The organism is Nocardia sp. NPDC060259 (assembly GCF_042728775.1).
Taxonomy (GTDB): domain Bacteria; phylum Actinomycetota; class Actinomycetes; order Mycobacteriales; family Mycobacteriaceae; genus Nocardia.
On sequence record NZ_JBHXAY010000028.1, the window covers coordinates 4,248 to 61,918 of the forward strand.

44 protein-coding genes and 2 pseudogenes (1 of these 46 only partly in view) are annotated in these 57,671 nt (G+C 63.6%); 23 read left to right on the plus strand and 23 right to left on the minus strand.

Features of this window, described 5'->3' with window-relative positions; genetic code table 11:
• Positions 1–1,507, plus strand: a 1,507-nt coding sequence (locus ACFWF2_RS13765) for a hypothetical protein (RefSeq protein WP_379307801.1), incomplete at its 5' end; no start/stop codon positions are given.
• Positions 1,508–2,090: 583 nt separating this feature from the next.
• Here ACFWF2_RS13765 and ACFWF2_RS13770 read toward each other — a convergent pair.
• The 13 genes and pseudogenes from ACFWF2_RS13770 to ACFWF2_RS13830 form a co-directional block, all read right to left on the minus strand.
• Positions 2,091–2,927: an SAM-dependent methyltransferase gene (locus ACFWF2_RS13770; protein ID WP_379307802.1), complete on the minus strand. Its 837-nt coding sequence runs from the start codon at positions 2,925–2,927 to the stop codon at positions 2,091–2,093.
• Positions 2,927–3,739, minus strand: coding sequence for a hypothetical protein (locus ACFWF2_RS13775; protein WP_379307803.1), 813 nt, complete (start codon positions 3,737–3,739; stop codon positions 2,927–2,929). Before ACFWF2_RS13775 ends, ACFWF2_RS13770 begins: the two co-directional genes overlap by 1 nt.
• Positions 3,736–5,037 (minus strand): hypothetical protein, encoded by a 1,302-nt coding sequence (locus ACFWF2_RS13780; RefSeq protein ID WP_379307804.1) that lies wholly within the window; start codon positions 5,035–5,037, stop codon positions 3,736–3,738. Before ACFWF2_RS13780 ends, ACFWF2_RS13775 begins: the two co-directional genes overlap by 4 nt.
• Entirely contained in the window at positions 5,037–5,345 is a 309-nt protein-coding gene (locus ACFWF2_RS13785; RefSeq protein WP_379307805.1) for a hypothetical protein, read from the minus strand. The genes ACFWF2_RS13780 and ACFWF2_RS13785 overlap by 1 nt, the downstream gene beginning before the upstream one ends.
• Before the next feature lie 50 nt (positions 5,346–5,395).
• A complete protein-coding gene (locus tag ACFWF2_RS13790) occupies positions 5,396–6,091 on the minus strand; it encodes a hypothetical protein (protein WP_379307806.1) in 696 nt (231 codons plus the stop codon).
• Between the two features lie 4 nt (positions 6,092–6,095).
• Positions 6,096–6,380, minus strand: a complete 285-nt coding sequence (locus tag ACFWF2_RS13795) for a hypothetical protein (protein WP_379307848.1) — start codon at positions 6,378–6,380, stop codon at positions 6,096–6,098.
• 1,060 nt (positions 6,381–7,440) lie between these two features.
• A pseudogene (locus ACFWF2_RS13800) lies at positions 7,441–8,145 on the minus strand (cutinase family protein); the annotation flags it as partial.
• Complete coding sequence (locus tag ACFWF2_RS13805; RefSeq protein WP_379307807.1) at positions 8,142–8,621, minus strand: hypothetical protein; 480 nt, start codon at positions 8,619–8,621, stop codon at positions 8,142–8,144. The pseudogene ACFWF2_RS13800 and the gene ACFWF2_RS13805, both read right to left, overlap by 4 nt.
• 102 nt (positions 8,622–8,723) lie before the next feature.
• Positions 8,724–9,326, minus strand: coding sequence for a DUF5753 domain-containing protein (locus tag ACFWF2_RS13810; RefSeq protein ID WP_379307808.1), 603 nt, complete (start codon positions 9,324–9,326; stop codon positions 8,724–8,726).
• An 86-nt stretch (positions 9,327–9,412) separates the two neighbouring features.
• Positions 9,413–9,853 carry a hypothetical protein gene (locus ACFWF2_RS13815; protein ID WP_379307809.1) on the minus strand — a complete coding sequence of 147 codons (441 nt, stop codon included), beginning with the start codon at positions 9,851–9,853 and terminating at the stop codon, positions 9,413–9,415.
• Entirely contained in the window at positions 9,850–10,020 is a 171-nt protein-coding gene (locus ACFWF2_RS13820) for a hypothetical protein (protein WP_379307810.1), read from the minus strand. Before ACFWF2_RS13820 ends, ACFWF2_RS13815 begins: the two co-directional genes overlap by 4 nt.
• Before the next feature lie 67 nt (positions 10,021–10,087).
• Positions 10,088–10,534: a hypothetical protein gene (locus ACFWF2_RS13825; protein ID WP_379307811.1), complete on the minus strand. Its 447-nt coding sequence runs from the start codon at positions 10,532–10,534 to the stop codon at positions 10,088–10,090.
• A complete protein-coding gene (locus ACFWF2_RS13830) occupies positions 10,531–11,064 on the minus strand; it encodes a DNA-directed RNA polymerase subunit beta (RefSeq protein WP_379307812.1) in 534 nt (177 codons plus the stop codon). The genes ACFWF2_RS13825 and ACFWF2_RS13830 overlap by 4 nt, the downstream gene beginning before the upstream one ends.
• Before the next feature lie 234 nt (positions 11,065–11,298).
• Between ACFWF2_RS13830 and ACFWF2_RS13835 the strand changes: the two genes are divergently transcribed.
• The 3 genes from ACFWF2_RS13835 to ACFWF2_RS13845 all read left to right on the plus strand — a co-directional run bounded on the left by ACFWF2_RS13835 (position 11,299) and on the right by ACFWF2_RS13845 (position 15,222).
• On the plus strand, positions 11,299–12,402 hold the full coding sequence (locus tag ACFWF2_RS13835) for an aminotransferase class IV family protein (RefSeq protein WP_379307813.1): 1,104 nt from the start codon (positions 11,299–11,301) through the stop codon (positions 12,400–12,402).
• A 123-nt stretch (positions 12,403–12,525) separates the two neighbouring features.
• Positions 12,526–13,374, plus strand: a complete 849-nt coding sequence (locus tag ACFWF2_RS13840) for an SUMF1/EgtB/PvdO family nonheme iron enzyme (protein ID WP_379307814.1) — start codon at positions 12,526–12,528, stop codon at positions 13,372–13,374.
• A 480-nt stretch (positions 13,375–13,854) separates the two neighbouring features.
• A complete protein-coding gene (locus ACFWF2_RS13845) occupies positions 13,855–15,222 on the plus strand; it encodes a hypothetical protein (protein WP_379307815.1) in 1,368 nt (455 codons plus the stop codon).
• On the opposite strand, the gene ACFWF2_RS13850 is transcribed toward ACFWF2_RS13845, so the two are convergent.
• A complete protein-coding gene (locus tag ACFWF2_RS13850; RefSeq protein ID WP_379307816.1) occupies positions 15,192–15,761 on the minus strand; it encodes a GNAT family N-acetyltransferase in 570 nt (189 codons plus the stop codon). The genes ACFWF2_RS13845 and ACFWF2_RS13850 overlap by 31 nt on opposite strands.
• Positions 15,762–16,151: 390 nt before the next feature.
• Between ACFWF2_RS13850 and ACFWF2_RS13855 the strand changes: the two genes are divergently transcribed.
• Positions 16,152–19,391, plus strand: coding sequence for a hypothetical protein (locus tag ACFWF2_RS13855; RefSeq protein WP_379307817.1), 3,240 nt, complete (start codon positions 16,152–16,154; stop codon positions 19,389–19,391).
• Between the two features lie 412 nt (positions 19,392–19,803).
• Here ACFWF2_RS13855 and ACFWF2_RS13860 read toward each other — a convergent pair whose 3' ends face one another.
• The 4 genes from ACFWF2_RS13860 to ACFWF2_RS13875 form a co-directional block, all read right to left on the minus strand.
• Positions 19,804–20,118: a hypothetical protein gene (locus tag ACFWF2_RS13860; protein WP_379307818.1), complete on the minus strand. Its 315-nt coding sequence runs from the start codon at positions 20,116–20,118 to the stop codon at positions 19,804–19,806.
• Positions 20,119–20,169: 51 nt separating this feature from the next.
• Positions 20,170–20,448, minus strand: coding sequence for a hypothetical protein (locus tag ACFWF2_RS13865; protein ID WP_379307819.1), 279 nt, complete (start codon positions 20,446–20,448; stop codon positions 20,170–20,172).
• A 436-nt stretch (positions 20,449–20,884) separates the two neighbouring features.
• Complete coding sequence (locus ACFWF2_RS13870; protein WP_379307820.1) at positions 20,885–21,364, minus strand: GNAT family N-acetyltransferase; 480 nt, start codon at positions 21,362–21,364, stop codon at positions 20,885–20,887.
• Positions 21,361–24,126, minus strand: a complete 2,766-nt coding sequence (locus ACFWF2_RS13875) for an orotidine 5'-phosphate decarboxylase / HUMPS family protein (RefSeq protein ID WP_379307821.1) — start codon at positions 24,124–24,126, stop codon at positions 21,361–21,363. The genes ACFWF2_RS13870 and ACFWF2_RS13875 overlap by 4 nt, the downstream gene beginning before the upstream one ends.
• Before the next feature lie 731 nt (positions 24,127–24,857).
• Between ACFWF2_RS13875 and ACFWF2_RS13880 the strand changes: the two genes are divergently transcribed.
• The 11 genes from ACFWF2_RS13880 (at position 24,858) to ACFWF2_RS13930 (ending at position 34,975) form a co-directional block, all read left to right on the plus strand.
• Complete coding sequence (locus ACFWF2_RS13880) at positions 24,858–26,075, plus strand: hypothetical protein (protein ID WP_379307822.1); 1,218 nt, start codon at positions 24,858–24,860, stop codon at positions 26,073–26,075.
• Positions 26,072–26,827 (plus strand): NUDIX hydrolase, encoded by a 756-nt coding sequence (locus ACFWF2_RS13885; protein WP_379307823.1) that lies wholly within the window; start codon positions 26,072–26,074, stop codon positions 26,825–26,827. Before ACFWF2_RS13880 ends, ACFWF2_RS13885 begins: the two co-directional genes overlap by 4 nt.
• Positions 26,820–27,737, plus strand: a complete 918-nt coding sequence (locus tag ACFWF2_RS13890) for an aminotransferase class IV (protein WP_379307824.1) — start codon at positions 26,820–26,822, stop codon at positions 27,735–27,737. The genes ACFWF2_RS13885 and ACFWF2_RS13890 overlap by 8 nt, the downstream gene beginning before the upstream one ends.
• Positions 27,737–28,429 (plus strand): HAD family hydrolase, encoded by a 693-nt coding sequence (locus tag ACFWF2_RS13895; RefSeq protein ID WP_379307825.1) that lies wholly within the window; start codon positions 27,737–27,739, stop codon positions 28,427–28,429. Before ACFWF2_RS13890 ends, ACFWF2_RS13895 begins: the two co-directional genes overlap by 1 nt.
• Complete coding sequence (locus tag ACFWF2_RS13900) at positions 28,426–29,607, plus strand: glycosyltransferase family 4 protein (protein WP_379307826.1); 1,182 nt, start codon at positions 28,426–28,428, stop codon at positions 29,605–29,607. The genes ACFWF2_RS13895 and ACFWF2_RS13900 overlap by 4 nt, the downstream gene beginning before the upstream one ends.
• Entirely contained in the window at positions 29,604–30,704 is a 1,101-nt protein-coding gene (locus ACFWF2_RS13905) for a hypothetical protein (RefSeq protein ID WP_379307827.1), read from the plus strand. Before ACFWF2_RS13900 ends, ACFWF2_RS13905 begins: the two co-directional genes overlap by 4 nt.
• Positions 30,701–31,525, plus strand: a complete 825-nt coding sequence (locus ACFWF2_RS13910; RefSeq protein WP_379307828.1) for an inositol monophosphatase family protein — start codon at positions 30,701–30,703, stop codon at positions 31,523–31,525. The genes ACFWF2_RS13905 and ACFWF2_RS13910 overlap by 4 nt, the downstream gene beginning before the upstream one ends.
• A complete protein-coding gene (locus tag ACFWF2_RS13915; RefSeq protein WP_379307829.1) occupies positions 31,522–32,493 on the plus strand; it encodes a phosphotransferase enzyme family protein in 972 nt (323 codons plus the stop codon). Before ACFWF2_RS13910 ends, ACFWF2_RS13915 begins: the two co-directional genes overlap by 4 nt.
• Positions 32,490–33,212: a class I SAM-dependent methyltransferase gene (locus tag ACFWF2_RS13920; protein WP_379307830.1), complete on the plus strand. Its 723-nt coding sequence runs from the start codon at positions 32,490–32,492 to the stop codon at positions 33,210–33,212. Before ACFWF2_RS13915 ends, ACFWF2_RS13920 begins: the two co-directional genes overlap by 4 nt.
• 35 nt (positions 33,213–33,247) lie before the next feature.
• A complete protein-coding gene (locus ACFWF2_RS13925; protein ID WP_379307831.1) occupies positions 33,248–34,660 on the plus strand; it encodes a UDP-glucose dehydrogenase family protein in 1,413 nt (470 codons plus the stop codon).
• 150 nt (positions 34,661–34,810) lie between these two features.
• Complete coding sequence (locus ACFWF2_RS13930; RefSeq protein ID WP_379307832.1) at positions 34,811–34,975, plus strand: hypothetical protein; 165 nt, start codon at positions 34,811–34,813, stop codon at positions 34,973–34,975.
• 229 nt (positions 34,976–35,204) lie between these two features.
• On the opposite strand, the gene ACFWF2_RS13935 is transcribed toward ACFWF2_RS13930, so the two are convergent.
• The 4 genes from ACFWF2_RS13935 to ACFWF2_RS13950 all read right to left on the minus strand — a co-directional run bounded on the left by ACFWF2_RS13935 (position 35,205) and on the right by ACFWF2_RS13950 (position 38,448).
• Entirely contained in the window at positions 35,205–36,143 is a 939-nt protein-coding gene (locus ACFWF2_RS13935; RefSeq protein ID WP_379307833.1) for a hypothetical protein, read from the minus strand.
• Between the two features lie 84 nt (positions 36,144–36,227).
• Positions 36,228–37,079, minus strand: coding sequence for a fructosamine kinase family protein (locus tag ACFWF2_RS13940; protein ID WP_379307834.1), 852 nt, complete (start codon positions 37,077–37,079; stop codon positions 36,228–36,230).
• Between the two features lie 38 nt (positions 37,080–37,117).
• Positions 37,118–37,735, minus strand: coding sequence for an AAA family ATPase (locus ACFWF2_RS13945; RefSeq protein WP_379307835.1), 618 nt, complete (start codon positions 37,733–37,735; stop codon positions 37,118–37,120).
• Positions 37,736–37,782: 47 nt separating this feature from the next.
• Entirely contained in the window at positions 37,783–38,448 is a 666-nt protein-coding gene (locus tag ACFWF2_RS13950; protein WP_379307836.1) for an NUDIX hydrolase, read from the minus strand.
• 2,033 nt (positions 38,449–40,481) lie between these two features.
• Between ACFWF2_RS13950 and ACFWF2_RS13955 the strand changes: the two genes are divergently transcribed.
• From ACFWF2_RS13955 to ACFWF2_RS13985, 7 genes and pseudogenes are all read left to right on the plus strand, one after another.
• Positions 40,482–40,859: a hypothetical protein gene (locus tag ACFWF2_RS13955; RefSeq protein WP_379307837.1), complete on the plus strand. Its 378-nt coding sequence runs from the start codon at positions 40,482–40,484 to the stop codon at positions 40,857–40,859.
• A gap of 68 nt (positions 40,860–40,927) precedes the next feature.
• Positions 40,928–42,019: a hypothetical protein gene (locus ACFWF2_RS13960; protein ID WP_379307838.1), complete on the plus strand. Its 1,092-nt coding sequence runs from the start codon at positions 40,928–40,930 to the stop codon at positions 42,017–42,019.
• Positions 42,020–42,126: 107 nt separating this feature from the next.
• Positions 42,127–42,867, plus strand: a complete 741-nt coding sequence (locus ACFWF2_RS13965) for a murein transglycosylase (protein WP_379307839.1) — start codon at positions 42,127–42,129, stop codon at positions 42,865–42,867.
• Positions 42,868–43,260: 393 nt separating this feature from the next.
• Complete coding sequence (locus tag ACFWF2_RS13970; protein ID WP_379307840.1) at positions 43,261–43,554, plus strand: hypothetical protein; 294 nt, start codon at positions 43,261–43,263, stop codon at positions 43,552–43,554.
• Positions 43,555–44,339: 785 nt separating this feature from the next.
• Positions 44,340–50,693 carry a PA14 domain-containing protein gene (locus ACFWF2_RS13975; protein WP_379307841.1) on the plus strand — a complete coding sequence of 2,118 codons (6,354 nt, stop codon included), beginning with the start codon at positions 44,340–44,342 and terminating at the stop codon, positions 50,691–50,693.
• 73 nt (positions 50,694–50,766) lie between these two features.
• Positions 50,767–51,297 (plus strand): ferredoxin, encoded by a 531-nt coding sequence (locus ACFWF2_RS13980; RefSeq protein ID WP_379307842.1) that lies wholly within the window; start codon positions 50,767–50,769, stop codon positions 51,295–51,297.
• Positions 51,298–51,586: 289 nt separating this feature from the next.
• Positions 51,587–52,013: pseudogene (locus ACFWF2_RS13985) on the plus strand (integrase core domain-containing protein); the annotation flags it as partial.
• On the opposite strand, the gene mobF reads toward ACFWF2_RS13985, so the two are convergent.
• A protein-coding gene (gene mobF, locus ACFWF2_RS13990) for a MobF family relaxase (protein ID WP_379307843.1) crosses the window boundary here: on the minus strand, positions 52,002–57,671 show its 3' portion. It continues 258 nt past the right edge of the window; the window shows 5,670 of its 5,928 coding nt (coding positions 259–5,928); the start codon falls outside the window, past its right edge; it ends in the stop codon at positions 52,002–52,004. The pseudogene ACFWF2_RS13985 and the gene mobF overlap by 12 nt on opposite strands.

Here is a 57,671-nt window from a genome sequence, read left to right on the forward strand (position 1 = left end):
CGGCACCGACCAGCAGGTGCACGAAGCGTTCTTCCGCTTCGACGGCGACAACTTCTGGCATCACAACGTGCCCAGCGCCGCCGACATCCAGATCGTGCCAGGGACCAGCCCGACCAGCTGGTATACCCCCAACGACAACACGCAGCACCTCGCTTACGTCGGCACCGACCAGCAGGTGCACGAAGCGTTCTTCCGGTTGTCCGGGGACGACAATCAGTGGCATCACAACGTGCCCAGTATCGCCGATATTGGGGTGGCACCCGGGACGAGTCCGACCAGCTGGTTCACCCCGAAGGACGTCGTGCAGCATCTCGCCTATGTCGGCACCGACCAGCAGGTGCACGAAGCGTTCTTCCGCTTCGACGGCGACAACTTCTGGCATCACAACGTGCCCAGCGCCGCCGACATCCAGATCGCGCCCGGCACCAGCCCGACCAGCTGGTACACCCCAGGTGACAACGTGCAGCACCTCGCCTACATCGGCACCGACCAGCACGTACACGAAGCGTTCTTCCGGTTGACCGGGGACGACAATCAGTGGCACCACAACGTGCCCAGCGCCGCCGACATCCAGATCGCGCCCGGCACCAGCCCGACCAGCTGGTATACCCCCAACGACAACACCCAGCACCTCGCTTATGTCGGCACCGACCAGCAGGTCCACGAAGCGTTCTACCGACTTCCCGACTTCCGGCCCGAGCTGGCCAGACAAGCCATTGAGAACCACTGGCTGGCAGCAGGTGGCCCATTGTCCACAGTCGGCCTGCCGGTAGGGCCTTCGATCAGCCCGTACGCCATCGACGGCGGATTTCAGGCAGACTTTCGATCGGGCGGAATCAGAATCCTCGATGTCGACCCCGAAATCGTTCCGGGTGATTGGGTCCGTATCTGGTGGGTGGGTCTTGAGTGTGCCATTCGCCAGGAGGGCGAAGATGAGATCTATGGCACGGTCTTCTGTCATGCACCGGGCCGAGCGGCGAAGGCGAATGTCGTCATCTTCCCCGGCGGAAACGAAACCCTGGAAATGGGCGAGCCGGGCGCACGTATCGCCAAAACAAACGAGCTCCTCTACGAGGGCCCCCTGGTGAATGTCACCTTGGGTGTGACACTCATCGAAAACGACTCTGGAGATGTCGAGGAAATTTCACAGGAGATCTCGAATAAGATCACCGAGGCGAGTGCTTCTCTCCTCGCCGGGCTGACCGGAGTTCCCGCCGAAGCTATCGATAACCAGACCTGGTACAGGGACGGTATCGGAGCAATTGTAGGCCTAGTTTTGGACGACCTATTCGGCATCGGCGATGACGAATATCTGCCAGCATCGAAACTTGTCCAGTGGCAGAAACTTGCCAAATTCGCCGAACCTGGCAGTTATCAGCGACCCGGCGAGCCGCAAGTGATTGATGCATTCAACGACATCATCGATGCTTCCGGCGTGGATGATGCCGGAGATCGAGGACATTACCGGTTCTTCTTTCTCTATGAGCACGCGAACCACCCAGGCTGAGGGCACTGCGTCAATTTGACGCGCGTGAGTTGCTGGTCAGCTTCGCGACGCGATTACACGCTCAGCGCGGCACTAATTGGGTCATCAGATTCCCAGGTCGACTCGAACCGAGTGTCGTTCTCGGTTGCGGTCGTAGCGCAGGGCCGAAGCCAGGCTGCGCCACCCTCCCATGGCCATGCGTCGCGACACGACGGGCTCGGTGACCATGCCGCTCAGGTCGGCGATTTTCCAGCCCTGTCCTGGTCTGACCTGTGGTGGTCACCGGTAGCACCTGTGACCACCACGGGTCCTTTCTGTCTCGAGGCGCGTGGCTGGGTGCCGCCGGAAGGCAGCGATCGAGGAAGAGGCGAGGAGGGCCATCTTCTCGGCACACCGGCAGGCCGCCGGAGATCCCAGGGGCGTAGGGATTGGCTGGCCGAGACGGATCTCGCGAGCCGCAAGCCGACGCCAGCCGACGCCGGACAAATGCCACCGTCCGGATCGCTTTGGCGCGCAGTGCACGTGGGACGGCAGAACCTGTTCCTGCGCAAACAGTTCGCCACTTACCTCGTTGACCAGCCCGCGCGGGTCGATCGTATCCATTTCATCGGCAGCGTAGCTGCCCCACCGCGGCATAGCAGCACACCACCGGCTTCGGCCACACCTCCGAACCGTCCTTGAGCCCCACGGCCCCGGGGTCGGGTCGCCACAGATCCGCGGTGACCAACCCAGGCTCGAGAAGTTGCAGTGGTGTCAGCATTCGCTCGATCTCGTCGCGGTCGCGCGGACGGTAGCCGATACCGGCCGAGGCCAATGTCGCTACCGCGGCGTCGATGTCGCGCACCAGTAGATCGGCGGCGGTGTGGGTGAACACCAGCCAGGTCCCTGCCGGTAGCAGGCTCGTCAGCGATGCGAGGACGGCGGGCGCATCGGGGAGGAACTCGGCAGTCCCGGACAAACACACCGCGGTCGGCAACGACGGGTTCATCACCGCCGCAATCCGTTCGACCATGTCAGGGGTGCCGGTCAGATCGGCGTCAACGAACACCGAGTCGGCTCCGGTCATCAGCGCGCGGGCATGAACGGCCACGAGAGGGTCGTGGTCGACGTAGATGGTGCGCGCCGTCCGGGCCTGGTTGCGGGCGACCTCGTGCACGGTGGGATCGTTCGGGTAGCCGCACCCGAGCTCGACGATCTGGGTGACGCCGTGGTCCCCGACCAGGTGCTCGACGGCGCGCAACATGAACGAGCGGGCCTCGGCTACAGCGACCCGGAAAGTGTTGTCGGCGAGCAGTTGGTCGGCGATGTACCGGTCGGTGTTGTAGGCGTCCTTCCCACCGAGGAGTGCACCGAAGACCCTGGCCGCGTTCGGTCGGCTCAGATCGAGCACCTCGGTGTGGCGGGAGCCGCTGTCGATGGGCGGTGGGGAGGCGTCGGCCATTACGGGCCCTCGCTGATGGCGGTGATCTTGCTGGTGCCGTCGGGCTCGGTGACGGTGTGGATGATCAAGGTCGCCAACAACTCCGGTGCCGCGGAGGGTCGTTGTTCGCGGACTTGGACTTGCCAGCGGGCTGGGGAGGTCGGCACGATCGATACGCAGTAGCGGGTCCCGACCGGCACGGTGTCGATCCCGGCCTGAATCTCCTCCGCTGGGGGAACTTTCGCATCGGCGGTGACGAACTCGCGGGCCTTGGCCCCGGATCGGTCGACGTAGTAGGCGTGCTGCAACGCGAAGATGGCGCTCACCGCGCTGGTCGTGTCACCGGCGTCGGCGCCCGAGGCCAACGCGGTCGTGCGTTTGTGTGGGCAGTCGGCGATAACGTGGGCGGGTGCGGTCGTCGACGCGACCGCTGGCATGGTCAACGGCGCAGGCAGCAGTGCCCGGGATGCGTCCACGGACGACTCCTCGCCGTCGGGCAGTGCGTCCAGGACCACGACCAGGACGAGCAGGACAACCCCGAAGGCGAGGGCGAGCCCGGCGATGACCCTGCCCGGGCCGCGGTCGGGGCGCGGGGGCGCAGTGTTTCGGCCGACCTGCCGGAACCCCCGCGGCGCTGCCGGTTTGTCCTGATCGTCGTCGCGATGGCGGTCGCTGGGCTGGCTCCAGTCCGACCAATCGCCGACCCAACCGTCATCGTCGTCGGAGTCCCAGCGGTCGTCGGGATGTTGGCGGTCCTCGTCGTCGTCGTACCGGTTGTCGTCGTTGGGGGCTGGTGGAGTGTAGCGGCGCAGATCCAGCGGGCTGTCGGTCATGTCGGCACCGCCCCGATCACCGGAACGACAACGGCTCCCGGGTCACCGCCGGTCGAGGCCGGGGCCGTTATGCCCGCTTGGGCGCGTGGCTTGTGCTCCCCATCTGCCCCGGCGGCGGCCTGGGCGCCCGCCGGTGGGAGGACCGCGGTCGTGGGTACGCCCGCGGCGTTCGGTACGACCCCCGGTTGGGAAGTGGCGCCGGACCCGGCCGGGGCGGCTGGTTTCGGCTCGACACTGCCCGGGCCACCCGCGGTGTCGGGTTTCGGCGTGGCGGCAGGTGAACCGCCCGTATTCGTCCCGGTCCCGTTGCCCGTTGCAGTTCCGGCCGGTTTGTCGGAGCCGAAGTTGATGACCGGTGTTCCGGTCGGCGCGGTGGTGGGGTTCGTGCTGTTGGCGCTGGTTGCTGATGGTGCGGTGTTCGCGCCGTCACCGTTGGCGGTGTTGCCGCTGAGGGCGGCGGTGATCGTGTCCCCGGCCTCGGTGCCGAGGGTGTCGATGGCGTGGGTGGCGACCCCGGCGCCTTCGGTGATCAGGGTGGTCAGGATTTCGGAGCCGGAGGTGATCAACTGGGTGCCGATCGTGGTGGCGGCTTCGATCCCGGCGATGCCGAGGGCTTCCTGCATCGCGATGACCGGGTCGGTCGAGGTCGAGGTGTCGGTCCAGGTGGTGGCATCGGAGGGTGTGGTGTCGTCTGTGGGCGGTGAGGGGTCACCGGTGGAGGGGCCGCCGCCGGTGCTGAGGCTCGATTTCGGTGTCGTGTAGGACTTCTCGCCGAGCTTGCCGCTGTAGGTGTCGTAGTCAGCCTGAGCCCCTTGCACGGTCGAGAGAGCGTTGCCATACATCTCGCGGGCTAGGTCGATCACCTGGGTGACGCCCTTGTCATTGGGGGAGACTTTCAGGATCTGACGGGCCTGTCTGGCGAAGTCGTCGAGCTCGGCATCCAACGCGGCCGCGGCGGTGGTGTTGGTGCGGACCGCGGCGTCGATCAGTGTCGCGAAATCACCGGAATCGGCACTGCTGTCGACGATCTGGGCGCGCGTGCCGCGGATCGCCGGGATCGCGGTGTCGGCCGCTGCCGAGGTCCAGGTCGACTCGAGATCTGACGCGGTGACCAGGTAGGGGGCTTCGGTTGCGTCGAGTTGGGTGATCGCGGTGTTGAGCAGCGCGACCGCGTCGGTCGAGTCACCGGTGCCGTCGAACGCTGCCCGCAGTTCGGTGATCGGTTTGGACAGGTAGGCGATGATCGCGTCCGGATCCGGCGCCGCCGTGGTGGTGGAGGGTGTGGTGCGGGTGACCATCATGCCTCCTGGTCGACGGTGGTGAGGGTGTCGGCGAGGTGCTGGTCGTGCCCGGTCAGGGTGGTGCGGCAGACCTCGACGTGCCCGGCCTGGGTTTCGATCGCGCTCACGCAACCGTTCAGGTGGGTGGCGTGGTCGGTCATCGCGGCGATCAGCTGGGTGCGGAAGTTGGCGCCGATCAGCCCGAGCCCGGGAACGACCGCTGCTGCGGCTGTTGTGGCGTGGGTGGCGGCGGCGAGGTCACTGGCGACGGTTTGTGTCACCGCGACGAAGTGTTGCGCGGTGGACGGATCGAAATCGAGCGACATGATGGCCCCCTTGGAGAATCTGGTTCGGAGAATTGGGTTCGGTCGGGTTGTCACAGTGACGAAGGTCGCGCAACCTTTGGTAAGGCCGGTCGCGGCGGTGGCCGTCGAATCGGTTGGGTCAGTGCGTGTCTGCTCGGGTCGGTTGGGTCCAGCAATGCGTCGATGTCCAAGACCGACCAGTCAACGAGGTGAAGATGGCGGGCACCGATCGCGGCGGCGGCAATGGCCTCGACCAGTACGGACCGGTCGCCGCCGATACCTCCCAGTTGGCGGGGCCGCAGGCCGTGGTGGGCGAGCAGTCCGATGAGTTCCGCGCGAGCTCCGGCAGCATCGGTGCTCAGATCGACTAAGGCCAGTGTTGTCGGTCGGCTGCTGTGGCGGCGTCCCCAGCGGGTGGTCAACGCCGCAACTGCCCGAGTCTGCTCGTAGCGGCGGAGTTGCGGGAGCAGGTCGAACGCCGCCAGCGTGCGGGCGCGTCGCCGAACCTGGTTCAAGGCGGCCACGAACTGGGGGTGGATGCTGTCACGGAAACCGTGATGGATGAACAGTTCCCAGGACAGGACCACGGTGCGCATTCGGGCATCGGGGGGCACGGTGCGGTCGGTGGCGGGGAAGCTGAGATAGGCCAGGGCGGTTGCGGCAGGCGAGAACGCCAACCCGGCCACGGTGCAGTGCGCGATCCCGTTGGGGATCCGGGAGGTGGGAAGGTTCCGCAGGATTCGGGCCGGTTGGGGTGGGCGGGTCATGGTGTCAGTTGCCGATCATGGCGTTCATGATGGTTCCGGCGCTGGTGGCGACCGCGCCGCCGATCATGGCTCCGGCGATCATCTTCGGTGATTCCAGGCCGCCGCCGGTCCACTTCTCCCACGCGAACTTCCCGCCGGCGTAGGTGATGGCGATGACACCGGAGAGCAGGATGAACCAGGTGAAGTACCGCACCAGCTGCACGATCTTGTCCGACATAGGTGGTGCCTGTGGTGTCGGATTGGACAACTGCGCCGCCAGATCGTAGCCGGTCTGCAGGACGGGATGCATCGAAATCCTTTCGGAGAAGCCGGTGGGGTGGGTCAATGTCCGGTGTCGGTGGTGATTCCGGGCTGGCGCACGAGCGTTGACGGCGGTGTTGTCGCGTCGGCGCTGAGATGCCGGGTTGGCTGGGCCCCGCTGCAGTGACTGTCGATGCCGGACCGCGAGACTGGTCGGCTGGTAGGGAGGGCGGGGCAACGAGTTGGGGTGCTCCCACCACCTCGACCGGCGAGGGGCTCGGTGAGGTGGTGGGAGCGGGCAGGTCCACGCTGCGGATCGTGGACGTGGTCGAGGACACCGACACCAGCGTGCTCGCTGGTGTCCGCGCCGATTCGGTGGTGCGACCGACGGTGGCCGGTGGTGAGATGGCGGCGTCGTGGGCGGCGGCGGCCAGCCACGCACCGGCCCACGCCGCGGGGGAGGGGCCGTCACCGATGGTGTGGGAGTAGGCGTCGTGACGCATCCCGGTTTCCCACAGCCGCACCCACGTGGTGAGGTCGAGCAACGCCTGGTTGTCGGAGACCTCACGCCGCACGACATCGAACGCGGCCGTGACGAGCCGGTCACCGGTCGTCGGCGGAATCAAGTCGTTGACCGTGGTCGTGAACTTCTCACCCAGCAACGCGACCGCGGCCCCAGGATTGGTCAACGCGACCGTGGCGAGCTGGGTGAGGGTGGCCGGGTTCAGGATCGACGCGGCGACGAGCTTGACCGCGGTGAGCCCGATCGTTCCCACCCGCATCGCCGCAGCCAGCGCGGCGTTCATATCCAGCGGGGTCCGGGGATCGGAGGCATCGGCCAGGCGTTGGGAGATCGACTTGGTCGGCGACATCGCCACATCGGCCGGCGAGGTCCCCGAGGTGTCTTCGTCGATCGTGGTGGTCGCGGCTTTGATCGAGGTGTAGGCCAGGGCTTGGCCGATCGAGATCAACGAGGCGATCGGGTCACCGGTCGACAGCACCGACTGCGACGCGACCCCGGCCGCGGCACGCAGGATCGCCGAACCTGCAGGCGTGTCGCAGGCCAGATCGCCTGGGACGCAAAGGTTCGCGACCCGCCCGGTCAGTGCCCCATAGTCCTCGGAGATGTCGCGGGTCGGTCCGATGCCGCCACCGGATGCCACCGACCGGATCGGCGCGGCGGGAAGCTTCGACAAGTGGGTGCCGGTGGTCCCCGGCACCGGAGCCGGTGTGGTGGCATCGGTGCCGGGGAACAGGCTCGCGCCCGGGCTACGGGTCGGGTCGGCCATCAACACAACTGCAGCGATCAGCTCCGGGGCGACGACTCCGGTTCCGGCGCCGATGTCTTGGGCGGTGATCGAGGCGACGTGTGCGCCTTGGGAGTAGCCGACGACCGCGATCCTGGTCTGCGGGCACGCCGAATTGACCTGACGGATCATCGATTCCAGCCGGAGGACGCCGGTGGCGACCGATTCGGTGTACGGGGTGACCGAGGCCCCGACGGCGCCACCGAAACCTGCCGGGTAGGGCACGTAGGCGCGGTCGACCAGACCTCGGCCGGGTGCGTCGGCCATCATCGGCCGAAACATCAGCGACAGCATCCCGGTATCGGTAGTCGGCGCGGCATCGGGTGAGGACTCCCCGGTGCCCTGGACTCCGAACGCGTACAGCGCGGGACAGGTCGTGATCGACAGGGTCGTCGACGCCGCCGGGGCCGGGACGGGGTTCGTGGTTGGTGCTGCGTCGACGGGCGCGGCGGCGACGGTCAAGGCCACGCTGCCGGCCAGCGCCATGGCCACGCGGAGGGGCGTCATGGGTGCTCCGGTGCCGGGACCGCTGCGCCGAACCCGGCCCACCAGATACTCAGCGGGACCCGTCGGCGGCCGGTGGTGAGGTCGGTGAGGAGGCCGTCGAGGGCGCGGGCCAGTTCGAATAGTGGCCCCCACGTCGTGATCAGGCTGGTCGGGGTGTGGCGTCGGTCGAGACGGGCGGCGTAGTCGGCCATCCGAGCCACGGCCATCGCGACGGTTTCGGTGTGCGGCGGCGTCGCCGAGGACGGCACCGGTAGCGCCTCGGAGACCGCGGTGTCGATGCGGCGCATCTGCTCGACGCGCGCGGCCCCGAGCGACTCTGCCACCAGCGTCTGGGCGCGGGAGAGCTTGACCAGTTCGGCGGCGGCAGCCAGGATCGGGTCGCTGCGCTCCGCATCGGTGCTCCAGCCCAGGATCGAGCCGAGGATCGCGGTGCCCGTGGGCAGCGGTGAATCCTGTTCGAACACAGTGGAAGTCATGGCAGCTCCTAGCAGAAATAGCCCACTCCCACGGCGGGTGCGGGCTGATGGATCAACGGTGTTCGGTCGGCCGGGGATGGGGCCGACCGAACACGGGGTGGGTCAGTGGTCGGTGTGGGTGGCCAGGGCTCGGGTGAGCACGACGCGTGCGTCGTCGCCGTAGACGGCCTGGTCCTGTAGCAGGGCGAAGGTTCGTTCGGCGAGCGCGACATCGTCGGGGCTGGCGGTGATGACTTCGCCGGTGACGGTCTCGATCTCGACCGCCGCACTGTCATGGATGACGAATCCTCCGGTGGGGGATCGAAATTCGGTGTTGAGCGGAACGATCCCGATGCGAAGGTTGGGTCGGGAATCGAGGTCGTCGATCAAGGCTTTGATCTGCGCGATCATCACCTCGGCGGAGCCGACGGTGCGGTGCAGTGCCCACTCACCGATGAGGAACTCGAAGGTGTGGGGATCGCGGTCGAGGATCAGTTGACGTTGCATGCGCGCGGTGACGGTGTCTTCGACATCGTTGGGCACACCCTGGACCTCGATACAGGCCGAGAGGACCGCACGCGCGTAGTCCTCGGTCTGGACGAGGCCGATGACCAGCTCCGGATTCCATATGCGCTGGCGGGCAACGCCGGCCTCGATGTCGATCAGGCTGCGCTGCAACTGCGCCAGCCCAGTCCGGGTCTGGCCATACCAGCTCACATAGGTCATACGATGTCGTCCTTCTGTCGTGGTCGGGCAGCCGGGCGGTGCCCTCGAGCTGAATCGGTTGGCCGGTTCAGCGGGTGTTGGGTCGGCTATGCCGCTTTCCGGGCGGCGCGAGCGGCTCCGAGAGTGATCCTGACCAGCAGTTCGAACTCCGCCAGACGGCTGGGGCGGGGTTCGTCGAGCCATACCCGGGTGTCATCGTCGGGAGTCGGCAGCGGGATCGGACACCCGGGCACCGTGCGAATCGCCTGCACCTTCGACTCTCGGGGGAACAAGGTGACCGTTCGAGTGTCGTCGGGCTTGGGTGCGGTGGTCAGAAAGGTACGGGTGCCGGTCGCGACGTTGTCCACAATCGGCGTGACGACCCCGCGCTGACGGAGCTGGTCGAGAACCACTGCCGCCAGCGCGGCGCTGACCTGGATCCCGTGGAGCTGGTCGGCGGGCAGGATGATCTGGTCGTGGCCGTCGAGCACGACGTGCCAGCCCAGGCGCCGATAGGCGTTGGCGCGGTCGGCGGGAGTTTCGATCATGGGTGTAGCCACAGGCCCTCACAAGGCATTCGAAGTTTCGGCAGGATTCCATCGCTGATTTCGTAGGCAGTGATGGAGGGACGGGGATGGATGCGGCAGGCGCGCAGGAAGTTCTGTACGGCGGTGACGCAGCCGCTGAAGTCGGCCACCAGCCCGTTGCTGATCACTCGCAGGTGAGTGTCAGGCTCCTCAGGGCGAGGTGATCGTGACAGCGGCATCACAGTCTCCGCGGACCTAGCGGCACGCCAGGATCGTGGTGACCACGACCTGGGCCGAGGGCCGATACGGATCCAGCGGTTCATACGGCAGCCAACGCCGGGCCGGATCCCGCGGCGACGGGAGCAGCACCTCGTCCCCGTCAGCCACCAACTGAGCTCCGGCTGCCGATAGCGCTGCGTGCGTCGAGGCGTGCCGTAGCTGCAGTGGAATCGGTCCGGTCAGGATCGTGGCTGTGGGATGCGGGTCGCCGGCGCTGACGATGGTCGGGCCCGGCCACAGCATCGCGGCGATGACGCGTTGACACAGTGCCGGGGGCAACTCGATGGCGCCGGTCCGCAAGATGATCCGCCCGCTGCTCTCCTGTGCGAAGGCATCGAACCCACACAGTCGCCGGTAGGTGCTGGCGTGGCGAACTATCTTGTCGGTCAGCCGGATCGGCTTCGTGGTCGTCGAGGTGGTCATCGGCGCTCACCGGCTTTCACACAGGCCCGAGCAGCATCGAGGACCACCGCGGTGCTCGGCCGCAGCGGACTGTGCGGGGGGAGCACCCATTCGCGGTGGGCATCGGGATTGGCCGCGCTCGGCGACGGCAGTCCGATGACCGGGCCATCGGTCAGCACGACGACTCTGGCGAGCCAGAGACGTCGGCCGTCGGTGAACAGGTCGAGTTCGCTGCTGTGGGAGGTCAAGAAAGTCCAGGAATCGGTTCGGGGATGAGACACGATCGGCCCGCCGCCGCTATCGAGGCGACCGAGCTCGACCCGGACCCGTTCACCGAGCGCCGAGGGCATCATGACCGCTTGCACGCGTCCGGCTCGCAGGGTGATCTGGCCATTCGCGGGGTCGAGGTCGGCGGGCAGGTGACACACCGTGCGGTAGTACTCACACCGAGCCTCGCCGCTCACCGGACCACCGAGAACGACATCGAGTGCGTCGACGACGGAATCGGCCGGGTCGCAAAGAACGAGCGGAGCCGTCACGGACTTGGTCATCGCAGCACCGATCGACAAGACAACGCCGTCGGGAAGGTCGCCGACGTGAACGCACGGGAGGACATCTCGGCTCCGTTCCAGTGAGCGGTCATCGATGGCCCCCGGTGCGAAAGGAGTTGCGCCGTAGCGTTGCCGACTAGGTCGTGTTCCTGGGCTCCGGGGATACCGACACCCACCTTCCTGGACCGTCCGACAACAAGGAACGGCGTTGTGTGGGTGTTGTGTGGGCGCATTGTGGGCGTTTCCATCCCGTCCACGCCGATTCGGTCGGTAGAGCGTGACTCGCTCGATTCGTGCATCGACCCGACACCGCAGATCAGCCAGCAGATCGGCGAAGCGCCGGGACCTGGTCCGGTGCAGCCGGTGGCCGCACCCGCACAATCGTTGCTGGGCGAGCCGGTCTCGGAGCTGGCGGAGCCGCTGTCGGCGAGGCTTTTTCGCATGGTCCCAGCGTCGCGACAATCGCCCTCGCACGGAACCACGTCGCGACGCCTTAGACCGCCTTTACACTGCCGTTGGCTATCGACGCCACCGTGTGGATGCCAGACTGGCGGTATGTACCTCAACGGATTGCCGGTCACTGCCGATCAGCTCAAGACGCTGGCGCTGACCAACTACGGGCACTTCACCTCGTTCGTGGCACACCACCGAGAGGTACGAGGACTCTCGCTGCACCTGCAGCGACTCGTCCGCGACTGTCGAACCGTTTTCGACGCCGACCTCGACGAGAACCAGGTCCGCGAACTGATCGCGAAAGCCTTGGCCGGCCACGACGAAGACGTCGTCGTGCGGGTCACGGTGTTCGATCCGGACCTGGAGATGGGACATCCGGCGCGACCTGCCGCACCGTCGATCCTCATCACGGCCAGAGCGGCGCCGACAGGGCTCGCGAAACCACTGCGATTGCAGTCGGCGGCCTACGCCCGCGAGTTGCCCCGGGTCAAGCATGTAGGGCTTTTCGGGGCTCTGCACCATCGGCGGGCCGCGCAGGTGGCCGGATTCGACGATGTGCTGCTCACCACCGCCAACGGGCTGATCACCGAGATCGCTACCTCCAACATCGGCCTTATCGACTCCGAGGGCCGTCTCGTATGGCCGCAAGCCGACGTTCTGCCGGGAACGACGATGCGGTTGCTCAGCCAAGCCCGCGATGAAGAAGTCCTGACTCGCCCGATCAGTCTCGCCGAGCTGCCCGACTACATCGGCGCGATCGCCACCAACGCCGCGGTCGGTGTGCGCGCAGTGACCACAGTCGATGACACCGTATGGCAGATCCAGCACGACATCGTCGATACTCTGCGCACAGAATACGAATCCATCCCGCTCGAACGCGTCTAACATCGCAATTCGATACGGTGGGACCACAATTCGGGCCATGTCGAGGGGGCGATCTTGGGAAGTGTTGTCGCGGTCAAACAGTGGAGCGGCGCGGAGGTCCGCGCCCTTCGGGCGGCTCGCAGGATGTCCCTCAAAGACTTCGCCGCGCACCTCGGAGTCGGTGAGCGCCTGATATCCAAATGGGAGGCAGGCGCCAAAGGCATCATTCCCCGTCCCGTCAACCAGGCCGCCCTCGACACCTCGTTCGCACGACTGGATCCCGAATCCCGCGCCCGATTCAAAGAACTTGTATCTGTCGACGTCTTGGCCGATACCCGCGATCCCGACGTGCCCGAGTCCGGCTCTCATCGCCAGCACCCCGGTGACGGCAAGGTGATGGTCTGGATCGCCGAGGGAATCTATCTGTCCGGATACCAGTCCGAACCCCAATGGCTCGACGGCTACTGGATCGACGTCTTCCCGACAACCAACCGGGACTACGCCCTGTTCGTCACCGCGACCGACTACCCGGCACCACAGCACTGGGGCGCCGAACTACCTGCGCGTGAGATGGCTGATCATCCGGTGGTGTGGGTGAGTTGGGAAGACGCACAAGCGTATTCGAGGTGGGCGGGCAAAGCTCTGCCGACTGCAAGCCAATGGGAGAAAGCGGCTCGCGGGACACGGGGCAATCCGTACCCGTGGGGTGTCGCTCCGACGCCGGCGAAATGCAACGTGAGAGGTTCGGGCCCAGGCCGGACGACCTCGGTCGACACCTACAAGTCCGGGGTTTCGCCCTACGGTGTTTTCGATATGTGCGGCAACACGTGGGAATGGATGGACACCCCGACAACCGAGACCCGACGCGAACTCAAGGGCAGCGCATTCACCAGTCATTTCGACCGCGTCCATCCAGCAGCGTTCAATGACGCACATGTAGCGATGGTCGATGACGACACAGGATTCCGGTGTGTAGCTGTTGAATTGAGTTGACCGACCGTGTTCACGGCTGACGATCGGTGGCAGATGACATCGGACCGGTGGTGGATGCCTGGTCGTCGGGTGAGAGCGCGTGTAACTGCGGCGGGGAGATGGGTCATCCACCGTTCGATAGTGGGTGCGCGTCTTGGCAAGCGATGGTCCGGTACACGGCTCGGTCCGAGATGTCGGCACGCCACGGCTTCGCCACGAAGGCGATCGTGATGAAAGGGACGACTTCTGCGGGAATCTCCAGGGCTTGTTCGCTGAAATCGTTTGCTATACAACATGTTCGGAGACCAGATGGAAGATGGACCGTTGTTGTCCGCTGCCTGTGCCGAGCGGATGGCTCGGTGCTGGGTGGTAGGTGTGAGCAGTCCGGCAAGGTGCGCTGATAGACCATCACACTGTCGCGTCTTCCATTGAATCCCGTTGCGTGGAAACGAAATGCAATAGCGTGGAAGTGCGTGGCTGATCGAAGAGGGGAACTGGGCTATGGTCCTGTCGAAGGCTTGGACAGGGTTCGAAGCGAAGGCGCTTCAGGATGCGCTTCGTTTGTCGGTTCGCGAGTTTGCCGAGAGGGTAGAGGTCAATCCGCGCACAGTGTCGAACTGGCGGGCGGGTGGTGAGGCCGTGAAGATTCGGCCCTTCACTGCTGGTTCGCTTGATGAGATGCTGCGTCGTGCGGACAGCGGCGCCCGCGAGCGCTTCGATGAGTTCTTGGGCGCAGGCAAGGCGTTCGCTGGTGTTCCAGACCACCTGCCGCGGCCAATGAATGAACTTCCAGTAGACCTAGACCTGCGAGTATGGATAGAGATGAATCGTCGCGAGCTGTTGCAGTTGTTCGGTGGCATCGCCCATGGGCTCCCAGCAGTGGCCGCGATTCTCGCAGGCCTCGACACGGACGAACGACTACGTGTAGAGAAGGTGCTGATAACGCCGAGTCGCGTCGATGCCAAAGCCGTAGATAACATCGAGGAGGCGCTGCAGATCTTCCTGGCGCAGAACGATACCTACGGTCCGCACGCGATCATGCCGATGGTGACGGGGCAGATCATGATCACCGAAGCCCTCCTACGAGAATGCCCACCAGCGCTGGAGCAGCGCTTGCACGGGCTCCATAGCAACCTGTCCCAGCTGGCAGGTTGGATGCATTTCGACCTGGCCAACTTCGAGGAGGCCACCCGTCATTACGAGGATGGTCGCCGGTCCGCGCATCGCGCACACGACGATGCTCTGGCGGCGCTGATCCTGTGCAACCTGTCCTATCTGCAGGTATGTGAAGGCGATCCGCGCGTCGGAATCGACCACGCGATAGCGGCCCAGAACTGGGCGCGGCGGGTGCCAGACTGGCGCATGCAGGCTTACGCCGACGACATCACCGCATACGCCTACGCGGCCTCCGGCCAGCACTTTGACTGCATGGCTGCTCTCGATGCCGCCGACGCCACGATCGCCGCTGGCGACACTTCCTCTGGCCCTATCGAGTCAGTTGCCTACTTCCACGGCCCGGGCCTGGCAAGCTCCATCCGCAGCGAATGCCTTCACCGCTTCGGAGACGGTCACGGCGCTCTAGCCGCCGCACAAGACGCCCGTGGGTTCATCGACCCAAGTCATCTGCGCAATTTCGCCCTCGTACATCTCGATATCGCCCACGCCTACACCGACACCGGGCAGATCGAGGGCGCCAGTGCCGCGATCAGCGATAGCGCCCGACTGGCCGTGTCCTGTCGATCCGATCGGCTGGTCGACCGTATCCAGAAGGCCCGCAGTGGACTCGACCGCTGGCGCACAACCACACCAGTGCGGACCTTGGATGAGGAGTTGGACAGCTACGGATTCGGTCCCAAAGCCTTGACATAGATGTCGAAACGATCATGCACATACCCAGCATTGGGCAGGAACTGGCGGCCGAGGAGTTCCCATCCTCCGATCGAGGTGTAGAAGGCATGCGCGTCCGCCGCTTGCGGCTGCACCGCCAGAGTTGCCCGCTGTTCCTGTCGACTGGCCAGTAGTGTGTTCATCAGGTCGCGCCCGAGCCCACGGCGACGCCACTGCTGCTGCACCGCTAGGTCGATTACGGCGAATGTGCGTTCATGCCATTCGCGTACCACGTCGTCAGGTACGGGAACTTCGAAACCGTCCCACCAGTTCGTGGGCGGTTTGAGGCTCACTCCGTACACGCATCCGGCGAGCTGACCCGTGGCTTCGGCGAACACGATGCCGAAGGTCGGATCGAGGACGAATTGCTCCATCATCTTCCTGTGCCGCTGCGACTCCCCGTCTGGCCAGACGAACGGCGCCACGCTGAAGACCTCGTCGTAGAGGTCGCAGATCGCATCCATCTGCTGCCGTGCCTCGTCAGCGGACAACAACGTGACCGCGACAGGATAGGAACCCATACAGTGACGATACGACCGACGTAGCCAGCCGCCATCGGCTGTTGCTGGTCATCCCGACCAGGCCGTTGAGCTCGCGGCGTAGTTCGCCCAGCTTGTCCGAGGTCGCAATGCGTTCGACAACGGGCCGGTGAGGACTTGACGTTCTGCCTACTGGTTGGTGCGGACCCGCTGACCCTGCGACCAGATGTCGTAGCGGCCTGGATCGGCGACATGCACGTCCAACCCAATGTGCGATCCGGCGGCGAGGGCCTAGCGAACGCCACCCTGTCGCAGCCGCGACATGCTGGCAGACCTGGCAAAATTGCCCCGACTTCGGCCAATGAGTAGAACGGCTCGGCACTCCCGAAAAGTCGCTCGCCCGCAGGCACGGTTGGGATCTAGCCTTGTTGCGTGCAGGAACAAGCCGCGATAGTAGCCAGCATCGCTGAGGTCGAACCGGCCCTTGATCTACCGACGACAGTGGCCCAACGGTTGCGTGCCGAACTTGGCCCTGAGACCGCAGAAGACGTCATCAACTGCTTGAGAACCGCCAAGGCCTTCCTCATTCAGCTGGAGACCGATCAGAACGGGCTCCGACTCGCTGCCAGTGCCGCCTACAACCTGCGCGAGGCACTGAATCGCATTGTCTCAAGCCATGATCCCGCCGAGGGCGGGCTGAGACTCGTGCTCACATCATGGAGGATATTTCAGGAACAGCTCGCGGCGCCTCAGACGGGGCGGGACGAAGCACGGGAGACATTCGAGTCCGTGATGCGTCGCGTGGAGGCGGACGAGGCTCGCGCCAACAGCTATGCCCTCAAGCTGATCACGCACCTGCGCCAACGCACAGGTGTGGATCCCCTTGTCGGCGTAGCCAATCCTGTCAAGGAATTCCAGGCTCTGCTCCAGGATGTCAACTCGAGCCTGCACGGGGACTTATCGCACCAAGAAGCCACCAGTCTGTTCGACCGAACAATCTCATGGTTCGATCGAATGTTCACGCCACCGGATGAAGTCGCCCAGTCAATCTTGGACCTGGCCGCTCAGCGATGGGTATCTCCCGACCAGACGGACACCATCGCGCGGCTGGCGACCAACAGCCACCACCTGCGATTGTTGTTCGGTGCCCTGCAGGATTCTGCCTGGCTGTCGCCGCTCCACACCGCGGGCATCGTGGGGGTACCAGTGGCGGATACGGTGTGGCCGGCCGCCTCGCTGACCAACGGTCTCGGCAAGACGGAACCAAAATCTGTCGCAGACCTACTTGAGTTGGTATTGAGCGATATCGCCCAGCAGCCAAAGTCAGAGCGGACTTCAGCTCGCTACGAGGTACTGCGTGTTGCAGCCAGTCTCGGCTCGGCAGGACGTCCCGTCGTCGCCACCGTAGCTGGGTTGCATGGCGATGTCGGGGCTGTTCGATCTCTTGCTGTGCATGCAGCGCTCGAGGCCCGGCCAGACGACCAGTTCGTTACCAAGGTGGCCGACGCGGTACTCGGACACTGCAGTCCTTTTCCGCGCCCGGCTCACTACGAGACCGTGCAGATACTCGACCATCTGGCAGCAGGTCTCACCACCGTGAACTATGTCAACCGTGCCCAGATCCTTGCAGGCAAGACCCGGAAGCTGGCAGCAAAGGAAGTGGAACAAACAGCGTTTCGGTGGATTGGCGTAGAGGCCCTCGGCCTGGAGATGCAGGAAAACCCGAATTCCCTGCCGCTATTGGCGCATCACCTCTCCCGATTGCTTTCTGTAGCACCGCAGTACAACGTCCCGTTCAACGAGCAGTGGAAGTGTGTGCAAGGTATCAGCGGCGAGATCGGCGACCGCCTACGCGCCCAAGTCCTCGCCGTAGCAGCAGATCAACCCATTTCGGACGCCATCGCGCATGTAGCGACGCGGATCGGGCACGCGCTCACGACCGCCGAGGACCTGGCCCTCGTCAACAGCATCATGGACCGCGACCCCACGGACGAAGATTTGCGCAGTTGGGTTGACGCGTGCGGTGTCCCGTCCCCCACACCAGCCGAGGAACAGTCGATTCCCGCGGACTGGCGCCGGATGTGGCGCTGGGCTGCGATTCTGCCCGAGCGCGTTCTCGCAGCCTGGACACCGGCTATCGATCAGCTGTCCGAATACTGGCAGGATCGCCCCTCAACCGAACCTTTGACAGTCGATCACAGGCCCGAGGTCGGCCTGCAGTTCGTCGAACGCACCTCAGCCACGGTGGATCTGTCGACAGAACCGCCCCTAGAAGTTGTCGCCATGCTCACAGCCGGCGAGTCCGATGCTGATGTCAGCCGTGTATTCCCGGGTCCCTATTGGCGTACGCGTGCACTGGAAGACGCTGTGCAGAACGATCCGGCGGCGTGGAGCAGCTGCCCTAGTGAGATCATCGAGGGCTTAGCCACCGACGAGTTCGTCGAAGCTTACGTACGAGGATTGCTCGGCGGCATCGAGGACATCGTGCCTCAGGCGCCCGCCGTGATCGATGCTGTTGTCCCTCGCCTCCTGCAGACACTCGAACCACCGGATCTGACACAGCCCGCCGGGGGATCGGCAGATTCCCGTGATCTTCAGCGAGTGCTTCTCGATCTGGTTCGGCAACTGGCGAACCACGATGGCAACGTCGACTCTCAACTGGGCCCGCTGTGGGATGTCTGTGACAAGCTCATCGCCAACGCGCCCACGGTCGGCGAACTCAGCCAGTCGCCGTTGGAACGCGCATACGACGCTTCTTGGAGCAACGGCCTGCTGACAATGCTCACGCTCGCAGCCTGGGAACATCGCAATCGCCCCCACGTCCGCGCAGAGTTCACCCAGACCCTCGACACCGTCATCGCACTCACCACTGCATCGGGGCTTGAGCTGCGAGCAATCCTCGCCGCACATCGTCCGATCCTTGAGCACATCGCGGGTGACTGGCTTGCAAGCCGACTGCAGCCTCTCTTCAGAGACCGCCCCTTCGGCCGACAGACTTTCGAACTCACGGTGAGGTGGAGCCAACCCACCCCGTGGCTGTACAAAACATGCAGCGACGACCTTTTCCAGGCAGCGAAGCGCAACGCGTACAACGCCGCTCGTATCCTCGCCCTGTGCGTAATCGACGACGTGCCGGGGTACGACATCCGCATCGTCGTCGATCGTCTCGCTGCTACACCAGCTGCCCTAGCCGAAACAGTCGAGTACATCGCATTTCTCGTCCAAAACGCCGCGTCGGACGCACCCATTCTGGCCCGCGCTGTCAACGCGTGGGACTACTTGCTTCGTACGGACGCGATCACCAGCAAGGATGTAGCGTTGGCCGGAATCGGTCGATGGGCCTTCGTAACAAACATCGACGACGCCCGCTGGCTGAAGATGATCGCGAGCACACTTGAGGTGACACTCGGACGGATCGGCCATCAAAAGTCGGTCGCCAACAAACTCGCTCGTCTACCGGCGACCGATGACACCTGCACCATCTTCATAGCTCTGCTCGACAACGCTGACGACCAATGGGATCGCATGTACATCGCTGGACAAGCGATCGACGTCCTGCGAGCGTGGCAGCACCCGGCAACCAGCTCGGCCCGCGCGCTCCGTACCCGACTCATCGACCTCGGATACCTCGATGCCCAACATATTGTGTTGTCGACCGCAGCGTCCAGCTGATACCAATCGTTACCGAATGTTCGCAACAACTTGCCCGCTCGGCCCCCACAAGGCCGAGTATGGCTCCGAGCGCAGCGGTGGATTGGGCGCCTCGATCTGGTTGTTGGTAGTTCTGCCAGAAGGCGATCACGAAGTCGTCGACCACTACGGCGCTGTCGTGCGCGGGTTCTGTGACCGTGACGCCCTGCTCGGTAAGCCATCGGGTCAGCGCCACCGACTCACGCGCCCGCATTCCGTGGTGATCGGCGCGGGTCAGCCGTGCGATCACGAGCCCGGTGGCAGCCACACGCTATTGGAGTGCACGTGTAGCAACGTCGCTTGTGCTGAGGCCAGGCCAGCGACGGCGCATGCTTTGTTTCAGCGTCCTCGATTACGTTCACGCTCGCGACGGCAGTGGGCCGGCCGGACTACCTCACCTCCGTGAGTCGAACAGATCGACTCCACGATCCGACAGGAACTCGATCCAAGCGCGCAGCACCTGCGCGTATACACGCCACGTGCGCGGAGACGGAGCGCCACTGACTGGCAACTCCTGGAGCCAACGATTCGCCACGGCCGCCGGCCGCGGCAGTCCGTCATCGGCAAACCGGAGGTCGTCATCGACCAGGATCGGCATCCCGTCACGAATCAGCGGCTGCTGCTCGACGTCCCACGATTGCCACCCCTGCGAGGTGAACTCCACTAGCATCACGGCGGGAACATATATTCGAGAACCGTTGTCGTGCAACTGATAACGCAAGGTCAGGGCGTTAGCTGGTGGCTAATCGAGACACGGAAACTAAGCAACGACAACAGAGGAATCGACGACCGCTGGTTCAAGCGCGATATTTCTGCCGTCCGGGGTCAGCGCCGTGGCGATGAAGAAACATGCTGTAGTTGCGGGTAGTGTGCGGTCGAATCGTTGCCCGATCAGTGCTGGAGTGGGCTGCGGCCAAGCCAGCGCCGCGCACATCTGTGCTGGTGAGAACGTAGTGGTGACGATCGCCAGCTCGGGTTGCTCGATCGCGACCGCGCACCCGGTCATCGACAACAAGAAAGCGGCAGCAACGCCGCCCATAGGCCATCTCGGCGCACAGTGCATATTCATATGGATCCTCGAAGCGACAGGCGGTGCAGACGTCGGCGCGGTGTAGCGGGCGTCGGTGCTCAGCTGGTGGGAGCCAAATCCCTTGGATGCTGAGATCTACTGTCGTGGAGGATGCTTGGGCTGGGAATGGTGTTCTGATGGCGTAGTGTGGGCGCACCTTGTGCGTTTCGCTCACTTGTCCGTGAGTACGCCGAGTTATTGAGCGTCGAGGCCGCCACAGTCACGAATTTTATCTGTGCCCTCAGATAACCGCGCCCAGGCGGTGAGGTCGACGTTCTCCGCGTACTGGCCGGGCTCGAACGAATCGAGGTGACGCCCGCGCAATCTCTGCTGGTGCGCCAACTAGCCATATCTGATCGGATTGTGATGGTGTGCGCGAGTATTTGCAGTGTGTGCTGCCTCTATGTCAGGGCAAGGTAAGCGCGTACACCGCGCGGTCGCGGCCTGGTCCTTTGTAGTCGGCTTTCACAGATATCCCTGCGATCTTGTAGTCTCCTGGTTCGTTCTCGAAGCCCAGGGTTGCCCAGGTCTTTTGTGCCGCTAGGTTTTCGGGCTCGGAAGTGAGGTACAGGCGCCGACAACCCCATTGCTCTGCCTGGTGTCGCACGCTGTGCAGCAGGCGTTTTGCGGTTCCTTGTCGTCGGTGGTCTGGGTGGATCATGACGTCTTGGATGTAGATCTCGTTGGGATCGTCTTGGCTGCGGAACGCGATAACGGTGCCTGCGATCGAGCGATCGGTGGTGACAGCGACTGGGCAGGTGGTGGAAAACAGGGTGGCATAGAGCCAGTAGTCCGACAGCGTGCGGGCGCTGATGTACGGCTCGCCGCGCTCCATCAGCTGGCGGACTTCCTGAATGTGTTCGATTCGCAACGGTGTGATGTTCACAGGCGCTCCTGGGGGCGAATTCTCCGGATGAGATTTTGCAGTTGGTATGCCATGTCAGTAGGTAGTACGGCGTCTGATGCGCTCCGGCCGAGTATGGCGATGTCCCAGTCGTCACTGTCGGCGAGTACCGCGTCAGCGGTGGTGAACCCGCCCGATACCGCGACTGGTAGCTGACTGTGACCGCGGATCAAAGCGGCGGTCGCGAGAGGATGGTCGCCGCCGACGCCTAGATCGATGTTGGTCGTGACGACGAACCCATCGATGCCGGTGCGTTCCATGTCGCGTAGCCAAGCGGGCGTGAGTCGGCCCGGTGACACATCAAGCGTGAGAGCGATGCCGAGACGACGCGCTGCGGCTACTGCGGCGGAGACGCTGGCGATGGATGCGGGACCGATGAGCAGAACAACATCAGCCCCGGCCTCGGCCGCAAGCTCGACCTGGTCCCTACCCCAGTCGGCGGACATCATTTCCGCGACGACGGGAGTCTGTGGCGCCTGGTGTTTTATAGTCTCGATCGCTGCAACGCCCATCCGCTTTATCAATGGATCGCCAACTTCCAGAAAATCCACACCACTACCGGCGGCGATTGTAGCGATCGCGACGGCCTGGTCGAGGGTATGGACGTCGAGGGCGACTTGCAGCGAACGGTGCCCGCGCCGCCTCCGATATTGTTCGTGGGCGCTGTGCTGTCGCTGCTCGGTTGCGGCGCTTGCTTGAGCTGTGAGCCAGTGGGTTGAATTTTTCCCGAATGAAACAAGCGCCTGCTCGATGTCTCCGGGCAGCGTCGTCCAGCCGGACCTGACTTCTTTCAGTAGCCCTAGCAGTGCCGGGTCTCCCGGCTCGAGCGAATCCAAGTCGATCGCGCCGCTGAGAAGCAGAATCCGTGTTCGCAGCTTTGCTACCGACGCCGGCGGCGTTATCCAGGATTTGTCTGCAGCGGTGACATCGATAAGAATCTTGGCGAACGAAGAATGGGCCAATGGTGATGGTCGTCCATCCAGAATTCCGTACAAGGCGCATTCGCGCACATGCCAATTGGGGTCCGTGAGTAACGCCTCAAGAGTCTGGTGGGCTGATGCGGTCTCCAGATAGCAGATCACTCGCGCCAAAGCGGCCCGCACTTTGTAGTCCCCGTCGTGTGTCATTCGTTCGACGATCAGATCCACCTGCGTGGCGCTCAGCGAGACACATGATCGCAGCGGTGTGGCTAGCGCAGCACGTACTCGCCAGTCGAGGTGACCAACGAGCTGGCTGATGATCGTGTCGCCGTCGTCGCCGGGACTGGCGAACAGGTCGACGTGGCGGGCAATGAAGCTGGCTTCTCGCGCATGGTCGAGCTTGAGCAGGTCGGCGATGCGAGCGCTCACCTGTATGTCGAGAGCCGCCTCGAGATGGTGGGCGATGTCATCCCAGATCGAAGATCCATGAGATCGAAGCTGTTCGACCACCCATTTTGCGTGCCGGTCTCCGAGCGCAGTAACAAGGTTAGGAACCGCGAGCAGTGCCTGGGTTAGAAGTTGATTCGGCGACTGGAGGGCGCGGGTGGCGCAGGCACGAACGACGTGGTCGGCCAGCCCACCGTCTGCCGCGGTGGTTTCCAGCAGCATCGGCAACGCAACGTCCGTGGAGACAGACGGCGCGGAGGTGATGGTTTCGATGAGGTGGGGTGCACGGAGGTCAAGTGCACGCACTGCGAGTTCGAACACGTTCCTTGCCTGGGCGGATTGGGCAGCACGATCGGCGAGGTTGTTGAAGGCAGCGACCGCAGCCGACGATCGCCCCAGATCCGCGATCTGGTCAGCAATCTGAATCGCGAGGAAGTACTCCCGAAATATGTCGTGAGTGAATCTCGCGGCTCCGCCGGCCACGGGCTCCACGAACGGGGGCGCCTGGACGAGAGAGCTTGCAGGGCGGGGCCTGCCTTGGAGAGGCGTTGGTATGAGCTCAGGAGAGAGATCGCCAGCCGAGTGAGCGAGACAGTCGATAACAGCGTCCACAGGCTGGCCCGATCGGCTGAGGATGGTTCGAACGCAGTGGTCGATGAGCTGGAAGGTGTGCCGGGTGCCAGATTGTGCGGCGCTTCCGGCGCTGCGCAGCATCTGCAGGTAGAGCGGTGTCCGCGCGAGGGCTTGCACGGACACCGGCAGCCTAGAGAACAGGAGATCGTTCTCAGTGCGAGTGTGATCCCACCACTCGCGGGTCTGAGCGATCGGCCACGGCGCCAAGCGGTGAGACGCGCCGGTCGGCGCATCCTGCCCGCCGAAGATCGTTGCAGCCAGGATGGGAAAGGCGGAAAAGTCAGGTTCAGGCGGTGTCCGGGCGACGACGACGAACCTGAGAAGATTCGAGTCCGCCTGTCGCAAGATCGCGTCGAGTTGCCGACCTACCCAGACAGTGTGCTCCTCCGACATCACCCCGTCGAGCACAACTAGGCACGGACGCAACAGCGTTCGCGCCGCACGTTCCAATGTCAGCAGGGAGTCGCTGCCAGCGGGAATTGAGGCGTATCGCAGGATCTCGGTTGCGAGGTCAGCCCTTGGGGACGTCCACGTTGCGCGGCCGTGGAACTGAAAGTCCGTCTCGCCTGTCCATTGTCGCCCGAGTTGCTCGCACAGCCGTGTCTTTCCGATTCCTGCGGCGCCGGTGAGGACGAAGACCCGTTCCAGCGAACTGAGAAAACGACTGAACCGATCGACAGCAGACTCATCGACGGCATGCAATGCCTCGGGATCAATGGGATCTGGCGTCCAGGAATCGAGCAAGACCCCGGTCCGCTGGGATGACCTGGACCCCAGATCAGGCTCGTCTGATCTCGCGTGCTCTGGGAACGCATCAGTTGCGATCAAGCTGTTCTCGTGCGCCGATCGCAGAAGCAACTCGAAACGAACGATTGCCTCGGGCGCTGAACGACTGAGCTCAGTGTCAAGAAGCTGCTGAGTCTCGTAGCGTAGCCGCGCCTCCGCGCCTCGGCGTTCCCAGTGAGACACCGCTGCGTCGTTGACTCCTAGGCGAGCGGCGAAATCCCGGACGCTCATCCTCGTAGCCTCGCGCAAGGCACGCGCCTCACGGCCGGTCCAACGGACCACCACCGAGTCCATGCCAAGCCCCCGTCACATCATCGCCGCTCGCGGCCATCGAAAACTATCGGTAGCCAATCGATCACGAGATTAGAGCAAGACTAGGACAGCAGCCCGTGGTCGCCTGGCGGCAGCTCATGCCAGCCTGGATCTAGCTAGTCGGACAGCGTCCGAGCTCTTGATCCCACTCATCCGACCGCCGGCGACTACCTGACGGCTCGCTCAACTGTTTCTGACCTGCGGGGCCAGCCAGATCCCGCGTAGCTCTGACTGGCGGCGAAGCAGGCAGTTGTCCATGGCGTCGACGAGCCCGCCTAGCCAACCCCCGGCAGAAGTGAACCGAGTGCTGGAGGCCGCAGCACCCATTGCAGGGGTGAGCGCGATTGCCTACCGGCTCCCACAGCGCAAGGAGAGTCATGCGTTTTCCGTATAGGGTTGCCGAACTCAGTCCACGGCTCTTGCAGCGATGGAACACCTACTACCTCAACGAAATCGACCGAGACTGGGATGTCGAGGAAGGACTGTGGCGGCGTACGCAAGGCGCAGACAATGCCTCAGAATCGGGCTGGCAGCACCCGAACGATGCCCGCCGCCGGATTCTCCACTACCGATACCGCTTCTGCGTCGAGGGCGGTTCGCTGTTGCTGCATGACTTCTACCTCATGATGTCAGTGGCGTTGCCCAAGCCCGAGCTGCGGCAGCGAATAACGGCCGTCGACGCCGCACTGATCGCAGGCGGCTGGTCCAAGGAGGGACAGGGTCGCTGGGCGCACGGTGATCTTGTCTGCGAGGTGGTTGAGGCTGAGGTGCATCCTCAGGACGTTCACCATGGCAGGACTCTTCCTGTGGGCTACGGTTGCCATGACATTGTCATCCGTTCGAGCCATTTCATCCCGGACGCGGCATTGATCGCGTTGCCGTGGCAGGTGCTGGCCGGTGGGATGAGGGCGAAGGACCGCCGGGGTGAGCCGCACGTGGTGCCTGACCTGGGCGAGCTCACGCAGCACCTGCCGTTCCAGGTAGAACTCGGATGCGGCATGTCCGTCGAGGCATCGGTGCCGGCGCTCCACCGTCTACACGAGATCTATCAGGTCACCGACCGCAGCACCGGTGCCTTCGTATTCAGCCCAGGCAAAGATGGTTTCGCCACCTGGCTTGTACGTGCTCCCGAGGCGGCGATGACCGTCCTGACCGAAATGTTCTCTCGATGTCTGTCAGCTGAACCGACAGCGGGTCATCACGCGTTGAGGTCCTTGGCTGACGCTGGACACATGGTGGGGCCGGTGATCACCAACAACTTCGACGGCCTGGCGGTGCGCGCCGGTCTCGGACAGTGCTACGTACGCCGCTACGACGAAGCCGTGCCCGAGGTGCCGTGGCTGCCCGAAACCCGCTCGCTGCTCGTCATCGGCAGTCACGCTGACCGACGTCGCGTTCAAGCCCGGGCACGAGCGCGAGGATTGAAAGTGTTCTATCTCGACCCGGAAGGTTTCTGGGAAGGCGATCGGTTCGTTGCCTACCCGATTGAGGGCATACGCGATAACGAGGTGCTGTGCCGCCGTCCAGCCAGTTCGGCTCTGCAAGAACTTGCCACCCAACTGGGGTGCGCGGTAGCGGAAGGGGTGGATGCGTGACCGCTGTTGGATTCACCGAGGTCGACTGGCTGCGGCTGAAAGCCGCTGAACCTCCGCGCGCTGATCCCGCCGTGACGACCGAGGTCGACGAGTACTGGACTCACCGTGTCCTGGACAACCCGACATTGTTCAACGGTCCGCTGGTGGCCGCAGCAGGGATCCGGTTCGAGGAGGCGGGCTGCGATCTGCAATGGTTTCGCAGCGACTATGCGCACTACCTATGGCGGCAGGCTCCAGGATCCTCCGAACATCGCCCGTACGCCCGAACGATCTACGTCGCGACAGTCGCGCGCACCGAGAACGGTGGGATCCTGGTCGGCAGGATGGCCGACACCACCAGTAGCCCCGGGCGCATCCAACTTCCCGGCGGCAACGCCGAGCCTCCCAATGACGAGGAGTTCGTTGAGGGGACGTTGCGAAACCATGCGATCAGGGAGTTTGCTGAAGAGGTAGGAATGCCCCCGCCAGCGATCCGATTGTGGGCAGTGAAAACTGGTGGAGTCGGTGACATCGGTGTCGTCTACTCCACCAATGTCTGCACAACAGATGCCGCAGCGGCCTTCTCGCGTGTACGTGCTGAGCAAGCAAAACACTCGGAGTTCGCGGCCGTGCTTGAGTTGGTACCGAGCCCAAGCGGGAAGACTGTGAGCGAACCCGTGGTGGACTATCTCCCCGTCCTTCTCGACACGCTGTTCGGTACACAGCGGGTTGCTGTGCGAGAGCTCGAGGCATCGGTGGCAGCTCGTGTATGAGTCTGCTCCAGACTGGATTTGGTGGAACGGCACTGTTACTGCCTGGCCGCAGGCGCGTCTGCATGTGACGTCGGAGACCGCACTTCGCGGGATCAACGTCTTCGAAGGGATCCGCGCCTACTGGCAACCGGGCACCGAACGGTGGGCGGTGATCGAACTGGAGTCGCATCTGCGTCGGCTCGCCAATTCGGCTGCTCTGATGCACATCCCGGTCGATCGCGGTCTAGCCGAACGAATGCGCGCAGCGATCCGCGATTTGGTCGCGGTGTGCGGTGTGCCGGGTACAGATCTCTATCTGCGACCGACCGTGTACGTCGACAACGGGCGTTACACAGCATCGGCGACCTCGATGTCCACTGGTGAGTTCATCGCCTGCCATCGAGCCGACCCGAGTAGTGATAGCACGATTCGGTGTGTCGTCAGCCGCTGGCGCCGAATCCCGGATTCGGCGCTACCGACCCGGGCCAAGACCGGAGCGGCTTACACGGCATTCCGGCAAGCTCGTATCGAAGCCCTCGATGCCGGCGCGGAGGAAGCCATACTGCTCAACACCGACGGCATGGTTTCGGAGACTCCTGGTGCTGCTGTGTTCGCCGTCTCGGATGGCGTTTTGGTGACTCCTCCGCTCTCAGATGGTTTGCTCGAAGGGATCACCCGTGCGGCTGTGATCGGCCTGACCGAACGCGAACTGGGCCTGTCAGTGGTGGAGAAGTCGCTGACCGCGGAGAACCTTCACACCGCGCAAGAGGTCTTTCTCGCAGGCACCCTCGACGAGGTCCGCGTCGTCAGCGAGATCGACGGAATCCCGACCCCCAGCTCCGAGCTCGGGAGCTGCATCCGGAGCGCGTATGTGGCGATGTGCCGTGGAACCGCACCGCTGTTGCACCAGCGATTCGTGGAGATCCTGTGATGGCGGCCTGCTCGACGCCCGCGGCGGTCCTGTTCGACATCGGCATGACCTTGATCCATCCGAGCGGGGAAGTCATGGTCGATGAACTCCGTGCCCGCGGTGTCACCGCGGTTACCCCGCAGCGGGCCGAAATCGCCTGGGCTGCAGCAGCAGAATCGCATCACCTGGACTTCCCGGCAACGCCGACCCGTGCTCAACACGTTGCCCAGACGTGGGCCCAACTGCTCGGGCAGCGAGTCGACCTCGCGGCCGAGGCGTGGTTGGCCTCCGCAGCGCGGCCTGATCTGTACCGCGATCTGGACGATGATGCCGTTACGGTTCTGAAATCGTTGTGTGAGGGGGGAATCGCGCTGGCCGCTGTATCGAACTCAGATGGAACCCTGACGGAGGAACTCGCGCGATTCGGTCTCGACAGGTACTTCGCTCTGATGCTGGACTCGACGGTCGTCGGCTGCGAGAAGCCGAATCGCAAGATCTTCGACGTTGCGCTCACCGAACTCGGAGTCCACCCCGCGCAGACATGGTTCGTCGGGGACGGTCTGGTCAACGATATGTTCGGCGCCGCTCTGGCAGGCATCGGGCATCCGGTTCTCTACGATCGCCACAGCGTCTACCGTCCGCCGCTACCGGTGCCGGTCATCGGCACCCTCGGCGTCTTGCCTGCTCTGATTGAAAAGACGTGTGCGGCATGAAGATTCTGCTGATCAGCACAACTTATCGCCCCCGCCTCGGCGGCCTGGAAACCTACATCACCACGATGGCCGAACACCTCGCCCGTGACCACGAAGTAACCGTTGTGACCAATCGAGATGCCTGGGACCAACCGATGAACGCCATGGAGAACGGTGTACGGGTCCTGCGCGGCGGCGCGCTGCTGCACTCACCAGTGGCCAACTCTGTTCCTTGGGAAGCCGCGCTGTTCAGTGTCCTCACCGATATCACGGCTCTGACAAATGGGCTCGACTTCGACGTCGTGCACACCCATACACAGGCGGCGCTACTGCTGGCGTCCATGGCCGGTCTCGACAAACGCGCGCCGCTGGTGGCCTCGTTCCACGAGACCGAGCCCGCGGCTGAACCCGGCGGAACTGAACGCAGCCGTTTCGTTTTTCGTGCATGCGCCCCAGATCGGGTCGTGGCTGGAAGCCAGGCATTCGCGGCGCAGGCCACTTCATTCGGGTACTCAACCGAGCAGGTGCGAATCGTCTACCACGGGGTTACCGCCCCTCCCATCCACCACCAGGCTTCCCGCAGCGATGTGCGCAGCCGCGCCCATGTTCCCGAAGACGGCGTCTTGATCTGCTTGATCGGACGTTTCAAGCCGCGCAAAGGTCAACATCGGCTGCTCGATGCATTTCTAGAGATGCGTCACCGCGACCGGGCACGACTGCTCATGGTCGGTTCGTGCAACAGCGCCGACACCAGCTACCTGTCCGAGTTGCGGACACGGATCAACGAACACGGGCTGCACCAACATGTGACGTTGCTCGCCGAATGCTCGGATTCTGTGCGCGACGCTGTGTGGGCGGCCAGTGACATCGCCACACAGCCCAGTTCGGTCGAAGGACTCGGCCTGGCGTGTATCGAAGCCATGCATGCTGGGTTGCCGGTCGTCGCCACCGACACCGCCGGCCTGAACGAGGTGCTCACCCACGACACCGGCCTGCTCCTCGATACCACCGATCCGACTAAGTTCGCTGCAGCATTGGACACCCTCGTCGAAGACCCTGTTCAGCGGCTAGGCATCGGCGCAAAGGCAAGAAGGCGTGCGCGAACGGTCTTCAGCGTCGAGCGCGCGGTAACCGATACGGTCGCCGTCTACCACGAGGTCATCGCAGCACGTGCCAGCGCTCGGGAGCCGCGATCGTGAGCGTCCGTCCCACACTCGGTGTTTGGGGCCCCCACCCGGGCCAGCCCAGCGGCGTCGCCAGCTACATCGCCTCGTCGCTACCCGTGCTCGAACGCATGTGGCACCCAATGCACGCTGAACACGGCACCGATCCGGATCAGTTCGATCAGGTCTTGTATCACCTGGGTAATAACGACCTGCACCACGATGCGTTCCAAGCTCTGGCGCAACGACCAGGTCCTGTCCTGCTACATGAAATCAATATCCTCAACTACTACTACCAAGCCTGGGAACGGTTGCCCGAACACCGACAACGCCAGGTGTTGGCACTGTTGTCCACAGCGCTCGGGACCGAGATCGCCGACGGAGATGCACTCGAAGCTTTCTGGAGGGCCAACCCCGGAATCGACCCGTACAGCATCGACGCCCGGATCGAAACGCTGGTCCTCGATGCCGCGACCTGCGTCCTCGTTCACCACCAGCGCGTCGCAGAACTCCTCAAGTGTGCACACCCCCGTGCCCGAATCGAGGTCATCCCGTTCCCCGTCACGCCGATCACGGTGACAACAGACCCAGACGTGCGCTCCCGATACGGGATTTGCCCACAGACAGTCGTCTTCGGATCCTTCGGATATCTAGGGGAATACAAGAGGATCGAGGTCCTGCTTGCCGCATGGCAGGCATGGGCCGAACGTCCCGACGACGCATTACTGCTCCTGGTCGGGGCAGCCCAGTACGCCGTCAGCATCCCCGCAGACGCGTCGATCCGCCATATCGATCATCCCGATGCCACAGACTTCACCGAGTTGCTGCTCAGCGTCGACTGCGCGGTCCAGCTACGCGGTCCATGGCTAGGTGAGAGCTCCGGTCCGGTGTCAACTCTGCTAGCCCACCACCGGTCGGCAATCCTCACCGACATTCCCACATTCCACCCAGGCCGGCCCCGCACCAATCTGACACACATTCCGGTCGGCGGAAACGAAGTCGAACTGCTGACCGCCGCGCTGGAGTTCCACTACCGCGCACCCAAAGCGCGACCGCGATTCGATCCCGCCTTTCACTGGTCAGCCTGGGCGCAACGCGTCACGGCCACATTGACCGATCCGAGGACACGATGACAACACCGAACCCAACCGATCGGGTACTTTCCCAGGGCGCGAAAGATCGGATCATCGACGCAGTCTCGCGAGCATCCGACGAGCTGCTTGCCCGATGGCCACGACTCACCGGCTTTGCCCCTGCATCGGCAACCAAAACGGATGGGACACCAGTGTCCAGTGCGGACCTCGCCAGCCAAACCATACTGGTCGCCGCGATCGCCTCAACACAGCCCGGCGCGGTAATCCTGGCCGAGGAGGACACCGCTACCCAGTGCCGTCCCGGCACCAACGTATGGTTCGTCGACCCGCTCGATGGCACCAACCTGTACCTCGCCGGCCATAGCGACTTCGCTGTCCTGGTCAGTGGCTGGGTCGACGACGAACCCGTGCTCTCCGTCGCGGCTTTTCCGTCCGAGTCGATCCTGGCCGTCGCCGACCACGAGCAGGCGACATTCACCGCGCCCGACTCGCCCCCAGAACAGCTCGCCGTCCACGCCGTCTACTGCGACCTTCCGAATATCAGGGAAGCAATCGGAGGAATGCACCCCTACGAGATCGACCGCTTCGAGTCCACCCGAACCCTTGTCGACGTCGCCCGCGGCCACGCAGCTGGCGCGATCGTCGAAATGTGTGGGCACGCCACCTGGGACATCGCCGCCCCAGCACACCTGATATCTGCATCGCGTGGAGTGATCAGCGACGAGTTCGGCAACCGAATCCATCCGCACGGCACCACCGTCGATTTCGGCTACCTTGTCGCGGCACGCTCTCCCACGCTGCACAAACGACTGCTCCATGTCCTGGCCCAGACCACCTCACCGGAAGGTACAGCCCTGTGATTGTCAATCGCCGCGACTCCCGCGACATCACCGAGCACGCCGAGCAAGAACTGCTCAAGGCCTTCGGCCTCGCTGGCACCGAGCCGCTGGGGATGGGTACGGAGTCCAGGACCTACACACTAGACGACGACCGCGTCCTCAAGATATATGCAGATCCCGCCCAACGAGACGCCCTGAACACCCTGCAGGACTTCTACAGCAGGCTCTCCGCGCCCGACATCAGCTGGCAGCTACCTCACATCCACAGCATCACCGAACACGGTGAACTGCTGGCCGTCATCGAGCAGCGCATCCCCGGCCAACCCATGGAAGCCTTCACCACATCATCGAACCCAACACTGGAATCGCTGTACCTGAAAACTGTCGCGGAACTGGGCACAGTCACACTCGACCCGCCGCTGCAGCGACGGATGCTTCTAGCCTCACCGGCCGAACCGTCTGCCCCGTCAGGATGGAATGAATTCCTCACCGCCACAGTCACAGCCAAGCTGCATCGGGTCCTGCCCGCCCTCCGACACGATCTATCCGGCATCGATGACCGCGCCGACCAGGTGCTGGCGCGCCTCGCCAGCCAATACCGGGGCCCGGAAGGGGTCATCCACGGCGACATCTACCCCGGCAACATCCTCATGCACGACGAGGACACCGTGAGCGGACTGATCGACTTCGGCACCTTCACCATGATCGGCGACCCCCTCTACGACACCGCCACCGCAGCATCGTTCTACCGCATGTACGAACACGACCGGACCGCTACCCGCGACCGATTGCTGAACACAGCAGCCAGCGACCTGTCCGCCGAACGCCGCCACGACCTCTACACATACCTGCTCGTAAACGCGCTGCTCACCTGCGATCTCTACCCGGAACCGGACACTCCACTCAACACCACGGGCCACTACCAGTGGGCAGCCGAGATCTTGAACACCGACACCTACTGGCACCACGCGACAGAGTCGAACTCATGACCAGGCAGGACTGGGCAAGCTCGTTCTTCGACGACGGCTACGAAGAAACATTTCGGCGGCTCGGCAAGTACGACACAACCGACGCCGATGTCGATGCGATCCTTGCGCTGACCAAACTTCCGGTAGGTAGCCGCGTCCTCGATGTCCCCTGCGGTTGGGGTCGCCATACCGGTCGGCTCCACAAGCTGGGCTACGACGCGGTAGGCGTTGACAGTTCCCCCGCACAGATCTCACTCGCACACCAACGCTGGCCATCCGTAACGTTCCACCTCAACGATATGCGTGACATCCCGTCCGGACCGTTCGACGCCGTGTTCAATCTGTGGACCAGCTTCGGATCGCTGCCGACAGCCAGTGAGGACCTCGACGCACTTCGTGCGTGGAAGTCCGGCCTGGCCCCAGGCGGTGTCCTCGTTATGGAGCTAACAACCTACGAGAATGCCGCCCGCACCAACGAAGCCCACGGACAGCCAAACGGATACAAGTCCGTGACCGTCAACGATGTTCGCGAGGATGCGGTCTTCGACTGGGACAACGGGGTCTCCCGCAACACCTACACCCGCGGCGACTGGACGCGAACATGCATCACCCGTCTCTATCGGCGTCCTGCACTGCGGGATCTGCTCCACCGAGCGGGATTTCGCGCAGTCGAGATGTACGGCAGCTTCGGCGGTGACGAAATCGACGACACTCGCCGCACCGTCCTCATCGCACGGTAACCCCAAACGGCACCCTCCCAGAGATCTGAGCAATCATGGACCGAAACGAACACATCGTGGTCCTCGGCGCCGGATACGTCGGGCTCACGACCGCGGTCTGCCTCGCACACCTCGGATATACCGTCGACTGCGTCGACCACGACCCAGCACTGGTCCATGCACTGAGCACCGGCCACGCGCATCTCGACGAACCCCGCCTTGAGGATCTGCTCGTCACAGCGATCACCTCCGCAAAAATCAGCTTCACCACGACCTTGGAACCCGTGACAAGGAGTTCGATCGTCATCGTTTGCCTACCAACGCCAGCGAGCAGCGACGGGTCCGCCGACATCAGTGCGATCGAACAAGCCATCACAGACCTTCGAGACCTGCTGTCTCCGAACAGCATCATCGCCATCAAGTCCACAGTGCCCGTCGGAACCAACTCCAAACTGCACAGTCGCCTCGGCCGCAAGGGCATTGCGCTGATAGCCAATCCGGAGTTCCTCCGCGAAGGCCACGCAGTCAACGACTTCCTCAGCCCGAACCGCGTCGTGATCGGCGGACACGACGCGGTCGCCGTCGAGCGCTTTCAGCGGCTCTACCGCACATTCGAATGCCCGATGATCGTCACCGACCCGGCCTCCGCCGAACTGGCCAAATACGCCGCCAACGCCTTTCTCGCAACCAAGATCTCATTCATCAACTCGATCGCAACCATGTGCGATGCCCTCGGAGCTGACATCGATGACATCGAACGAACGCTCACAACCGACCCACGCATAGGCGCCGGGCACCTGACCTCCGGTCCAGGATGGGGCGGCCCCTGCTTGCCGAAAGACACCGCCTCGCTCATCCACCAATCCGCTACAGCAGGCCTCCGCCTACCACTGATCGAGGCAGCGCTAGCTACCAACACCCAACGCATCGAATACGTCATTGAGTCGATTCAATGCCAGCTCGGAGTACTCACCGGACGACGAATCGCTACGCTCGGAGCCACCTTCAAGGTCGGCACCACCGACTGCCGCGATTCTCCCGCGCTGCGGATAATCAACCAACTTCACCAAGCTGGCGCGATCGTCAGCGCACACGATCCATGCCTAGCGACCAATGCCGATCTCGGCTTCCAGATTTTCGGAGATCCATACCAGGCGATCAACCACGCAGACATAGTTGTCATCCTCACCGCCTGGCCTCAGTACAGAGAGCTCGACTGGCACGAGGTCGCTCGCACAATGCACGGACACACGATCGTCGACACCTGCCGAGTTGCTGACTCGCACGCCGTTCGGCTAGCAGGCATGAAACTCCATGCACTGGGGCGCGGAGCTCCATATATCAAATCCACACTGCATCAAGGTAATGCCGGTACGGAGGAACTGGTCCAGCGCGACCTACGAGGTCGACGTCCAAGCACAACGCGGCACGTGGGTGCGGTGCCGGTTCAACAACCTCGTGTCAGATGATGGGTACGCCAGAATCACACCCTTGAGGTGGGAGGCTGCCTCAGCGCTTCGTCGGAGTTGTCGCCGCGGTCGAAGGCGGTGCCGAGGCTACACCCGAGCTGGAGCTCCCGTGCCCGCATCAGCAGCTCCCGTTTACAGAGGCCGACGACCATGGCCACCTCTCGGTGCTCTAAAGCCACCGGCCACGGAGAACGCCTGCTGGAACGCCGATTTGTCGTGTCCGCCGGCGACGAGTGCGGCAAGCAGGACTCGGGCTTCGAGTGGGTCGGGGTAGCCAGCTGGGATCAGGCCGCGGTCGATCAGGTCGCGCTCTGATCCTGGGTATCCATAGGTGGATCGCAGAACCGGCCCACCGCCAGCAGCGGTGTCATATTTCCGAGTCAGTGATCTGAACGACTTTGCTGCTCAATTGCTGTGGTGTGTCTGAGCGGATTGGAGTACACGGAGCCCTGCATCACATTGTCGAATGAGATGCCGTCCCGGTACCGGGGCAGGGGCTCAACGGCGCCTGCCCCAGGCAGAACAGCAATCTGCTGACCGGGTTTCAGGTCCAGCCGAGTCGACGTTGCAACCAGCGCGTGGTCACGAGCTCGGCGCGGGCACGGTGTTCCTGCAGGTGGGGTGCGCGTGGAGGTGACGGTTGACGGCATGCGTTCGCCCAGTAGCCAGTGAGCCCGCAGAGGAGAGCGTTGATGGAAGCCGGGTCGGTGCTCCGGGTGATGGTGTGGGTCGCCAGGATCGGGTCCGGATCGATGCCCTTGTCGGCGATTGCTGGTGCGAACATGACCAGATCGACCCACGCCGCCCCCGTGCATGGCCACGCCCAATCGACGACAGCCACAGCTCCTTCTGGCCGCAATCGCATGTTGTCGGGGCGAAGGTCGGTGTGCAGCAACGTATCTCCTGCGGCTGCCGCCGCCCAGGTGCCTTCCAGGTCGGCGAGCCGGTCCAGGTTGCGTCGTGACCAGTCGTTGAGGTCGGTGGGTGGGCCGTGTTCGGCGAAATGACGCCACCCTGTCAGTTTCGCTCCGTAGAGGTCGTCGATACTCGGCACGTCCAGCAGCGGGGTCGGCGAGAGCGCCTGCGACATTTGCTCGATAGCGTCCAGCATCGCTGCGAGCTCGACCGGGTCCTCGATCCGTGGGTGCGAGCCGCTGATGTTCTCGAAGATTGTGATCAGCCAGCCGTCGGTCTCGATCGTGGCCAGCATCTTCGGTGCCGGTACCTGCGGGGGCAGTCGTGCGGCGGTGGTCGCTTCGGTGCGGTACATCGTGATGAGCGGGTCGTCGATGTTGATAGCTTTCGCGAACACCACCTGGTCATTGTCGAGGAACAGCCTGGCCGCCAGGCCATGGCTGAACCCGCCCGGTTGAGTCACTGCTGAGCACACCCGCGTACCAAGGCGAGCCTCGACCGCGCGGCGTGCCTGTTCGGGAAGGTCGCGCCAGATGATCCGCTGGGCGGTGCTCTCATCGTTGGCCATGCCAGCATCCTGGCGTCGAACACCTGGTGGTGGCCAGCGATTTTCGAGTCGGTGGGTCTGCACGGCCGCCGAGTGAGACGGTAGCTAGCCAGCTCGCAGCGCGGCGGTCGCGGCTTCGACGACCGCGCTGCGGTAGCGGGCGCCGAACAGCACGAGGTGCACGAGCAGTGGATGCAACTGATGCAAGGGGATCCGGTCGGGCCAGCCGTCGGCCAGGGGTATCGCCTCGGTGTAGCTGTCGAGGATGTGGTCGAGGTGGTCGATACCGAACAGTGCGAGCATCGCCAGATCGGTTTCGCGGTGACCGGCGTGTGCTGCCGGGTCGATCAAGACGCCGCGCCCACCACTCCACACCACATTGCCCGACCACAAATCGCCGTGGATGCGGGTCGGTGGCTCCGTGGAACCGGCCAGGGAATCGATCCTGGCGATGACCTCCTCGATCAGCCGGATCTCGGCGGGTTCGAGGTGCTGGTGGCCGTCACGCAGGTAGGGCAACAGTCGAGCTTCGGCGTACCAGGTACTCCACGGCTGAGTCGAGGGCGTGTTGTCCAGCGCAAGGTCGGCGATGTAGCCGTCCCAGTCGGCGCCGAAGGCCTCGGCCGGGTGGGAGTGCACAGTCGCCAGATCCTGGCCGAATCGTCGCGCTGCCTCGACCGTGGAGGCATGGGGCGCCAGCCAGGGCAGCACGAGCATCTTCTCGTCGACGGCGAGAACTTCGGCGACGGGACTCGACTCGGTGCCGGTGGCGAGCCAGCGCAGGCCGGCGGCCTCCGCGGCGAAAACGGGCCCGCAGTCGGCGGCGGCTTTGACGAAGACCTGCTGACCATTGCCGGTGGTCGCGCGGTGCAGAGTCCAGGAGTGCCGTGCACCGAGGTCGACGACGGTGTCGATCGAGGTCTCCAGCAGCCTCGACAGGTGGGCGTTGTCGAGCACAGATCGGTGTCCTTGGCGATGGTGGGGTGGTGGCGGTTTCAGTTGGCGATGATGTGGTCGGTCACGGCCGGGCCGGCGTCAGCGAGGTCGGAGTGCAGGACCGTGTTGCGGTAACTGTTCCAGTCCGAGAGTTTCGGCTCGTCGCGTTCGGCGCCGCGACGCTGCATTCGGCCACGGATCCGGTCGGTGTCTGTGTCCACCCACACGGTGCGGATCGCGATGTCGGATGTATCGGCGACTGACCGGACGTAGTCAGCCAGCCGGATGCCTCGTTGCGCGGCGGTTCGGATGTATCCCAGGAATGGTGCGTCGACTACCACTGGGCACCGCTCGGCGATGGTGAATGCCTGCTGGATGAGGGCGAGGTAGAGGTGGGGTGAGACGACTCGCCGGTAGAGTTCACTGTCACGGTCGTAGGGGTTGCCGGTCAACTCGGCCATCACCGATTCCTCGAGCCGGGGCGCGAATTGGTCCTTGTCGAGCACGACAGCGCTGAGCAACCTCGACAACACGCTGGTGGCGGTGGTCTTGCCCGAGGCAGGGAACCCACACACGATCGTCACACGACCACCGATCGTGGTAGCCAACTGCTCCAGCCCCAGTGTTCCGATCGGGGAGAAGGCAAGGGACTGTGCAGGATTCACCGGATTAGCCACGCATCAATCCTCGCAGAGTCAGCCCTCCGCGAGAGCGAACCGACGGATCAGGTCCCCGCCTCGACGCCTGGACCTGTGTCGGATGCGCGCATGGTGTCGGACTCGCCGGACAAGGTTCGATGATGGGCGAATGCTGCGACCTGCGACTGTGTTGGAGTCAGCAGTGACGTGCCGGCGAGTAGTGAGGCGGCGGTGAGCATTCCCACTGCGGTTCCGGCGCCCAGGAGTTCCCCGCGGGCGAGCAGGTCTGCTGTGTGGGTGAGGGGAATCCACATCAGCTGGCTGGCCTCCTCGCCGTCTGTCGGTTCCGCGACCTGACGTGGATCGCGTCCGAGGAAGACCAGATGGCGGGTTTGAACCAGTCCGGGCATCGGTTCGAGGTCGGCAATCAGATCCAACGATCCGACCTCGAAGCCTGTTTCCTCCAACAGCTCCCGCCGCGCGCATGCGGCCGGGTCTTTACCGGTTTCGACGATTCCACCGGGCGACTCGAACCCGACGGCGTCCACGATCCAGCGATGACGGCGCATCAGCAGGACCCGTGCGTGCTGGTCGACAGCGATCACCGTTGCGACGGTGTTCAACCGGATCGCGTGATGGGACCGGTTGATACCGTCGGGGGTGGTGATCTCGTTGCAGGTGACCTGTAGCCACGGCGCTCCGTCGTACACAGTCCATTCGCGGTGAACGACAGTGCGTGGCGGATCAACCATGGTCCCACGCTACCGATGGCCGAACGACCGGATAATGCTCCGCCAAGAGTGCCACTAGCACTGTGGATCCCGAACGGCCACGGCCGACTAGAGCTGACCAAGCTCCACAGGCCGACAGCAGTCACGCCTGTCAATGCCGAGCCGAAGGACATGTCGGCGCCTACCCAAACGATGGAGGTGGGCGCCGAGACGTCCTGCGGGCACGGTCAAAGCCGGACTCCGCAGAGGCACCGGCCTCTGCCGTCGCTCCTGGAGCGTTGTAGTGAGGGTGTGCTGCGGTTGACTCGATTGTCGCGTTTGGACAATTGGGCACTGAGTCTGCGAGCGTCGACCCGCATTGTAGGAGTCCGGCGGGCCAAGCGGTGGTCGAGCAGCGTTGCATGTCATTGCTGCGGGATACCGTTGAGGCGGTAGCTATTTCGGTGCTGCGCGTGTGGAGGGGACACGATGCTGGTGATCAGCGGCGATCGAGACGGGATCGACGATACTGGGCGCACGGTGATCGGCTGGTTACGCAGTGCGGCCGGACCCTCTGGGGTTTCCGGTGTATCGATCTCGGGTTGTGTCCTGCCAGGTCGAGACGACGACCTCGCCGGAACCGAGGCCGACCTGGTGGTCATCACCCCCGGATACTGTGGTGGCGATCGCGGAGGACTCCAACCCCTTCGATCAGGTCGGTGCTGCGGTTTTCGGTCTGAAACGTCCGGCGAGGACGACTTCTGCCGACTGTTTCCGCTCCCGCTGTGTTGAGCGGACCAGGACTTGCCGCTTTGATTAGCTGTTGGGGCTGATCAGCAGGCGATCGGGGAGCTTTGCTGGATGACTGCGGCTTCGGATGTTCTCGTCAGTAGCGGCATCGACCGATCTCAGGGTTGTGATGACCGGGCGTCACCTGCCCGAACCTTCTCGAGTGAAGGAGAATTCGAGCGCACGGTGTCTGTGCTGAGGGGCGGGCAGTGCGAAGACCGAAGCGAGCCGTGGTCATCTGCGAGCCACGACAAGCCGTGGCCTCTGTGCATCCTGAGAGAATGCTGTGTGATGTATGTCATGGTTTGATCGCGCTGCGGTCGCTTGATTGATAGGTGCTGGGCGACCGTGCCGAAGGATCGTGTACGCGTATCGAGTTCGGCCGGCCCGCCGCTGCCTGAAGTTGCTGGTTGAAGCGGCGCGTGGCTCTGGAGGGAGGTCGCGAAATCTGTTCTAGATAAATCATTTTCGCTGCCTGAGTGCCGGGCATTCTTCGCCAGAATCGCGGTCAACAGCGAACTCGCTCGTCCTGAATCGAGCCGTCTGAGCGTCGCTACTGGATGACTGCTTGGATCGCGCGGCAGGCATGAATCATTCGGTGTGTAGGTGAGGCACATCACGTTTCGGGTGCCGTGCTGATTTTGTTTGCCATGCGAAACGCATTGTCCAATGTGTACGCTTCGCCCGTTCTTGTGATGTCCGGGTGTGGATGTTGCTTGTGGGTTTGGTGTGTGGAGTGTGATGAGGCTTCGAGATGGGTGGCGCGTTGGCGCGCTTGGTTCCCGGTTCGTGACTGTTCCGCAGCACTGTGCCTGGCTCGATGACGATGGTGTTCATCGCGTTGGGGGCACGCGCGGCTATTCGGGCTGGGGCGGTGGCGCCGAAGGATCAGTGCCCGCAGCAGGTTTCGCGTCTGCTAGCGGACTCCTCGGGCAGGAGATTCCGGGCTGGAAGGCGGGCTACGTTGCTGGTGGTGCTAGGCAAGCCTGGCTATGAAGTGCAACGTCGACCTTGAAGGTGCCGGAAGCGACGGGTCGATCGGAACCTCGATCCCGGTGAATCGCTAGCGACAGCGCGACTGAACCCGTGACCGGAACTTGGATGGTCCGTTGCCGGGCGGGTTAGTCCGTCGATCGCGGATGAATCGTCTTGGATCGCTGGTGCAGTCGAGATGGATCAAAACACCCACTCATCTCGGAGCGAATTCGGTTACATGCCGCTGTACGCGTCTGACTCTTTATGCGGTCGTGGCCACATCGTGGGATATGTCAGCTACTTGCGTTCTTGTGACGCTTGAGCAATTAGGAATGAAGGGAAATACATTGAAGAACAGCAGGATTGTCCGTGCGGCCGTGATGACCGGCACCATCTTCGGAGCGATCGCATTGCAAGCCACCAGTGCTGCAGCGCAGCCGATTCCGACGGGCACGCCCTACGCCGTCGCCGACGACGAGCAGATCGAAGACAACGACCAGTCAGACGAAACTACCCCGTCGCGTAGTGGATCGTCGTTCTCCGGGCCAGGACTGTCTGGTTCCTCGACCACCGGTTCATCAGGCTCGTTCGACACCGGTTCCGCCGACGGAGAAGATAGCGGCTCCGCAGAAGATGCCGTGACCGGGTTCTTCGGTCGAATCATCCGTGGGGCAGTCACCGGCTCCTGAGACATGCGCATCTGAGACCTGCGCATCCGCTGGCGCAGCGGTGTGATCGCTAGCGCCACAGCGACGCCATGTCGCTCGAGGCTTGCCCAGTATCTGCTCCGCAGGGCAACTACGAGGTCTACATAGGCCGTAACCGCCCGAAGGTCTCGTCACTGAAAGAAAGCAACATATACGTGTCACCACCTGACAATCGGGACCATCCCTTCACCGATCCCGAACTGACAGAAGTCATCAGAATGCCCGTGAACTCGGACGACTCCGACGATGCCGACGACTTGAACGACGAGCAATTGCTCGACAACGAGCCGGACACCGAGGTCGTCCCGGACGAGGAGCCGGCGTCACCGCTTGCACGACAGTGGCGACGGTTCGCCAGCTATGCCAAATCCGCCAGCGCTCGACGGCACCTGCCCTACGCTGCAGTGGCCGCAGCGGTGGTTTGCGCCGGGATCGGCGTGCTGGTCGCGACAGGAACCAACACCGAAAGCACAGACGCGGTGACCGACGCCGCCGCGTCGTCGGAGGAAGTACCAGGAACCCAGTCCTTCGATGACATCACCGCACTGCTACCTGGCGGATACGACGAGACCGCGACAGTCGAAACGACGGAGCCGAGCACCTTCTCGGAAATCCCGAGCGACCTTCCACTGCCGGAGGGAGGTCTCGGCACCGACGGCGCCACCGAAGACCCCCTAGCGTCGGAGCCCGTCACCGTTACCGAGACGGCACCGATCGATCCAGTCGGCAGCGACGATCCGGTGGTGACCGAGACAGTCACAGATACTGCGACCGAGACCTCGGAACCGACGACTGTGACCGAGACTCCGGCGGGTTCGCAGTGGCCGAATGTGTCGCTCAACGGCAGTGTGACCATGCCCGAGCGGGGTGGAGGTGGGTCGCAACATCCGGATGTTGCCCCGTCGACGGTGACCGTCACCGTGGAAGCTCCAGCTGAAACAACGACGGCACCCACGACGAAGACGACCACCCCCAAACCGAAGCCGAGTTCGTGCCGCACCGCGACGCCCTCGAAAACCAAGCCGAAGTCGACAACAACACCGAAGACAACGACCACTCGTGTGCCGTCGACGACACGAACCCAACGCCCCACCACGCCCAAAAAGTCGGCCACGACGACAACGGCTCGGCCATGCAAGTAGACGACCGGAAGCAGCGTGATCGGTCCCGCCGCAGTGCATTGAGGGGAAGTGCAGTACCGGCAACCGCCTTATCAGCGGCGCGACGCGGGCTGAGGGGTGGAATGTCAATGCTGGTGGCGGCGATCGCGATTGGCGCTATCGCTGGCTGCGGCCAGTCGCCGGGCGATTCCCGCACCGTCACCGCGCCGGTAACAGATGAGATTCCCGCGATTGAGTTGGTGGCGGCAGACCGTCACACCGATGCGCTGCAGGACTGGGCGAGCAAGCGAGCGGGGAAGCTTGGGATACCGGTACGGGCATTGCAGGCCTACGGATATGCAACGGTCGCTCTGGCGAAGACCCAGCCTGATTGCCATCTCGGATGGACGACGCTGGCGGGCATCGCGCGGGTGGAAAGCGATCACGGTCGTCACAGGGGAGCCAAGATCACCGGTGACGGGCAGGTTCGGCCGGTGATCCGTGGTGTCGCGCTCGACGGGACCAATGGCAATGCCCGGATCGTCGATCCCGAGGCGACGAGCCGGGCGGGCAAGACGGTCTATGCCCAGGCCGCGGGCCCGTTCCAGTTCATCCCCGACACCTGGAAGCGATGGGGCGTGCGAGCTGACATCGACTACAAGTCGTTGGAGAAGATCCTCGCCAACGGCAAACCCGGGACGTCGAAGGGATCTCTGGGGAGCGCGGACAACATCGACGATGCGGCTCTGGCCGCAGGTCGCTACCTGTGTGCCTCCGGCGGGGACTTGTCTACCGGTCGCGGCTGGAGGGATGCTGTCTTCGCCTACAACCACTCCGATGCTTATGTCCGCCAGATACGTGCGGCAGCATCCGCCTACGCATCAAAGTGAAATAGTCGACACAAAAGGAACATCGATAGGCCAGGCGCAAGTAATTCTCGGTGAGCTTTCGACGCGAGCGCTGGCAATAGGGCATAGAAACAGCTTCATCGGATAAATGTCCGAGAAAGCGCTTCACGTGCGCAATCGAACTATTTCAGCGATTAAGATCGCTACGGGTTCAGCCGACTCCGCTATTGGGAGAGCGGCCAGCTAGACCTGCCCTGATGCTGGAGTTGGGGAAGAAATCTATGTCGGTCCGCATTGGAAAATAATAGTCGGTGAAGTCGCTTGTCATCGGCAAGTCGGCGTGATACAAATTGCCCTGCCGTGAATTTAGTTCGCGGGCCGCGACTTTCGGTGGGGACCTGAGTCGTGATGAACGTTCTGATGAGGAGAAATTCTGTGAACAAGTTTCGTGCGGTCGGTGCTGCCGTCGTGGTGGCATCGGGCCTGATGCTGGGTATGGCCGGCACCGCCTCGGCCGGCACCGGTTCGAGTGGGGACCTGGTCGACCTGGTCACCCTGCTGGGTACCGGCAGTGGCGGGTCCGGGTCCTCGTTCGGTATCACCGTCGGTGATGGCGACGACGCCGACACCGTCGCCGATACCCCGGTCAGCACCGGAAGTGCCGGTCTTGGTAGCGGCAGCGCCCCGATGTGCACCACGGACCCGACCAACCCCAGCTGCCCGAAGTAGATCACCGAAATCGGTGCTCCGGCACGTCTCGCGTGCACCCCTCGAGGTGAGGACGTTCGGACGGTCGTAGCGCCGCCGCCGGTCGCCTGTGCGGCCGCGGTTGTTGGATGGGTCCGCTGCGTCGCCGGTATATGGCGACATTTATGCAGCGGTGGTGTGTGTCGTCTATCTGACTGGATGTCATGCAGTTCGAGACGTTGGTGAGTGTGGAGTCTTCAGCGGCAATGTGAGGTCTGCTGATGGATGGGAATGGACTGAGTCAGCGGAGTGCTCGACCAATGATTCGGTCGAGGGTGTGGGTCTTCTTCGGCCGGAGAAGACCTGGATGTGGAGCCTGCGCGGTGTGCGGGCAGCTGCTGACAGGGCGGTGTGACGAGCTTGCGCAGCTTCAGGTCCCAGCTCGACGGAGGTCGTCGCCGGTCGCTGGCGAGTGTGTAGGTGACGCCCGGGTTGCGCGGGGCCGAATGGCCGCCCGTGCGATCCGGGCATACCCAATTTTGTATCGCTCTGCCAGGCCGTGCGAGCAATCCAACCCATATTCCTGTCCGCCTGATGCTCGGGTTCGTTGTTTTGAAGTGCCCCGACTGTGGGGCTTTCGTGTGTGGAGAGTGATGAGGGTTCGTCATCGGGACACCGCGCTAGCGCGCTGGTTACCGTTCTTATGGATATTCCGAAGCGCCGTGGCGTGGTCGGTCATATTGGTCCTACTGTTCGTCGCGGCAGTGACCCAAGTGGCAGTGTCACCGCGAGCGGAGGCTGCGCCGAAGGGCAAAGACCCGCGGACGATGCCGCTGATGCTGTCGAAAGCGAAGTCGAAAACACCAGACAAACAGCCGCCGTCGCCGGAGGCGGATTTCACGCCTCTGCTGGCAGGCGGCGGTAAGCCGTCACCGAAGAGTTCCTTCGACCCGAAGACATCGAAAGAGACCGGGCGGAGCGAGAACTCGATCGAGTTCACCAACGCGAACGGCACGAAAACCCTGGTCCTATCGAAAGATCCGTTGGGTGTGCCCGACGGCAAGGGCGGCTGGGCCCCGGTCGACACTCGCCTGGTCGACAAGAAGGACTCCAAGCGAGTCGGGGCCGCGAGGACCGAGGTCGCGGTGGAGTTGGCCGAGTTCGCTGACGATCCCGCGTTGTTCAAGGTCAACCAGGGTGGAGTCCCGGTCACCTTGAAGCTCGACGGCGCCGGCAAAGCCGGTCGTAAGGTCGACGGCTCGAAGGCCACCTATCCCAACGCCTTGCCGAATACCGACGTCACCTATGAGATGACGGCGGACTCGGTGAAGGAATCGATCGTCCTCAAGAACAAGTCGGCGGTCGGCGAGGGCCGATGGGTGTTCACCCTCGACGCCGGTGACCTGATTCCGAAGGTCGAAGGCAAAGTTGTCAAGATCACCGACAAGTCCGGCAAGGTCGTCGCGGCGCTGCCGCCGATCGAGGTCTGGGACTCGGCGGGAAATCTCACCGATCCCAAGGTCAAGGACAAAGACCGCAAGGGCCCGGCTATCACCGGTGGCTCCTATGAGATCAAGCGTGCTGGCGATGACTGGCAGTTGACGGTGTCGGTGGACAAGAAGTGGCTTAACGACAAGGCCCGCAAGTTCCCCATCGTGGTCGACCCGACCTACACGTGGGACTTCGGCCAGCAGTCCGAAGCGAGAACCTACAACCAAGGCGGCTTGCCGTGCAGCTTCAGCTGCGGCATCCGCACCGGCAACAACCGTAACTTCCTCGGCCAGAACGCGTTCTGGCGCTCCGCGGTCCGTTACGACCTGACTCCGCTGGCGGGTAAGACTGTCACGTCTGCGCGGATGGATCTGAAGCTGGCCTCGACCGCGGCTGAGCAGAAGCCGGCCTCGGAAGTGAAACTGTTCCAGGCCAACAGCCCGCTCGGCTTCGGCGCGATCGGGACTCAATTGGCCGCCGCCAGCATCGGTGAGAACGGATCACTGGCCTCCTCGGCTTTGGTGACCGCTGTCGGTGACCGTGTGAACGCGACGGACAAGAATCTTTGGGTGATGCTCGGCGGTACCGAGACCAACACCTACTCTTACAAGCAGCTGCAGGCCGCGTTGGTTGTCGACTACACCGACGAGGGCGGGACGACGCCTCCGCCGGCCGGGCCGCAGGTCAATCCTGTCGGTCCTGCCGAGGATGCAGTGGTCTCGACTGACATGCCGACTCTTGAAGTCAGTGCGGGTCCGTCGGGCACCAAGTATTGCTTCAAGATCTCGAGCGGTTTCGACGGCCGCTCCGGCAGCGTCGTCGACTCCGGATGCCTTTCCACCCCGAAGTGGACGGTCCCGAAAGACGTGCTCCACGACGGTGCCCGATACACCTGGACGGTAGGGACGGTCGCGTCGGGCTCCCCGACTCCGTCGCCGCAGAATTGGGTGCGACACTTCAAGCTGGACAAGCGCATCGGCAACCCTGGCCCGGCACCGACCGACGAGTTCGGCCCGGTGAAGGTGAACCTGTTCAACGGCAACGTGATGACCTCCGCTGCTGGCCCGGTCTTCGAGGCACTTGGTGGGTCAGCAGGTGTGACTTTCGCTTACAACTCCCGTTCGGGCGGCGACTCCCACGGTGTCCGCGCCTCGTACTTCAACGACGCTGACCACAACGGTGCCGCTGACGCGACGCCGGTCATGGTGCGCAGTGAAGCGCAGGTGAATCTGGACTGGGGCAATGTTTGGTCGAACGTGTCGGAGAATCTTCCGTGGAAGGAAGATCCGATGCCGGCCGCGTTGGACAAGCAGTGGTTCGTGATTCGGTGGGAAGGCTACTTCCAGGCACCGGTGACCGGTGACTACAGTTTCGCCGGCAGCCACGCCGACGGCGCCAAGATCTGGGTCAACGACACCCTCGCCTACGACAGAGCAACCAAATCAGCTGTCGACTCGACATTCTCGAATGCGACCGCCAAGCAGGCGACCGATGTGTCGCTGAGCGCGGGCGAGCGGGTCCCGTTGAAGGTCGAGCTGTATCACAACAGCACCGAGAAGCCTCAGATGGTGCTGTGGGCGAAATCGACCACGGGAGCGGCTTCGTCTCGGTCGATCAACTGGAACCCGCGGATCGTCACCACCGAATGGCTTTTTGCCCAGGATCCTTCCCCGCTGCCGAACGGATGGACCCTCGGTCTGATGGGAAGCAAGTACGTCTATGCCGACGTCTTGGACGGTTCGGTTGTGCTGACTGATCTATCGGGAGGCAAGCACGGCTGGACCAAAATCTCCCAAGGCGGCTATGCCGCACCTGCGGGTGAGGACGGTGTCTTGGCCATCGATCCCGGTGGTCGTGTCTCGCACACCGTCGATGGTGTGGTGTCGGTGTTCAACGTCGACGGAACGTTGGCTGCTGTATCCAAGGTCGACGACAGCAAGAAGCCCGCGTCGTTGCAGTACCTGTACGCCGGTTCGCCGGCCCGGTTGACCCAGATCAAGGACCCAGTGTCTGGTCGGGCACATACGCTGCACTACAACACCGACAACAGCAACAACTGCTATGGCGGAGCATCAGGGCCTACCGGTTCGCATCATGCTCCGGCCCAGAAACTGTGCCGCATCGAATATTGGGACGGCACTGAAACCCGCCTGTGGTACATGGTCGGGGCACTGGCTCGGATCGAAAACCCGGGCTCGGAGATCCAGGACTACAGCTACCTGAACCTGGAAGCTGCGAAGCTGACCTACGACCAGGCCGGTAGCGACACCGAGAAGAAGCTTCAGGCGATCAATAGCGTCGGGTCGTTGAACGAGATCCGCGACAGACTGGCGGTCGACTTGCGGGCGATCGGTGCGATCGTGCCCGGCTACGAACGTACCACCATCGAGTACGACGCATTCTACGACGACACATCGGGCACGCGGCCTCCACATTCGCGGGCTATCAGCGTGACCGGACCAACTCATCATGGTCGAGACATGGCCTCTCGCCCAGCGCACTTCTACCGCTACGAGATTGCGAACAAGAAGGGTGTTGTCGATGTCGCTGGTCTCGACACGTACGGCGATCACACAGTTACCTGGGATGACGCCGGTCGACAACTGACCTCGACCAACGCAGTCGGCGACACCATGCGGTCAGAGTGGAACGCGAAAGATAAGCTGACCGCCGCTATCGACACCGCCGGCCGCCGAAGCACAGTGGTCTACGACCACGCTGACCGGCCCACCGATCAGTTCGGCCCGGCACCGGCGTCCTGCTTCAGCGGATCAGTTCCGACGGCACAGTGTGCTAACTCGATGCCGCACAGGAAGCTCGTCTACGACGGTAATATCGCCGGACTCGAGGCTGCCTATTACGACAACCCGTACCTAGTCGGCGTACCCAAAGAATGGGCAACCGGAGTAGGCGTCGCCGACGGAAGACTGTCCAAAGATTGGGGTGCGGCGCCTCCAGTGGCGAACAGCGGCGGTTGGTCTGCTCGCTTCACCGGTGAGATCGAATTGGCACAAGCTGGTGACTACAAATTGGGCTTCACCGCGGTCGACGGGGTGCGGTTGTGGGTCGACGAGTTCCTGATCGTCGACAGTTGGACCGATAAGCCTGCCACCGCGACGTCGGGTACTTACACCAACCAGGTCGCCGGAAGCCGACACAAGGTGCGGGTGGACTACTACAACCGCTCTGGCGGCACAGGCGGGCTCGACTTCACCTGGTCTCCCCCCGGCTCCACCGGAACAGTGACGGTTCCAGGTGCATCTCTGGCTCCACGATACGGTCTGGTAACAGATAAGATCACCTACAACACATCGGGAGGGGAAACTGAACGTGCCCCGAGCCAACGAGTCTCGACTGGATATTCTGACCCCGCGAACGGGATCGACCCAGTGTTCGGACTTTCGACTATCAGAACCGGTGATCCCGGCGGCCTGAATCTGACCAGCCGGACGCAGTACGAGAAGCCAGGCGAGGGATTCCTCCGCCAGATTTCCGCATCGCTACCTGCTGGCGACATCAGCAACACCGATACCCGTGGTGAATCCGAGTACTACGGAGACGCCGAAACCCGTACGAACCCTTGCGATTCCAACTCTCCGGCGATCCATCAAGGCGGCAGAGTCAAGACCGTTCGATCGGTCAAGGCGTCGAATGGCACACCGAATACTGTCGAAACGGTGTACACGGCCGCGGGTCGGGTGGCTGCCTCACGTATGAACAATGAGCCGTGGTCGTGCGTCACCTACGATGCCCGCGGTCGAGAGCTCACCCGGACATACCCTGCGATGGGAGGTCAACCGGCTCGCACCGTTACTCACAACTATGCAGTCAGCGGTGACCCGCGAAAGCAGTCTGTCTCAGACAACAGTGGTTCAACGACTACTGTAATAAACCTGCACCGACAGGTCGTGTCGTACGTCGACGCCAACGGCGTCACAACCGCATTCGGGTACGACCTAGCAGGTCGGAAGACTACCGAGACCACCACGATCGACGGCGTCAGCTCTGCAATGAAGTACCTGTGGAACGATGCCTCTCGATTGACGCGGGTCGAACTTGATGGCAAGACAGTGGCTACGCCCGCCTACCAAGCCGGAGAGCTCGCTAGTGCCGCATACGGAAACGGATCCAGCCTTGCGGTCGGACGTAGCGAAGCCGGCTCGCTGGTCGCCTTGACATGGAAAGTACCCGGGTCCGAAGTCACCAGTTCAGTCATCAGATCCCGAGATCAGCGAATTCTCGACGAAAAGATCACCGACACTGCCAATCCCGAGAACGTCTACAACTTCAACTATGCCTACGACGGTATGGGACGGCTGGTCGCGGCGAACGTGCCTTTCCACCAGCTGACCTATGGTTACGCTGCCGATAATGGGTGCGGTCCCAACAAGGCGGCGGGTCTCAACACCAACCGCACCTCCTCCACGGACAGCTTTAACGGAGCTCCGGCGACCGTTACGAACTACTGCTACGACGCCGCCGATAGGCTGCTGTCCACCAACGGTGCAACCGGACTGTCATTCACTTACGACAATTACGGCAACACAATCACGGTCGGCACGGATACGCTTGGATACGACTCAACCCTCCGACACGTGACCACATCAACTGCTGCCGGACGCACTGTGACCTACACCCGCGACATCCACGACCGCATTGCGGTCCGGACGGTCAAGGATGGCAGCAATCCCGCCCAAGTCACCCGTTACGGATTCACGTCCAGTGGAGGTGGGCCCGAGTTCATCCTTGACAGTGCAGGAAAGCTGCGCCAACGAGTGGTGAAACTCCCTGGCGGTGTACTGCTGACCAAGAACTATTCCGACACCAGGGCCAACTGGGCGTATCCCAATATGCACGGCGACGTCATGGTCACCGCCGACGCCGCGGGAGCGCGTACTGGGGCGATCCGCCTCTACGATCCGTATGGCCAGAATATCGACGCGACCACTGGCGCTTACGGTGATATACCAATTCCGGCTACTGCCGAAGGCGGGATGGACTTCGGCTGGCTGGGGCAACACACAGTCCCCGTCGAGCACGTTGCCAGCCAGCAGGCTCTGGAAATGGGTGCGCGAACATACTTGCCTGTCCTTGGTAGGTTCCTGCAAGTCGATCCAGTCCCGGGCGGTTCAGCCAACAGCTATGACTACGTCAATGGCGACCCGGTAAACACGCTGGATCTCAGCGGAAAATGCCCCATGTGCCTAGCAATTCCGCTCGCTGCTGGTCTCGCTGGTGCGGGGCTGCTGTACGGCTACGGGATGTACCTGTACGAAAATCCGGTTGACGTTCCGGATCTGCCGTCGGTCGACGTCTTCGGAAGTGATGACTCGCCGCCGGCGCCGGCGAAGGATCCAGCTCCTTCGACTACTGCGCCCGAAGCGGGTGCTTCTGCCGCAGGGGCGGCCGGAGCTGGTGCAGCTGCCGCCGAAAACGCTCGGACCAACAAAGAGCTAACTTGGGCGTTGGAAGGGCGTTCTGCGGGTGATCGGCCGGCGAGTGCGGAGCAACTGAAGGCCCTGCAGGGCACGAGGACGGCCGAAGAGCTGCGTTCAATTATGTCCAGGGCAGAAGCGGAATCGGTCAGGGATACGTATGCTGCAGCTGCGGCTGCAGGTAGGGGTGCCGACATGGCGGCTCCTCGGGCGGCTCTCGCGCAGGAAATTATCGATGCATGGGATGCGAAGTGATGGTTAGTTCATTCTGGAGGGTGCTGTGAGCGGGTACTGGGATCCGATGCCGACTATACGGAGATCGTCAACCATGGTGAATTTAGGATTTGATGATGGACGGTTATTGGGGCCGCACGATGCGTATCTCAAAGGGGAATGGGCAGACCGTGATTGGCGTAATGTTCCCGGTCCGATGTATGGCACCATTACGGCCGCTTGTTTGGCGGGGCGTCCGATTGCACCGGATCATATCCTTAATCTAGATGGCGACGTGACGGAAGTGATATTTCGTCAACCCGCTAATGAAATCGAGGTTCAGCGCGTGCTGTCTGGTGCGTGGACTGACCCCTTCTCGAGCTATGCATCGGACGGGGACGATCATTGGACGATGGAGCTGATCAGGGAATGGTGGTCGAGGCGATATGAGGTGATTGAATGGATTGATAATCCAGCGCCGTGGCTGGTTGCCGAAGATGCGTTCGGTCGCGACAATGCCAAAGGTATGCAAGATTATCGAGAATATATTCATTCCGGTCTCGAATCGTATTTGCGAAACTACGCTTTTTGGCTCGAGAGCGGCAGGTCGGCTCTACCTGGAGAAAGTCTGCCCGAACTAGATTGACAGGACGTCAGTCGCATATCGGATGACGCTGGGCGCGGTCGTGTGAGCTTCGAGAAGGGAGTCAACCTCACCTGCCGCGCCCCCGTGTCACGCGCGTATTGCGGTTCGAGCAAAGAGGGGGCCTGATGGTAGGCCCGAATCCGGTCGATCGGGGTAAATCCGGCTCGAGAATTCATGTGTGGTCCGGCCACGCGGGTATCCCGATCTCGGTCGGTATCTCCGCGGCGAACACACCCCGAGGCCGAGGCGTTGCGGACGTTGGCGCAGGCGATCCCGCCTGTCCGGTCCCGCCGCGGTCGATGGTCACTCTCGTCCGGCATACACCGAAGCCTTCGTGATGAAAAGGCTGTCACCGCTATTGGATTCATAGACCGCGCGCGAGCGTTCTTAGCAGCTCACGGCATCGTGTTCCTCGAACAGATCGTCACTGATAACGGGTCCTGCTATCGGGCCGGCGACTTCACCGCGTCGCTGGCAGGCTCGCGTCATCAGCCTTACACCCCACGTCACAACGGGAAAGTGGAGCGCTACAACAGGACCCTGGCCGAGGAGTTCCTCACGCCCGTGAATGGACTTCCGAACGGAAGCGGGCTCAGGCCCTCGGCATCTGGAATGTCCATTACAACTATCATCGACCACGTTCCGCTGTCGGGGACCGACCACCAGCAAGTTGCCTCCGTGTCGGCGTCACCAACGTCATGGCCTCATACACCTAGAGCCCCCAGATCCGGTCGATGGTCCGGCCTGTGGAGCTCCGCCCCGGATTGTTCGTCGATGCCGAATTCATTGTTGGTGGCATCGTGTTGGCGCCGTGCGCGCTCCTCGAGACGTCGTTGTGGGTCGGTTAGAGTCTCGCGCCTGGTGTGTTCAGCCCGGTGGCTGGTGAGCTCGGATTCGAGGGTCTGGCTGAGCATCTCGACGGTAGCTTCGCGGGTGATCGCTTCCTCGGCGACAGCGCGGGCTTGTTTCTCGGCACGGCCCTGATCGTCGTCGGCGGCGGTGCGCTCGGCCCGGGCCGCCAGCTCGTTGGCGTGCCGGTTCGCCGCGCGGGCAGTGGTGCGGGCGTTGTCGTGTGCTTCGCTGTGGTCACGTTGGTCGCCGACCAGGGTGTTGATGCGGGCCTGCAGCGCTGTTCGTTGTCGGCGCCGTATGACCGGCAGCGCGTCGAGTTCTTCGCGTGCGGTCTCGAGTCGGCTTTCGGTGGCGTGGAGTCGACGGATCGCGGTGTCGAGTTCCTGGGCACGAAGCAGTGCAATGTTGCGGGCGTCCTGAGCAGCGAGCTGGTGTTGAGCCACTAACGGATCGGGCTCGATCTCGACCGGTGACCGCCGGATTGGGGCGAAGAACTCCGTCTCGGTGGCGATGTTGCTCAGGCGCAGGGCCAGGCTGTCGATGGCGTCGGTGAGTTCGTGGTCGGACAGGCGTTGGATCGGGTCGAGCACGGGCAGTGGCTGTTCGGTGAGGGGATGGTCGTGCAGCCATTGTTGGAGGGCGGCGCGTCCAGTGTGGTCGAGTGCGCGCCAGTCTCGGCGCAGCATGGCCAGGGCCGCGGTCGGTGGGTGGGTGGCGCTGATGTGAGCGCAGCGCGCGGCGATGTGCTGTGCGGGGTCGTGGTCGGGGATTGCCGGACGGTTGTCGTCGCGGCAGTCGTGGCACAGTCCGTCGTCGGAACGACGGGGCGGCACCGGTTCGGCGGCGATGTGGGGGCGTTCGATCCCGCAGTCCACGCAGCTGAGTCCGTGCGCGTCGCGGGCTGCGTCGCGGTCGTAGTCGAACCTGCGACTGGTGACGATTGTGGTCGGGCGTGGCTGCAGGGCTTCCTCGCGCAGGCGCTCGAGTTCGAGTTCGTTGCTCTCCTGGACGTACTGGTCGGTGACATCGGCACCCGCAGCGTGGATCGGATCGAACTCGGAGGCCCGCACGGTGGGGTCGATCCGTTCACGGTGATCACGCGCGGCAGGAGTCCTTGTGGGTGTGGGGGATCGCCTGTCAGGTTGGTAGGTGTGGGGGTCGGAATCCGGCGTGCAGGCCTCGATGAGGTGGCGGTGGTGAGGGAATTGCTCTGCTGCCCAGCGGAGTCGGGCGCGGGCGACGGGGAAGCTGTACCGGTAGAGGGTCTCCGAGATCGCGGTGAGCATCGCTCGTTCGTCGTCTGACAGCTCGCTGCTGAACCTGCGAAACGTCGAGACAGCGTCAGCGACTCGCCCTGCGGCGAAGAGTCTGGCGATGTTCTCCACGCTTGTGCCGACGTCGCCGTCCCCGGTGCGAGTAGCGGCCTGGGCGTGGTGAGCATCGCCTGTGCCTGTCGTCGGGGGCTCTGCTGCGACGGAGACGATTGAGGGCTCGTCGTGATCGTGGTCGGGTGCATCCGGTTCAGGTGAAGCGGGAGCTGTGGTCGCAGGAGATGGTTGCGGTGCCGGGGTGTGGTGATGATGCAGTGCATCGATGCGCCAGGCGAGCGCGGCAGCGAGTTGGTCGGCGCGCAGTGGCGGCGCGTCGTCGGGTTGCGCGCCTTGCAGCAGTTCGTAGGCGGTGATGAGCAGATCGCGCGGAGTCCAAGTGCCGCTGGCGCGTTCGATGGCGGCGACGACACGAGGCCACGCAGGTTCGGCGGTGACCTGCTCGGTCATCTCGGCACCTAGGACGGCTTGCAGGTCGGGCAGCCAGTCGGGCTGGAGCAGGTCGGTGCCGGTGATGTCGAGGGCTGATGGTTCCAGTTCCAGGCGCGCCCACAAGGCGGCGGCGGGCATCTCATCCGGTAGCGGGTGCTGTGCGGCGGCGTCGGTGAGCAGGGTGGTGATGTCGAGTCCGGCGCGGTCGGCGAGGTCGATCTTGTCGGCCACGACCGGCCAGTACGCGTCAGTGCTGATGCGGGTATCGATGCCGCCGACGACTTGCGCCCACCGATTCCGTGGCAGCGCCGGGTCACCGTAGGCGTCGACGACTTGTTGGTTGAGGCGTTTTTGGTGGTGGCGTTCGAGGTCGGTGTAGCGGGCCGGTCCGGTTGGTCGGAGATCGGTGTCGGGGATATGGAGTCCGGCTCGCCACACTGCGAGCTCGCCGAGCAGCCCCGGGTCGGTGCCTAGCAGCGGTCGCGCCCACGTGGGTGCGGTGGCCGATGTCCACCGGCGTGCGGTGTGGCGGATTTGTTGTGCGAGGTCGGCGACGATGCGTTCGCGTGCCCGAACGGGTGCGGTGAGCGCTTGGTCGGCGACCCGGTTGGGGAGCCCGGGTGTCTGGGCCAGCGGTCCGGCACCGGCGGAGTGGGCGCCGGTGGGGTCCAGTCTCCAGTCCAGGACCGCGGCCGGATCGACAGCGGTGTCGAGCTCGCGCGCATCGGCGGCGGCACGAAGCGCGGCGACAGGATCGGCGCCGGAGAGAGCGATAAGGGCCAGGTGCTGACGCAGGACGGGGTAGGCGGGGCTGTCGGTAAGGTCCGGGTGAATCGTGTCGGCGACACGATCGAGTGCGTCGAGGCCCTCGGCGCCGAGAGCGTGTTCGGCGGCCAGGCCGAGGGTGTCGAGGTAGATATCGACCGCGAGCCCGATCCGCAGGACCGGGTCGAGGGCGTCACGAAGTTCGGTGTGTGCCGACTTCTGCGCCCCATCACGGGCCAGGACGCGCTGCAGTATCTCGACCGCGGTGCGCGGGTAGAGGGCGGGTTCGGTGTAGATGGAGCCTTCAGCGCCGTCGAGTGCGGTGATCACATAGGCGTGGTTGGCGTGGATTCCGCGGGTCATCGCGACGTAGAACTGCTGTCGGGATTCGTGCCCGGACAACGCGACATGGCAGGTATCAGCGGTGATTCCCTGCGCGGAATCGATCGTCGTGGCGTAGCCGAGATGCACATGCGCACGCACATACTCGACCGGCAGGTGCACTGAACGCTCGCTGACGACGCCGCTGTGACGGTGCGTGACGGTCAGCGAACCGTCGTCGTGGACGTCGGTGACGGTCCACGAGTAGCCGTTGCGGACCCAATCGGTGTCGCCGAAACGCAGCGTCGGGTTGTTGCGGCGCGTGCGCACGGTGTCACCGACCGAGGCGCAAAGACGATCCGCCAGAACGACTTCCGTGCCCGGTTGTGTGCCGGTCCGGGTGAGCCGGTCGGCACGAGCGCGTGCGTTGAGCGCGGTCACGACCTCGTGCGTTTGTGCCAGCATGACCGCGTCGCGACCGGCGTCGCGGTCGGCGGCCCACGCTGTGTAGGCGTCGTCGTAGACCGATCCGGCATGCCCGGCATGGATGCGATCGTTGTCCAAGTACCACGCCAACGCGGCCGGGTCGCCCTCGCGTAAGCCGATCGAGGCGGTCGCTTCACCGGTGGAAGCGAACCGAACGACATGGGAGAGCGTCACGGACTGTTCGGGGGATACGGCAGCCATGTCGGCGTCGGCGCCGCCGGCCTCGATCGCCGCCAGCTGCCGGTCGTCGCCGATACAACGGACCGTCGCCCCACGCGTGGACAGGAACTGGAGCAGGCGCAAGCGTTTGAGGTTGCCGAGCTTGACGTGTTCGTCGACGATCACCAGCGTCCGGTCATCGATATCGAGGACCCATTGCGGCAACAACGGCGGCTGATCGCGCTCGCTCTGGGCAGCAATTTCGCCGGGGGAGTGGCGGTGGATGACGTCGAGGAGTTTGTCGACGGTCTCGGCGCGGGTGCCGATCGACTCCCCGAGCACCGCGGCCGCAGCGGCGGTCGGTGCCATGCCGAGGACGGTTCCGCCGCTGGAATGCCATGCGGTGGTGAGAACTTGCATCGCTGTCGTCTTACCGGTTCCCGCCGGTGCGTTCGCGGTATGGACCCGCAGGCCGGAGGTGGCGAAGGAGGAGATGACACCGACCTGGCCGGCATTGAGCGGTCGATCCGGGTTCGCGGTGTTGAACTGGCTGATCGCGTCGACGAGAAGTTCGGGGTCCAGGACGCGGGCGCCGGGTTGCACCGACAGCTCGACCAATGCCGCCTCGACCTCGAGAGTGGCTTCGGTGGTATAGACCTGGGAATTCGGGCGCACGTGGACCGGAGCGCCGTCGCTGCGCTGCAACCAGGTGGGGACTGCGCGTAGGCCGGGTTCTTCGGTAAGGTCGGGGTCGCCGCGCGCGACCGTCGATCGCGGTGACAGTGCGGTGGCGAAGACCTTGTCGGGGATCCAGTCCCAGTCGGCGGGGTTGATCTTGCCGCGGAGTTGGCGTTCGACTTCGGCGCGCAGGTTGAACGGCCGCCATGTCGATCTCCGCTCCGACACCGCGGCCAGCGCACGCTCGGCGGTCGCGGCGATGAACGCCGCATCAGGCTCTGGGCGAGGGACTGGCGGCACCACCACGGTGTGTGCCACGAACCCTTCGACCGTCTCACGCGCACCGAGCAGGGTGGCGGCTTCGGTCGCCCAGGTCTGGCGCTGTTGCTGGTGCGAGCCTGGAAGGTGTTTGGCCGGGCGGGTTTCCAGCGTTGCCTGTTCGGCGAGTCCGTAGACTTCTTTCGGTGTCGGTTCGCGCAGGTGACGCGCTTGGAAGTCGGCGGTGAGTTCGTCGAGGCGGGTGTTGATCGCGGTACTGCGCCTGGACCAGGCGTGGATCAGTTCGTGCGGGACGCCGATGATTTCGCGGATCTGGACCTGGTGGATGTCGCGGTCGGCGCGGGTTTCGAACTGCACACCGAGGGCGAGTTCGAGGTGGTGCTCGAGGCGCGAGTCATAGATCTCCGAGACCGTGACCACCGCTTCGTGGAACAGGCGCGAGTCGATGGTGCGCCACTTCCCGTCCAAGGTCTTCACGCGGTTGGCGATCAGGACATGGGTGTGCAGATCGGGATCGCCTGCACGGCTGTCACGATGGGTGAAACACGCCGCCACCATCCCCTCGACCTCGACATGTCGGACACCGTTGCGGCCCAGCCGGGTGTGTAAGCCGTTGCGCTCCAACCACTTCAATGCATCCTTGAACGCGCGACCGTGGGCGGCCTCGATCCGGCGCGCCATGTCCGGAGGGGCGACTGCCCACAGCACCGAAACGCTCTTCACCGGGGAGAAGGTGAGCTCGATACCGGCCAGTGCGGTTTGGTTCACGCGCGAGTTCTTGGCCACCCACCCCGAGAGTTCCCGCGCGTTCAACGGTGCGCGGTCATGGTCGGTGGTGAACATTTCGGTCGCGATTCGTGTACGGATTCGCGCGCGTTCGTCGTCAGGAATTGCGGTGGTCGGTTCGAGATTCCGTTCCAGATTGTGCGCACGGTAGGCAGCGGAACAACGCTGTCGATACTCCGAACGCAGTGTGTAGGTGGGGAATTTGTTGCCCAGTTTCGTTGCTTTCTCGGCGGCGCGGGTCGCGTCACGGTCGTTCGCGCCGAGGGAGATCTGGTGTTGGTAGACCTG

Excerpts from the sequence above, each read along its gene's own strand:
- ACFWF2_RS13880 (WP_379307822.1), top strand. The coding sequence starts at position 24,858 with ATGCGTTTTCCGTATAGGGTTGCCGAACTCAGTCCACGGCTCTTGCAG.
- ACFWF2_RS13795 (WP_379307848.1), bottom strand. The coding sequence starts at position 6,380 with ATGCATCCCGTCCTGCAGACCGGCTACGATCTGGCGGCGCAGTTGTCC.
- ACFWF2_RS13785 (WP_379307805.1), bottom strand. The coding sequence starts at position 5,345 with ATGTCGCTCGATTTCGATCCGTCCACCGCGCAACACTTCGTCGCGGTG.
- ACFWF2_RS13930 (WP_379307832.1), top strand. The coding sequence starts at position 34,811 with ATGGCCACCTCTCGGTGCTCTAAAGCCACCGGCCACGGAGAACGCCTG.
- ACFWF2_RS13965 (WP_379307839.1), top strand. The coding sequence starts at position 42,127 with ATGCTGGTGGCGGCGATCGCGATTGGCGCTATCGCTGGCTGCGGCCAG.
- ACFWF2_RS13770 (WP_379307802.1), bottom strand. The coding sequence starts at position 2,927 with ATGGCCGACGCCTCCCCACCGCCCATCGACAGCGGCTCCCGCCACACC.
- ACFWF2_RS13925 (WP_379307831.1), top strand. The coding sequence starts at position 33,248 with ATGGACCGAAACGAACACATCGTGGTCCTCGGCGCCGGATACGTCGGG.
- ACFWF2_RS13840 (WP_379307814.1), top strand. The coding sequence starts at position 12,526 with ATGTCCCTCAAAGACTTCGCCGCGCACCTCGGAGTCGGTGAGCGCCTG.
- ACFWF2_RS13780 (WP_379307804.1), bottom strand. The coding sequence starts at position 5,037 with ATGGTCACCCGCACCACACCCTCCACCACCACGGCGGCGCCGGATCCG.
- ACFWF2_RS13950 (WP_379307836.1), bottom strand. The coding sequence starts at position 38,448 with ATGGTTGATCCGCCACGCACTGTCGTTCACCGCGAATGGACTGTGTAC.
- ACFWF2_RS13975 (WP_379307841.1), top strand. The coding sequence starts at position 44,340 with ATGCCGCTGATGCTGTCGAAAGCGAAGTCGAAAACACCAGACAAACAG.
- ACFWF2_RS13790 (WP_379307806.1), bottom strand. The coding sequence starts at position 6,091 with ATGACCCGCCCACCCCAACCGGCCCGAATCCTGCGGAACCTTCCCACC.
- ACFWF2_RS13935 (WP_379307833.1), bottom strand. The coding sequence starts at position 36,143 with ATGGCCAACGATGAGAGCACCGCCCAGCGGATCATCTGGCGCGACCTT.
- ACFWF2_RS13850 (WP_379307816.1), bottom strand. The coding sequence starts at position 15,761 with ATGGGTTCCTATCCTGTCGCGGTCACGTTGTTGTCCGCTGACGAGGCA.
- ACFWF2_RS13910 (WP_379307828.1), top strand. The coding sequence starts at position 30,701 with ATGACAACACCGAACCCAACCGATCGGGTACTTTCCCAGGGCGCGAAA.
- ACFWF2_RS13920 (WP_379307830.1), top strand. The coding sequence starts at position 32,490 with ATGACCAGGCAGGACTGGGCAAGCTCGTTCTTCGACGACGGCTACGAA.
- ACFWF2_RS13960 (WP_379307838.1), top strand. The coding sequence starts at position 40,928 with ATGTCGCTCGAGGCTTGCCCAGTATCTGCTCCGCAGGGCAACTACGAG.
- ACFWF2_RS13825 (WP_379307811.1), bottom strand. The coding sequence starts at position 10,534 with ATGACCACCTCGACGACCACGAAGCCGATCCGGCTGACCGACAAGATA.
- ACFWF2_RS13830 (WP_379307812.1), bottom strand. The coding sequence starts at position 11,064 with ATGACCAAGTCCGTGACGGCTCCGCTCGTTCTTTGCGACCCGGCCGAT.
- ACFWF2_RS13810 (WP_379307808.1), bottom strand. The coding sequence starts at position 9,326 with ATGACCTATGTGAGCTGGTATGGCCAGACCCGGACTGGGCTGGCGCAG.
- ACFWF2_RS13895 (WP_379307825.1), top strand. The coding sequence starts at position 27,737 with ATGGCGGCCTGCTCGACGCCCGCGGCGGTCCTGTTCGACATCGGCATG.
- ACFWF2_RS13980 (WP_379307842.1), top strand. The coding sequence starts at position 50,767 with ATGGTGAATTTAGGATTTGATGATGGACGGTTATTGGGGCCGCACGAT.
- ACFWF2_RS13805 (WP_379307807.1), bottom strand. The coding sequence starts at position 8,621 with ATGACTTCCACTGTGTTCGAACAGGATTCACCGCTGCCCACGGGCACC.
- ACFWF2_RS13845 (WP_379307815.1), top strand. The coding sequence starts at position 13,855 with ATGGTCCTGTCGAAGGCTTGGACAGGGTTCGAAGCGAAGGCGCTTCAG.
- ACFWF2_RS13900 (WP_379307826.1), top strand. The coding sequence starts at position 28,426 with ATGAAGATTCTGCTGATCAGCACAACTTATCGCCCCCGCCTCGGCGGC.
- ACFWF2_RS13865 (WP_379307819.1), bottom strand. The coding sequence starts at position 20,448 with ATGGGCGGCGTTGCTGCCGCTTTCTTGTTGTCGATGACCGGGTGCGCG.
- ACFWF2_RS13815 (WP_379307809.1), bottom strand. The coding sequence starts at position 9,853 with ATGATCGAAACTCCCGCCGACCGCGCCAACGCCTATCGGCGCCTGGGC.
- ACFWF2_RS13775 (WP_379307803.1), bottom strand. The coding sequence starts at position 3,739 with ATGACCGACAGCCCGCTGGATCTGCGCCGCTACACTCCACCAGCCCCC.